Source organism: Paracoccaceae bacterium Fryx2 (genome assembly GCA_032334235.1).
In the GTDB taxonomy this organism is placed as follows: domain Bacteria; phylum Pseudomonadota; class Alphaproteobacteria; order Rhodobacterales; family Rhodobacteraceae; genus JAVSGI01.
Genome location: JAVSGI010000005.1, coordinates 2,085,089 through 2,140,008 on the forward strand (window position 1 = coordinate 2,085,089; position 54,920 = coordinate 2,140,008).

Here is a 54,920-nt window from a genome sequence, read left to right on the forward strand (position 1 = left end):
AGGACAGCATGTCGGTCAGCGCCACGCCTTCCGGCTCGCCGGGGCGGCAGGCGCGCACCAGATCAAGGATCGCCTCGACCACCGAATCCCCGACCGGCATCCGCCGGATGATGCCCTGCGCGGCAATCAGTTCGTCGGCGGCAAACACCTGATGCACCTGCGCATCCTCGGCCCCGGTGGTGGCGATCAGGATGTCGCGTTCAGTGGCGCGGGTCGGATATTCGACATCGACCTGCACGAGGAAGCGGTCAAGCTGTGCCTCGGGCAGCGGATAGGTGCCTTCCTGCTCGATCGGGTTCTGGGTCGCCAGAACGTGGAACGGGCGGCCCAGCGGGCGGTGCTGGCCCGCGATGGTGACCTCGCGTTCCTGCATCGCCTGCAGCAGCGCCGACTGGGTGCGCGGGCTGGCGCGGTTGATCTCGTCGGCCATCAGAAGCTGGCAGAAGATCGGCCCCTCGATGAAGCGGAAGGCGCGGCCCCCGTCGGGCGTGGAGTCGAGCACTTCAGACCCCAGAATGTCGGCGGGCATCAGGTCGGGGGTGAACTGGATGCGGCTGCCCTTCAGCCCCATCACGGTGGACAGCGTATCGACCAGCCGGGTCTTGCCCAGCCCCGGCAAGCCCACCAGCAGCGCATGGCCGCCGCACAAGAGCGACGCCAGCACCAGATCGACCACCTTTTCCTGCCCGATGAAGCGGCGGTTGATGCTGGCCTTGGCTTCGGTCAGCCGGTCGCCAAGGGTTTCGATCTGCGCGATCAGGGCGTCGGCCATGGCAGGATGCTCCGCTTGGGTTTATCATATCATTAGACCGAACTATGCCGCCCGGCACAAATGGCAAAAAGCATGTGGGGACAAATGATCGTGAAACCTTCGGCAGAGGGGGTGATGGCCTCGGTGCAGGCCGCGACGGGGGCGAAGAAGGGTCCGCCGCCGGTGCACCTGTGGAACCCGCCGTTCTGCGGCGACCTTGACATGCGGATCGCGCGGGATGGAACGTGGTTCTACCTTGGCACCCCGATCGGGCGCGAACCGCTGGTGCGGCTGTTCTCGTCGATCCTGAAGCTGGAAGGGGGCCGCTATTACCTTGTGACGCCGGTGGAAAAGGTCGGCATCACGGTGGATGACGCGCCGTTTCTGGCGGTCGATTTCACCGCGACCGGCGCCGGGGCTGCGCAGGATCTGACCTTTGTCACGAAGACCGGCGACGAGGTCTCGGCAGGGCCGGATCATCCGATCCGCGTCGTGCGCGACGCCGAAACCGGCGAGCCCTCGCCCTATGTCATGGTCCGCGCCGGGATGGAGGCGCTGATCGACCGCAAGTCGTTCTACCGGCTGGTGGAGCTTGGCACGCACGACGACGGCTGGTTCGGGCTGTGGTCGGGGGGCGTGTTCTTCCCGGTGATCCCCTCGGCCGATCTGCCCTGACCCTCGGCCCCTTGCCGCGCCCGCCCGCATCGCTATCATGCGCCGGGATCAATTGCCCGCCCGACAGGAGTCTGCCATGACCATGAAAGCCCCCGAGACCGAAGTGGTCACGAAGTGGAAGGTTGCCTGCGATGGCGGCGGCAGCGCCTTCGGGCATCCCCGCGTCTGGCTGACGATTCCCGAAGATCCCGGCTGGGTGGAATGCGGCTATTGCGACAAGCGGTTCGTGATCGACAAATCGGCGGCGCACGACCACTAGTCGCGCACCGCCACACCGAACCGCCCGCAAGGGCACCGCAACGGAAGGCTGAGCCATGAGCGGCACATTCGGCAAGGGCCACCATCTGCATCTGATCGACGGCTCGGCCTATATCTTCCGGGCCTATCACGCGCTGCCGCCCTTGACGCGCAAATCCGACGGGCTGCCGGTCGGCGCGGTCGCAGGGTTCTGCAACATGCTGTGGGGCGAGCTGACCACGACCCGCGCGCAGGAAGCCCCGACCCATATCGCGGTGATCTTCGACCATTCGTCCAGGACCTTCCGCAACGACATTTACCCGGCCTACAAGGCCAACCGCCCCGAACTGCCCGAAGACCTGCGCCCGCAGTTCCCGCTGACCCGCGCCGCGACGCGGGCCTTCAACGTCGCCTGCATCGAGACCGAGGGGTTCGAGGCCGACGACATCATCGCCACCCTGTCGTGCCGGGCGCGGGCGGCGGGTGGGACGGTGACCATCATTTCCTCGGACAAGGATCTGATGCAGCTGGTGGGAGACGGGGTCGACATGCTCGACCCGATGAAGATGAAGCGCATCGGCCCCGACGAGGTTTTCGAGAAGTTCGGCGTCCCCCCGAACCGCGTCGTTGACGTGCAGGCGCTTTCGGGCGACTCGACCGACAACGTGCCGGGCGCTCCGGGCATCGGCATCAAGACCGCCGCGCTGCTGATCCAGGAATACGGCGATCTGGAAACCCTGCTGCAACGGGCGGGCGAGATCAGGCAGCCGAAACGCCGCGACGCGCTGGTGGACAATGCCGACCAGATCCGCATCTCGCGCCGTCTGGTGGCGCTGGAATGCGACATGCCGCTGGATGTGGCGCTGGAAAGCCTGGAGGTGCGGCTGCCCGACGCCGTGCCGCTGATGGGCTTTCTGAACGAGATGGAGTTCCGCACCCTGACGCGGCGGGTGGCCGACCGGCTGAAGGTCGCCCCACCCGAGGCCCCGGTTGCGCCTGTCACCGACGCCCCGGCCACGGTTCAGGCAGAAGCGCCGCCCTTCGGCAATTACGAACACGTCAGCGACGCTGAAGCCCTCGCCCGCTGGATCGCGGTGATCCGGGATCGCGGCCATGTCGCGGTCGATACCGAAACCACCAGCCTTGACGAGATGCGCGCCGAACTGGTTGGAATATCGCTGTGTGTCGAGGCGGGGCGGGCCTGCTACATTCCGCTGGGCCACCGGCAGGGCGGCGGCGACCTGTTCGGCTCGTCCGCCCTGACCGAAGGGCAGATGTCGGCGGACCTTGCGCTGGCGATGCTGAAGCCGGTGCTGGAGGATGATGCCATCCTCAAGATCGGCCACAACATGAAGTATGACGCAAAGATCTTCGCGCGCCATGGCGTGACGGTGGCCCCGTTCGATGACACCATGCTGATGTCCTATGCGATGCACGCGGGGATGCACGGCCACGGCATGGATTACCTGTGCGACAGGTATCTCGGGCACACGGCGATCCCGATCAAGCCGCTGCTGGGCGTCGGCAAGGCGATGGTGACGTTCGACCGGGTGCCGATCGACAAGGCGGTGGATTACGCCGCCGAAGATGCCGACGTGACGCTGCGGCTGTGGCAGCTTTTCCGCCCGCAACTGCACCGCGCCCGGGTGACGACCGTGTATGAAACGCTGGAACGGCCGCTGGTGCCGGTGCTGGCGGCGATGGAAATGGCGGGCATCCAGGTGGACCGCGATACGCTCTCGCGGATGTCGAACGCCTTTGCACAGAAGATGGCGGGGCTGGAGCATGAAATCCATACGCTGGCCGGCCGGCCCTTCAACGTGGGCAGCCCCAAGCAGCTGGGCGAGATCCTGTTTGACGAAATGTCCTTGCCCGGTGGCGAGAAGGGCAAGACCGGCGCCTATGCCACCGGCGCCGACGTGCTGGAGGATCTGGCCGCCGAGGGCCACGACCTGCCCGCCCGCGTGCTCGACTGGCGGCAGCTGGCCAAGCTGAAATCGACCTATACCGACGCGCTGCAAGACCACATCAACCCCGAAACCGGGCGAGTCCACACGTCGTATTCGCTGACCGGGGCGGTGACGGGGCGGCTGTCTTCGACCGACCCCAACCTGCAGAACATCCCGGTGCGCAGCGAGGAAGGCCGCCGCATCCGCGAGGCTTTCGTGGCCCCGCCGGGCAAGGCTCTGGTATCGCTGGACTATTCGCAGATCGAGCTGCGGATTCTGGCGCATGTTGCCGATCTTCCGGCGCTGAAACAGGCATTCCGCGACGGGCTCGACATCCACGCCATGACCGCGTCGGAAATGTTCGGCGTGCCGCTGGAAGGCATGGACCCGGCGATCCGCCGTCAGGCCAAGGCGATCAACTTCGGGGTGATCTACGGCATTTCGGGCTATGGTCTGGCGCGCAACCTGCGCATTCCGCGCTCCGATGCGCAGGGCTTCATCGACCGCTATTTCGAGCGTTTCCCCGGCATCCGCGACTACATGAACGACACGGTGGCCTTCGCCAGGGACAAGGGCTTCGTGCAGACCCTGTTCGGCCGCAAGATCCACACACCGGAAATCAACGCCAAGGGCCCCGGTGCAGGCTTTGCCAAGCGCGCCGCAATCAACGCGCCGATCCAGGGCACGGCGGCCGACGTGATCCGCCGCGCCATGATCCGGATGCCTGCCGCCATCGCGGACCTGCCCGCCACCATGCTGCTGCAGGTGCATGACGAATTGCTGTTCGAGGTGGACGAGGCCGCCGCCGACACCCTGATCACCCGCGCCCGCGACGTGATGGAGGGCGCGGCCGACCCTGCGGTGAAACTGTCGGTCAAGCTGACGGTCGAGGCCGGGCGGGGGGCAAACTGGGCACTGGCGCACTGACCCCGGTTTCTTCTTGGCCCAAATACCCCCTTTCAACCCGCAGTCACGCGGGCAGACGGTCGATGCGCAGCTGATAGCAGTTGTTCCGCGCCGAGCGGACGTGGACATAGGCCACCCCCGGATCATCCAGCAGCACCCCGGCCCGCGCCGTCACGTCATGGGTCGGCACCACCGCGCCAGTGCCGTAAACGATGCGGTCATCCGCGCCATAGCCGCGCACGATATAGTCGGGCGCGGCCAGGATTTCCGGCAGATCGGGTCCGCCCCCGGCCGTGCAAGGCGTGGCACACAGAAAGACCGGCCCGACCTCGGCATAGGGCTGCGGCACCGGAAACGGGCGAACCGCCAGGATCAGCATCGGGGCGCCTTCGGGAATCATCTTCAGACAATGACGGCAGGGGTTGCCGCTGCCCGTCGCCAGCACCCTCTCGGGCGTCTGGCCATTGGCATCGGCACCGCCCGCCTGCAGGGCGCGCACGGTTGCGGTGGGCAGGGGCGTGAAGATCATGGTCATGGGCGCTCTCCGTTTTGCCCGACCAGCCTGCCCGATGCCCGCGCCCCGGGCGACCCGAACCCTGCGCCTAACGCTCAGGCCTTCGCCAGCATCCGCCCCAGATTCCGCCCGCCAAGGATGTGCATGTGGTAATGCGGCACCTCCTGGATCGCCGCCGTGCCCGCATTGCCGATGGTGCGATAGCCGTCGCCGCCCTCGCCCGGCTGGATGCCCAGAATGGCGCAGACCTGACCGGCGGTGCGGTGGAAATCGACTATCTCCTCCGGCGTCGCCTCCAGCGCGAAATGGTCGAAGCAGACGTAGGCCCCCTTCGGAATCACCAGCACATGCACCGGGGCCTGCGGAAAGATGTCGTGAAACGCCAGCGTATGCTCGCTTTCCAGCAGGGTCTTGCTGGGAATGTCGCCGCGAAGGATGCGGGCGAAGATGTTCTGGGGGTCGTATGCGTAGGCCATCGGTCAATCCACGAATAGGTAATGGGTCTCGGCAATCTCGCGCGCCCTGTCCGGCGCTATCCCGAGAAATGCCGCAAGGGGGGCGGTGTTGTCTTCGATGCTGGCAGACTGGCGGATGCGATACAACCCCGCGAAATCGGCATCGCGGATCCGGTCGCTTTCGAACTTCACGTCATAGCGGATGGTGGGCAGCAGCCGGTCGATGGTCTCCTGCGGCGTGCGGTCCCCCGCCAGCCCGACCCGCCGGGCATGGCCCATCAGGTAGTCGTCGGTGAAATCGCATTCCACCTCAAGGATCCGGGTGTTGGAGCGGTCCGAATGGAAATCCTGCATCAGATCGACATTCGCCGGATCGATGCAGATCACAAGCTGGTCGGTCTGCCAGTAGTCATACAGCATCCGCATCAGCGCCCGGCGGTGGCGCGTGCGCTTTTCCAGCGTGGTCTGGATGCCGCCCAGATCGGGCAGCGGGGTTGTCTCCTCGTTGAACAGGTAGTCCACGGCCCGCAGGCCCGAGACCTGCCGCACCCGCTCGACCAGCCGCTTGGCGACATGCCATTTCTTGCAGGTCACGATCATCAGCGTGCGCTCGCGACCAAGGCTCGATTCGGTTTCCCAGAAGCGGGGCGCAAAACGCCGACCGATCCGCCCCCGCCCGGTCAGGAACTTGAACAGCCCCCGCCCTTCGTTCGAGATCGGAAACCGCACGTTGGTCGCGGAATACAGCGCCCCCAGCCGCTCCTTCAACTCCCTCGCATCCGGCGAAATCTTGCGCGCGAACAGGTAATCCTGGCTGATCAGCAGATCATACTGGTCGTTGTGGAAGTTCACCGGCATGCCGTAGTCGGTGAACATCAGAAAGGTCAGGGTGCGGCCGCGAATCTCGTGCCCCGGCACAAGATGCCGCACCAGGGTCTGGAAAAAGGTTTCGTCGGGAATCCAGGTGGTGCGGAAGAACCGCATCACGTCCTGCCGCCGGTCGGCAAAATCGAGCACCGCCTCGATGGTGCGGCGGCGCAGGCACCACCACTGGCTGCCGATCTGGATCGCCAGATCGGCCGGAATGCGCCGACCGATCCGCAGGCGGCGCTGCACGTCCATCGAGGCATAGAACAGCCGCTTGTGCGTGCGTTCGTTGAAGTAGTGCCGGTAGATCAGCCGTTCCGCCTTGATGCCGGTCTTGATCCAGTCGGAGCTGAAGAAATCGAAGCTTTCGATGTAGTCGGCCTCGGTCTGGTCAAGAAAGGCATGGGCATATTCGGCCGACTTGATCGGCATGCAGTCGCCCGACAGCATGTAGAAATGCGTGGCGCGCGGAAAGGCATCGACCGCGGCCCGCACGCCCAGCAGCGACGCCTCCACCAGGCTCCACTCGCCCCAGCCGCACTTTATCCGCCGGGCAGCAAAGGTGACCGAGGCATTGCGGGCCAGGGCCGTGCTGATCCGGTCGAAATCCTCGCGCCGGGCGCGGGCGTCGAAGTGGATCGCGATGTAATCCCCGGCCGCCGTCAGCCGTTCGGCCTGGGCAATGATCCCCTCCGGGTCCTTGTGACAGAGCAGGATGTAGGCAATCTTTGCCATTCTGGAAACTCTTCAACGCTTCAGGTCGTGATTGTTGCCATGAATAGCTTTAACGGTCATTGAAAAGACAGTGTTTGTTTGCTTTTTTGTGGCAAAGGATGCCGAGGCGCGGCGAAAAGTGCCACATGGCAGGCAGGAGATTGAATTTCATGGGTTTTCCCGGAACGTGGATGACGGAAAGCGAAAGCGTGGTGTACCGCGTCGTCCCCAAATGCGCCTGTTCGACCATCGGACAGATCATGTTCTACTCCGACCATGGCCGGTTCTTCGACGGCGACATCCATGACGCGACCGACGGGCTGCACAAATGGGCATTGGAGGACAGCCAGGCCCTGATCGAACGCAACGTGAAGGAGCACCGGTCCTACGCCTTCACCTGCGTGCGCAACCCCTATACCCGCATCCTGTCGTCGTTCTTCGACAAGATCTGCGGCATCCAGCGCAACGGCAAACGCTACCGCGGCAATCTGGTGCCGCTGCTGACGCAGAAATACGGGATCGAGGTCGGCGGTGACGACGGCAAGGCCGAGTTCGACCAGATCAGAAGCTTCCGCCGGTTCCTGCTCTTCAGCCGCGACACCATCCGCTGGAAAAAACCGATGGAACCCGACATCCACTGGTCGGCGATGGCGGGCCATGTCTCGACCTACATCGTGAACGGTGGCCGCTATGACCAGATCTTTTTCACCGAACGGTTCAACGAAGGCATGCAGATCGTACTCGACGCAATCGACACCCGGCACCGCGTCGACCTGAAAGCGATCCCGAAGTTCAACGAAAGTGAAGGCCACGGCCCCAAACGCGCCCACCCGGTCGAGGCGTATTTCGACGACCTGTCGATGCACCTGGTCTGGGAAATCTACAAGCGCGACTTCCAGCTGTTCCGGTATGACTTCGAGAACCCGGCCAACAAGATGCCGCTCGGCGAGGTCGATCTTGACGAGGTGCATGCCAAACTGGGCGAATGAGGGTCTGCGGCAAGATCGGGACGCAGGCGATACCGCCCCGTCGCGCGCCTGTCATCGGGGGGTTTCACACCCCCCGCCCCCCGTGGGATATTTGTGCCAATGTGAAAGCTGAAAGTTTCCGCGGCAAGGTTATCCCCTGCAAAGGGACCAGCGGGCGCTGCGCCCCGAGGCTTCTTCTTGGCTCAAATACCCCTCTGTCCGACCTCGGGCCACGACGCAGCGCCAGAAACCGCGACACGTCAGTGGCGCCCGCCGAAGGCCCCGGCGGGGCCCGAGGCGGGCGCCTCCTGCGGTCAGAGCGCGCCGTGCGTGCGGAACAGCGCCTTCAGGTCGGCCTCGGGGCGCGCGCCGATGTGGCTGATCACTTCGGACGCGGCGATGCAGCCCATCCGGCCTGCGGTGGGCAGGTCATGCCCGTTGGTGATGGCCCAGAGGAAGGCCCCGGCGAACAGGTCGCCCGCGCCGGTGGCGTCGACAATCTGTGTTGGAATCGCGGGCACCTGCCAGTGCTGGCCGCCCGACAGGATATGCGCGCCATGCTCGCTTTCGGTGCAGGCCACGATGGCGACCTCGGCCGCCGCCGCCGCGAGCGCCGCCGGGAAATCGGTGGTCTGATACATCGACAGCAATTCGGCGCGGTTGGCGAACAGCAGGTCGACATCCTCGACGATCATCCGGCGGAAGGCGTCGCGGTGGCGCTCGACGCAGAACGGGTCGGACAGGGTGATCGACACCCGCCCCCCTGCCCCCTTGCAGGCCCGGATCGCCTTGGCAAAGGCCTCGTGACTGGCCGGGCCGTCGAAGCGGTAGCCTTCAAGGTAGATCCACTCGGCCTCCGCCATCTGGGCCTCGTCGATGTCGCCGGGGGTCAGGAATTCGGACCATCCGAGATAGGTGTTCATCGACCGCTCGCCATCGCCGGAGACGAGTACGATGCAGCGCCCGGTTTCCTGCTCCGACTGCGCGGCGGCGAACGGCGTCTCGTACACCGCCCCCTGCGCGCGCAGGTCATGGGCAAAAATCCGGCCAAGCTGATCGTCCTTGACCTTGCCGACATAGGCGGTGCGCCCGCCCAGATGCGCCACCCCGGCAATGGTGTTGGCGGCAGAGCCGCCCGAGATTTCCTTGGCAGGCCCGATGCGGGCGTAAAGGTCGACCGCGCGCGGCATGTCGATCAGCTGCATGATCCCCTTGCCGATCCCGTTCGCCTCCAGGAACGCCTCGGACACCGGGGCCAGCACGTCGACCATCGCATTGCCGATGCCGACAACCTGAAACTTCTTCATTCGGTCTTATCCTCAAAGGAGCAAAGATCGCGGATCGGGCAGATACCGCACTTCGGTTTGCGCGCGACACAGATATACCGGCCGTGCAGGATCAGCCAGTGGTGCGCGTGCTGCTGGAATTCCACCGGAACGTTGTCCTCGATGGCGCGTTCGACCTCAACCACATCGCGTCCGGGGCAGATGCCGCTGCGGTTGCCCAGCCGGAAGATATGGGTATCGACCGCCTGCGCCGGATAGTGGAACCACATGTTCAGCACCACATTCGCGGTCTTGCGCCCCACGCCCGGCAGCGATTGCAGGGCGGCGCGGCTTGAAGGCACCTGCCCGCCGTAAGCGTCGACCAGAATACGGCTGGTCCGCATCACGTTCTTCGCCTTCTGGCGGAACAGGCCGATGGTCTTGATCGCCTCCAGCAGCCCCTCCTCACCGAGGTCGAGCATCGCCTGCGGGGTGGTGACGTGCGCGAACAGCGGGCGGGTGGCCTTGTTCACCCCGGCATCGGTTGCCTGCGCCGAAAGCGCCACCGCGACCAGCAGGGTATAGGCGTTGACGTGATGCAATTCGCCCTTCGGCTCGGGTTCCAGAGCCTGAAAGCGGGAAAAGATCGCCTGCATCGCGGGATAGTCAAGCTGACGTGCCATGCGTCCCCTATGCCAAAGCCGGGTGGGCGCGGCAAGGCGGCACGCGGCCGAAGCCGCAGTTTCCGGGTCGCGCGGCACTGTGTCACCGCGCTATGGTGCAGCCAAAGGAGACCGGCATGGAAAACGCCCCGCCCGCCTATCACTACGCCGTCATCGCCCGCGCGCTGGCGCTGATCGACAGCGGCGGCCCCGGCCTGACGCTTGAATCCCTCGCCGCGCAGATGGGCATGAGCCCCGCGCATTTCCAGCGGGTGTTTTCGCAATGGGTGGGCGTCTCGCCCAAACGCTACCAGCAATACCTGACGCTGGATCATGCCCGCCGCCTGCTGGACGAGCGGTTCACCGTGCTGGAAACCTCGCTTGCAACCGGGCTATCCGGCGGCGGGCGGCTGCATGACCTGTTCCTGCGCTGGGAGGCGATGAGCCCCGGCGAATACGCGCGGGGCGGCGCGCGTCTGGTGATCCGCTGGGGCCTGTTCCCCACGCCCTTCGGAGAGGCGCTGGCGATGGCGACCGACCGGGGGCTGTGCGGGCTGGCCTTCACCGAGGAAAGCGGTCGCGAGGCGGCGATGGCCGACATGCGCAGCCGCTGGCCGGGGTCAACCTATGTCGAGGATGCGGCGGCGGTGGCGCCGCTGGTCGCCGGTGCTTTCGGGGCGGGGGGCGAGACCCGGCTGCACCTGATCGGCGCGCCGTTCCAGATCAAGGTTTGGGAGGCGCTGCTGCGCATCCCCTCGGGCCATGTCACCACCTATTCGCAGATCGCGGGCGCCGTCGGCCACCCGCAGGCGGTCCGCGCGGTGGGCACGGCCGTGGGGCGCAATCCGGTCAGCTGGCTGATCCCCTGCCACCGCGCCCTGCGCAAGTCGGGGGGCCTCGGCGGCTATCACTGGGGCCTGCCGGTCAAGCGCGCCATGCTCGCGTGGGAAGCGGCCCGCGCCGACGCAGACGAGCCGCTGGCGCGCACAGGAACGTGATGGGCGGATTTCTGCGCACATGAACGCGGGCCTATCAGGGCACGCTCCGGCTTGGTATAGGATTTGCCAAGCCCGGCGAACGGGCCGCAAACCCCATGAGGCAGCAGACATGTTCCTGAAGACCCCCCTGATCCTGAGCGCGATTGCCGCTGTCACCGTAGCGGGCTGCACGCCCCCCCCGCCACCGCCCCCGGCCAGCCGACCTATACCCAGGGCGGGGCCGTCACCGGCGCGCTGCTCGGCGGCATCCTTGGTGCCAAAAGCGGCGGCGACGACCGTCTTGCGAAGGCCGTGGTCGGCGCAGGCATCGGTGCGGCGATCGGCGGCCTGGCCGGCAACGCGCTGGACCGTCAGGCCAATGACCTGCGCCAGAACATCGGCAACGACAATGTCACCGTGACCAACACCGGCTCGCAACTGGTCGTCACCATGCCGCAGGACATTCTGTTTGCCACCGACAGCGCCACCCTGCGCAGCGATCTGACCAGCGACCTGCGCGCAGTTGCCGCAAACCTGCTGCGCTATCCCGACACCACCGTGCAGGTGATCGGCCACACCGACAATACCGGCGCCGCCGCCTACAACCAGGATCTGTCGGAACGCCGGGCGGGATCGGTCGCGGGCGTGCTGCGGTCGGGCGGCGTGCCGAGCGGGCGCATCGTCTCCTTCGGGCGCGGCGAGGATCAGCCGGTTGCGTCGAACCTGACCCCCGAAGGCCGGGCGCAGAACCGCCGGGTCGAGATCATCATTCGCCCGTTGACCTGAACCCAAGGGTCCATCCCTTCCAACAATGTCGGGGATGGACCATGAAGCGGCCCTTTGCGCTTGAGAATCCCGGGATGCGGTCATAGTTTCTGACCAATCCCGGGGGACTGTGATGCCGTTCCAGAAGATCCACACCGAAAAGCTTTCGCAAAGCGTGGTGCGTCAGATCGAACTGCTGATCCTGCGCGGCATCCTGCAACCCGGGGAACGCCTGCCGTCCGAACGCGAATTGTCGGAACGGCTGGGCGTGTCGCGCCCCAGCCTCCGCGATGCGGTGGCCATCCTGCACGATCGCGGGCTGCTCGACAGCCGTCCCGGCGCCGGGATCTATGTCGCCGACGTGTTGGGGTCGGCCTTTTCGCCCGCGCTGATCCAGCTTTTTGCCACCCATGACGAGGCGGTGTTCGACTACATCGCCTTTCGCCGCGACATGGAAGGGCTGGCCGCCGAACGCGCGGCGCAGCTGGCGTCGAACACCGATCTCAAGGTGGTGGACGCGATCTTCCGTGCGTGTTTCGCTTGATGGTGGGCATCGATTTCACGGGATCATGGGCAGTCATTTCGCGTGAAGCTGGGCACTGATTTCGCGGGATCGCGGGCAGGTCTGGTCGGCAAATTGAGGATAGTTGCGCCTTCAGGAATGAAGGGGTGGCTTGATGCCGACAGGACGATTGAACATGCGCCGGATACGAGATGTTTTGCGATTGAAGCTTGGGCAAGGCCTGAGCGAGCGGTCCATTGCCGCTTCCCTCGGTCTGAGCAAGGGGAGCGTCGGAAGCTACACCCAACGGGCGCGTCATGCCGGGCTCACGTGGCCCTTGCCGGAGGGGATCGATGACGACAGCCTTGAACTTCTTTTGTTTCCAGCCCCGCCCACGGTGCCGGACGCGGAGCGGCTTGTGCCCGACTGGGCGGAGATTGACCGCGAGTTGCGCCGCCCTGGGGTGACGCGGATGCTGCTCTGGGAAGAATACCGTGCCGCGCACCCCGGGGGTTTTGCCTATACTTGGTTTTGCACGCATTACGAGGCTTGGAAGGGTCGGGTGCGCCCGACGATGCGCCAGACACATGTGGGCGGCGAGAAGGTGTTCGTTGACTTTGCCGGCGACACCATCGACGTGATCGACCCCACGACCGGCGAAGCGCGGGCCATGAAGCTGTTCGTGGCGGCAATGGGGGCATCGAATCACACCTATGCCGAGGCGGTGGCATCGGAGGGGTTGGAAGATTGGATCCTCGCGCATATCCGGATGTTCGCCTTTCTGGGCGGCGTGCCAAAGGCGGTGGTTCCGGACAATCTGAAGTCCGCCGTGATCAAGGCAGACCGGTTTGATCCGGGGCTGAACCGGACCTATGCCGAGATGGCGGCGCATTATGGCACCGCCGTTCTGCCCGCCCGGCCGCGCAAACCCCGGGACAAGGCGAAGGTGGAAGTGGCTGTCCAAGTGGCACAACGCTGGATTCTGGCGCGGCTGCGGAACCACCGGTTCTTCTCATTGGCCGAGTTGAACGTGGCGATCCGGCGGCTGCTGGACGAGTTGAACATGCGCGTGATGCGCGGCTATGGCGCCAGCCGCGCCGATCTGTTTGCCACTTTGGATCGGCCCAATCTTCAGCCCCTACCGCCCGAACCTTATGTCTTCGCCCGCTGGAAGCGCGCCCGCGTGGCACCCGACTATCACGTTGAGGTCGACAGCTCATGGTATTCCGTGCCCTTCGCGCTGATCAAACAAGAGGTCGATGTTCGCACAAGCGGCCAGACGGTCGAGATATTCCATCGTGGTCAGAGGGTTGCGAGCCACGTGCGCACCCCGGGGCGGCGCAGCCATGTCACCGTGGCCGACCATATGCCATCGGCCCATCGTCGCTTTGCCGAATGGACCCCGGCCAGAATGCTGGCGCAGGCAACCAAGACCGGCCCCGCCGTCGCCGCCTTTTGCGAGATGGTGATGGCTGACCGCCCCCATCCTGAACAGGGGTTCCGCACCTGCCTGGGTGTGCTGGCCTTGGTCAAAACCTATGGGCCGGAGCGCGTTGATGCGGCCTGCCAGCGGGGTGTGACCATCCGGGCCCGCACCGTCACCTCCATTCGTTCGATCCTCAAGACCGGCCTCGATCGCGCCTTCCTGGAAGGCTCCGAAGAGGTCGCCCCCCTCCAGCACGCCAACATTCGTGGCGGCAGCTATTACCATTGAGAAAGGACTAAAATGCTGACCCATCCCACCCACGACCGACTGTTGGCGCTCGGCCTGACCGGCATTGCATCGGCGCTCGAAGAACAACGCAGGTCAACCGCCTTCGACGCCCTCTCGTTCGAAGAGCGTCTCGGCCTGCTGGTCGACCGCGAGGCTGCAGAGCGCGACACCAAGAAACTGGCCTCCCGGCTCAAGTTTGCGGCTCTGCGCCAAGATGCCAGCGTCGAGGATCTGGACCTGCGCAGCCCACGTGGTCTTGACCGCAGTGTCATGGCGCATCTTGCCGATGGCGGCTGGATCGCCCGGCACGAGAACCTGCTGATAACCGGGCCGACCGGTTTGGGCAAAAGCTGGATCGCCTGCGCCCTTGGCCACAAGGCGTGCCGGGATGGGCGGCCCGTCCTCTATCAACGTGCGCCGCGCATGTTCGAGGCCCTTGCTCTGGCCCGTGGCGATGGCCGCCATGAACGCATCCTCAAAACCATCGCCCGCATGGATGTGCTGATCATTGACGATTGGGGCCTCGCCGTCCTCACCGCCCCGGAGCGCCGTGACCTGCTGGAAATCCTCGAAGACCGCCACGGCCGCGCTTCCACCATCGTCACAAGCCAACTCCCCGTTGACCAGTGGCACGAAGCCATCGGCGACCCAACGCTCGCAGATGCCATCCTCGACCGCCTCGTTCACAACGCACACCGCCTCACCCTCTCAGGTGAAAGCCTGCGCAGGCGCTCCGCCGTCACAAAAAAGCTTGACCAAATCGTTCAAGCCTGACTCCATGAAAGCGTCGGCCAGCCTGCCCACGATCCCGTGAAATGACTGCCCAGAATGGCGCGAAACGCGTGCCCACGATCGCGCGAAATCAGCGCCCATTCTCCGCGAAATCCGCAATCTTCCGCAAGATGGAAGCCGCGCACGCCAAGCGCGACCCGTCGGACGAGGCGATGCTGGATGTCGCCTTCCACATGGCGATCATCGAGGCCAGCCACAACGTCGTCATGCTGCACATGATGCGGTCGATGTATGAATTGCTGCGCGAAGGCGTGTTCTACAACCGGCAGATGATGTTCAAGCAGCGCGCCACCCGCGACCTGCTGCTGGCCCAGCACAGGGCGATCAACGCGGCCCTGCTGGCCCGCGACCCCAAGGCGGCTCGCGCCGCGGTCGAGGCGCATCTGACCTATGTCGAACAGGCGCTCAGCGAACAGCTGAAAGCCGACCACCACGAGGAAATCGCCCTACAGCGTTTCGAGCACGAAAAGTCGCGCTGAACGGCATGAAAAAACCCGGCTCGAGGGCCGGGTTTCGCGTTCGTGTCGGGCCGCCCCGGTCTAGTGCATCTTGGCCGCGACCTGGTCGATCGCGCTGTCGATGGTGGCCGACGCCGCGGCGGGCGTCATCTGGCGGGCAAGCAGTTCGGTCGCCGCCGCAATCGCCACGGTCACCGCCTGTTCGCGCACCGCCCGAACGGCCGAGGCTTCGGCCGAGGCCAGCTGATCTTCCGCCGTCGCCATGCGGCGGGCAATCGACAGTTTCAGCTCTTCCTTGGCCAGCCGGGCCGCAGCCATCGCCTCGTCCTTGGCGTTGGCCACGATGCGGTCAGACTGTTCCTGCACCTCTTTCTGCTTGCGCTCGTAAGAGGTCAGGATCGCCCGGGCTTCCTCGCGCAGCGCGCGCGCCTCTTCCAGGTCGGCCTTGATCTGCGCCGCGCGCCTGTCCAGCAGACGCGTGATGATCTCGGGCACCTTGAAGTAGACCAGAGCCCCGAGGAACAGGATGAAACCCACCAGCACGACGAAGTCGGTGTTCTTCAGCGAAGCGAACGGTCCGTCGGTGGCGGCGGCGGCCGGGCCAGCGGCCAGCATGGCCAGAAGGATAAGATGTTTCATCGCCGTCACCCCTTCAGCCGGGCGGAAACCGCCGCAGTCACGCTGCCCGTGTCGGTCTTGCCACCGAAGGCCGCCACGATTTCGCGCGCAGTCTCGGTCGCCACCTCGGTCACGCTTTGCAGCGCACCCGCACGGATTTCGGCAATCCTGGTCTCCGACTCGGCCGCTTTCGCGGAAATCTGCAGATCGGCCTCTGCCATTGCAGCGTCGAGGTCTTTCTTGATGTCGGCCTTGGCTTCCGCCACGATCCGCCCGGCCTCGGCCCTCGCCTTCGCCAGCGCGTCGTTGTAGGCCTTTTCCGCCAGCACGGCCTGTTTCTTCAGGTCGTCGGCGGCGGCAAGATCGTTGGTGATGGTGCCGGTCCGCTCGGCCAGAACGGCCGCGATCCGGGGCAGAGCCACCCGCTCCAGCACGAAATAGATTGCGACCAGCGTGACCAGAAGCCAGAATATCTGGTTCGGGAAGGTCGAGAAATCCAGTTGCGGCATGCCCGCGGCATCGCCACCACCGTGGCCCGCCGCACCTGCCGCCGCGTCAACAGCTTCGGTCGCCATCTTGTTCTCCTGCGTCCCTCGGGAAACCCGGCCAGAGAGGTCTGCACCCCTCTGGCCGAAAGCGTCGGTTTGCCGGGATCAGACGGCGAACATCAGCAGAAGCGCGACGAGGAACGAGAAGATCCCGAAGGCTTCGGCAAACGCGATGCCGATGAACAGCATGGCGGTCTGCCCGGGGGCAGCAGAGGGGTTGCGCAGGGCGCCGGACAGGAAGTTCCCCGCCACGTTGCCCACACCGATGGCCGCGCCGCCCATGCCCATGCAGGCCAGGCCAGCGCCGATGTAGGCACCCATTTGAACGATATCGCCTTCCATGTTCGTCACTCCTTGAGGTTGGAATTGGCTGATTGGATTGTCGCGGAGAACCGCGTCTCAGTGGTGCGGATGCAGCGCATCGCGCAGGTAGACGCAGGTCAGGATCGTGAACACGTAGGCCTGGATGGCCGACACGAGCACCTCCAGGCCGTACATCGCCGTGATGGCAAGGATTGACAGGGGCGAGATCAGCGTGACGGCCGCAAAGGCCGCGAACACCTTGATCACCGCATGGCCTGCCATGACGTTGCCGACAAGACGAATGGAATGGCTGAGCGGGCGCACGAAATACGAGATCACCTCGATCACCGCCAGAACCGGACGCAGCGGCGCAGGCGCCGATGAAACCCAGAACAGCTTCAGGAATTTCGTCCCGTGCAGCATGAACCCCAGCACCGTCACGGTGCAGAACACCAGCAGCGCCAGCACCGCCGTCACCGCGAAATGCGAAGTCGTGGCGAAGGACATCGGGATCAGCCCGAGGAAGTTCGAGAACAGGATGAACATGAACAGCGTCATGATGTAGGGGAAATACTTAACCCCGTCATGCCCGGTCACGTCCTCGATCATCTTGTAGACGAAGCCGTAGGCCAGTTCGGCGATCGACTGGGTGCGCGTCGGGATCAGGGCCCGCCCGCGTGTGCCCAGCACCAGAAGCGCAATGATCCCGACCACGGCCAGCGCCATCCACAGGGTGGAGTTGGTGACGGTATACCACTGGATCTGCTCGCTGCCGAACAGCGGCTTGATCAGGAACTGGTCCATCGGGTGGATCTGAAGACTGCTTTCTGCCTCGGTCGCCACGTTCATTTCCCTTCGGTTCCGCCGGGTTTCCCCGCATCGATCTGCGCTTGCTGCGCCGCCGCCATCTGACGGGCCGTGCCCATCATCGTCCTGACACCGGCAGCAAAGCCGAACAGGGCGAAGATCACCAGGAAGATGGGCATCGTGCCGAACAGCGCGTCCAGCCCGTATCCGATCGCGAGGCCAAGCAGAACGCCCGTCACCAGCTCGATCACCATCCGCCAGGCCAGCTCGCCCTGCGAGAATGCCTTGCCCGCCTCCGTGCGCCGCGCCGGACCGGCCCCGATCTTCTGCGCCAGCCGGGCCTCAAGGGCCCGCAGCCGTTCGGGATCGGGTTCGTCCGCCATCTGCAGCACCCTTCAACAGTCGCGGCGAACCTACGCAGGGCCACCCCCCGAGTCAAGCAAGGATATCCCCCGCCCCTCTCTTTTCAAGCCATTGAGATAAAAGGTTTTTCTGCAATCCGTCCGATCCCCGGTCCCGCCTTAGGGGCCGCCCGACCCCTGCCCCATGTTCAACCGCGCGGTTGACGATCCTGCGGCGCCACGCCACAACTGCGCCATGCCCCATGACCTCGACGCCGTGTTCTCCGCCCTCGCCGACCCGACCCGCCGGGCCATCCTCGCCATGCTGCTGGAAGATGACATGGCGGTGACCGATGTGGCGGAACCCTTCGCGATGTCGCTTGCCGCCATCTCGAAACACCTTCAGGTGCTGGCCGAGGCGGGGCTGATCACCCAGGAACGCCACGGCCGGGTCAAATGGTGCAAGCTCGATCCCGACAGCCTGCGCGCGGCCTCGGTCTGGATGCAGGGCTTCGGCCAGTTCGAGCCGGTCAACCTCGACGCTTTCGAGCGGTTCCTCGAACAGGAACTTGCCACCGAAGCGCCCCTTTCCGGCTTCTCATTGGCCGAAATACCCTCGGGGGGTCCGGGGGCAGACAGCCCCCCCGGTGACGGCGTTCAAAAGGTTTGACAGGGTCGCAAAAAAATCGCAAGCAAAATCAGTGCCTTGAAAAGTGGTCGGTTCGATTGGTTTGACGGGATTTGGGGTTTTCGGGTCGGATTGAGGCGCAGCGGCGGAAAGCGGCTCTGAGGAAATTGAATGAAATCAATGGTGGGCGGTCTGGGGGATATGCCAACCGGGAACTGGTTAGTTCCCGGTTCCCCGTTTCGTGTTGGCCAGATTCGTCGGTAGTTTCACGTCTGGAAGCAACTCCGAAACCATGTCAACGAACAGCTCATGTACACGTTCAAGCTTCTTGTTGCGCCAGTTCAGAAGTTCTTCGTAGGTAATGCCTTCGGCAATCATTTTCGCTGCTTCTTCCTTGGCATAGTCACCAACCGCGCCCGCCCAGTCCTCCGGGGTCAAGTTGAGTATCCGCTCACCAGAAACTATAGCTCCGTTCTTCGCGTAAAATTCTCGGAGGATCGTCTCAAAGACGGCACGGCCCGCCGCATGGCTTGCTCTCTCGACGATCAACTCGACGCTGGGGCTCGCACCTTCGGAGCCAAATACCAGCCAATCCAGCGAAACCCCTAGGCCCTTCGACAGCAGGCAAAGAGCGTCGAACCCTGGAAGGCTCGCGCCACTGCGCAGCATATATTTGTCGAGAGTCCGTTTCGGGATGCCGGTCCGCTCGGCCATGTCTGCGACCGTCCAACCGTTCCGATCCCGAAGGCTCCGCAGACGAAAAGATACTGCCTCTATCATCACGCCGCCTTGACGTTACCCAAAATGGGGAATACCGTTACTCCAATTTGGGTCGCGGTAGTTCCAACATGAGCGTATCAGACAGACACCAAGATTGCCACACCCTGCTGCGGGTGCGCGCGGCATTTGTCGGAAATGGGTCAAATTTCCATGCGTGGTGTCAGGCTGAAGGTGTGGATTATCACAACGCACGGAAGGCCTTGTTGGGCCATTGGAAGGGACCGAAAGCCCTATTGCTTGTTGAAAAAGTGAAGACTGCCGCTGGGGTGACATCATGAATGTTCTGACCGTCGGTTCGATTGTGGGCTTGCCGGACGTTCCAGCAACCAACCGTGGCGTTCGGGACTGGCTGAAGAGGCTTTGCATTCCGACGAAGCAAAGCGGCCAACGCTTCACCTTCGCCTTCACGGACTTGCCCGCCCCGGTGCGCCTTGCCTATATCCAACGCGAGTGTGCGCGGGCGGGGATCTCGGCGGGCACCTATGATGATGTGGCGCATGAACGGTTCGCGGACGCCCCGCCGAAGATGCGGGCGGCGGCAGAACAGAAGGCGGCCGTGGCGCGGCTGTTGATCGCAGCGGGAAAGATGCTGAGTTGGCCTGAGAAGGTCTCCCTCGTCGCATCGGAGCTTGGCGAAAAGGGGGCTTCAGAGGCGTCCTTGAGGCGGGTTTTAAGCGATATTGAAGGGGTCGATCCGATCAACTTCGCCCCCGCGCTTTTGGCGGATTACCGAGGCGGGCGAAAGCCGACAGAAATCCCGGCCGAGGCGTGGTCTTACTTCCTCACCGCCTTGCGGGATGGCGGCGAAGAGTATCCTCTGCGCAAGGCTTGGTGCGATGCCCGCGACCTGAAACTTGCGGAAGGCTGGGACTGGCCGTCCTGGTCGACCGTCTTCCGCCGCTGGGATGCTCTGTCCGAAGTCGAAAAGCTGACGATCCGTGTGGGGCGGGAAGAGGCCGCGCGGCGTCTGGCGCAGCCTGCAGTGCGCGACAAGACTTCGATCCTACCACTGGAATGGGTGTCTCTCGACGGGCGGACGCAGGACTTCTGGGCCGTGGGCGAAGACGGCAAGGTGCGCCGCCATACCTTTCTGGCGCTGGTGGATTGCGCCTCGAATGCCGTTCTCGATTGGGAGGTGGCAGATGCTGAAAACGCGCGCTCGACGGTGCGGCTAATCCGGTGTTGCGCGACAACCATCTTGGCCGGTGCCGACAACCACCTTGGCCGGTGGGGCTGAACGGAAGACGGGCATGCCCGTCTGGAGGGCAGCCCCACCGGCTTGATTGATTTCGGGGAAGGTGCTGGTCGCTGCGGGTTGGTAAGCCGGGTTCCTCTGCCGTCAAACGGAGGATCCGGGTTGGCCTACAAACCCATCAACGACCAGCAATTGAGATTATACATGTCCGACCTCCGATATCACAGTCAGCGCACGTCGGCCGCCCGCGCCGGGTTCAGTGAGCGCACGGCCCGACGGTTCGATGCCGATCCGACGCTGCCCTCGAACCGCAAGATCGTTCACGGGCGCACGGTGGCCGATCCCCTCGAAGGCTTTTGGGAGGGCGACATCCTTCCCTTGCTGGAGAGGGACAGCGCCTTGCAGGCCGTCACCCTGCTGCGCCACCTTCAGGGCCTGCACCCGCTGGCCTTCCCCGATGACCGCATCCGGCGCACCCTGGAACGGCGGGTGCGGCAGTGGCGGGCGTTGAACGGGCCCGAGCGCGACATCATCTTCCGCCAGACGCCGGAGCCGGGCCGCATGGCCCAGTCCGACTTCACTCATGCCGAGGAGCTGGAGGTGACGATCGCGGGCCAGCTATTCCCGCATCTGCTCTACCACTTCGTCATGGTCTACAGCCGGTGGGAGCATGTCGGGGTGGTCCTGGGCGGGGAGAGCTTCACGGCCCTGGCCGAGAACCTGCAGCAGGCGCTCTGGTCGCTCGGCGGGGCACCACAGGAGCATCGCACCGACAGCCTCTCGGCCGCTTTCCGCAACCTGACGGCTGACCAGCGCCAGGATATCACCACGCGCTACAATGCCTTCGTCGGCCATTACGGCATGGAGGCCAGTCGCAACAACCGCGGGGAAGCTCATGAGAACGGCGCGGTGGAGTCCCAGAACCGGCACCTGAAGAAGGCCATCGAACAGGCGCTGATCCTGCGCGGCAGCCGCGACTTCGCCAGCATCGAGGACTACCGCCGCTTCATCGACATTCTGGTGGCACGGCGCAACCGGCAGCGGGCGGCGGCCACGCAGGTGGAACGGGCGCATCTGAAGCCCCTGCCGCGCCGGCGCACCACCGACTTTACAGAGACCGTGGTTCCGGTCACCCGCACCAGCGGCTTTCTGGTCAAGAGCATCTTCTACAGCGCCCCGTCGCAGCTGATCGGGCAGCGCTTGCGGGTCCACCTTTACGACGATCGCCTTGAGGCCTTTCTCGGCAGCACCCTGGTCGTCAGCCATACAAGGGCGCGAGGTCGCGGCGATGGCCATCGCGTGCATGTCATCAACTACCATCACGTCATCCATGCGCTGCGGCGCAAACCGCAAGCCCTGTGGAGTTCGATCTACCGCGACAGCCTGTTCCCGCGAACCGAATACGCTGAGGCCTGGAAGGTGCTGCAGCGCGATCTGCCCCGCCGCGACGCCTGCCGCCGCATGGTCGACCTGCTGTTCATCGCCCACGACCGGGCCTGCGAGGCGGAACTGGCACATCTGCTGGCAGCAGAATTGGACGCGGGCCGGGTGCCCGATCCCGGACCTCTGGCATCCTGCCTGAACCCGCGGCAAACGGCGCTGCCGAGAGATGTTGCCGTCGCCCATCCCTCGCTCGACAGCTTCGATGCCCTTCTGGGAGCCTGCGCATGACCTCCCGCGAGATCGACATCCACACGCTGCCCGGCATGCTGACCGCGCTGCGCCTGCCCAGCTTCCACAAACTCTGGACCGAGATTGCCACCCGCGCCGATGCCGAAGGCTGGCCCGCTGCCCGCTTTCTGGCTGTCCTCGCGGAATACGAGCTGGCCGAACGCGACATGCGCCGCATTCAGCGCCACATGAACGAGGCACAGCTACCGGCTGGCAAGACGCTGGCGACCTTCGACTTCAAGGCGCTGCCAACCCTGCCGCGCGCCCGGATCGAGGCCTTGGCGGCCGGCGACTGGCTGGAGGGTGGCGGCAATCTGATCGCCATCGGCAATTCCGGCACGGGCAAGACGCACATTCTCTGCGCGATAGGCCATGCCCTGATCGAGCGGGGACACCGCGTGTTCTATACCCGCACCAGCGATCTGGTGCAGCGACTTCAGGCCGCCCGCCGCGATCTGGTGCTCGAAGCCGCGCTCGCCAAGCTCGACAAGTTCGACCTGATCATCCTCGACGACATCACCTACGCCCACAAGGATCAGGCCGAAACCGGCGTGCTCTTCGAACTGATCGCCCGGCGCTACGAATACCGCAGCATCGCCATCGCCGCCAACCAGCCCTTCAGCGGCTGGGACCAGATCTTCCCGGACAAGGCGATGACCGTCGCCGCCATCGACCGGCTGGTTCATCACGCAGCGATCCTGGAGATGAATGCCGAAAGCTTCCGCCAGCGCGCGGCCGCCTCCAACAAAGAGGCGCTGAGCAGACCGCCAACGACAACCATCGCCGACAACAAGGACAAAGGAGAAGGCTGAGCGAAAAACAATTCCAGATACGCCAACCCAGCGGCCTAAAACCGGCCAACGTGGTTGACGGTCACGGACATGCTGGTTGACGCGCTACATCCGGCGCGCCTGCGAAACCTATGGGATTTTCGACCGGCTCTATCCGGACAACAGCCGATCCTTCACCGGGAATCTGGTGGCGGGCGGGGCGGTGCACAAGTTCCGCAACGCACCCAAGGCTATGGACGGGGTGAAGCCCTTGGGCATCTGCCACCACCTGGGCATCGCAATCCACTTCGCGACCCCGGAACACGGGCAGTCAAAGATTGCAGAGCGTTGTTTTGCAAGCCTTTCGCGCGTGATTGAAGATCGGCCCGAGTTCAAGGGTGCCCATGCCGGGCATAAGCCCGGCGCAAGCCCGGATGCAGGCGTAACACCCATTGCCCTGGAAGAGGCGCGCCGCGTCCTTGCGCGCGAGGTCAACCGGTACAATGCGGAAACGGGGCGTCGCGGACAGGGGATGCGCGGTCGGTCCTATCGCGACGTGTTCGAAGCGGGATTGAAACTTCGGGTGCGACGGGTCGCGACTTCGCGGCAACTCTATCTGGCAGGGCTGATCTACACGCCGGTGGCGGTGGACCGCTGGGGGCGCGTCACTGTGGACGACTGCACCTATGGTGACCCGGACACGCAGGATGCCCTGCTCAAGTATCACGACCCGAAGAGCAAGACGCGCATCCTGCTTGGGCGCAACCCGGATGACTTCGATCAACCCGCGCTGGCCTACAACGAAGCGGGCGAGTTGATTTGTGAAGGTATTCTGCCGGTGAAGATCGGCGCTTACGGCAGTGTTGATGGCATCCGCACGGCCACCCGGAACCGCAAGGCGGTCACCATCGCGACACGCAGACTGGACGAGGCCCAAGCTTTCATGGACGCCGCCCGGTTCAAGGAACTGACAGACAGCATTCCAGACCCCGGCCCGCTGGTTCCTGCACCCGCAGGCGTTGTTGAGGGGCATTTCGGAAGCACCCTCAAGCCCGCGCGAGTCATGGCCGTTGATCTCGTACATGAGAGCCGCAAGCCGCGTCCGGCGGTGCCGGAAGAGTATCTTAGAAATCTGGACGCGGCGATTGCCCAAGGGCAGGCGTACCGCAGGTAAGGAGACCGATGGGACGTTGGAGCGCCCCATCGGTCAATCACAGCGGGTTTAGGCCCGCATGACAGAACGGAGACAAGCATGGCAGAACACTTGAAGCTGATCAATCCCTACTCTCCGCCCGAGACCGGGCGGTTCGTGATGACCGAAACGGCAACGGATATCCTGAGGACCTTGGGGCACGTCCGTAATCTGGGTGGCGAGGCGATAGGAATGATCGCTGCCGCTCCCGGGATGGGCAAAACCGAAACCTTGTTGCACTACCTTCATGGTGCCAAACGGACCTTTCTGTTCACATGCGTGGCGGGTGAGGCGTCCCCTTTTTCCTTGGCGTTCGGCTTGATGCGGAGTCTCGAACTTGGGGAACCGAACAACTGCCGGATGCCCGCCGAGCGGCTGCGCATTGCCGAAGCCATCGGCACCGACGGAATGCTGCTCGTGGACGAAGCCCAGAACCTCGTACAGCGATATCCAAAGGGAGGCGCGGACTACGTCGCGTTCGAATGGCTTCGCGAAACGGCCCGAGATGGATGTTTCCCACTCGTTTTGTGCGGAGACCTGAAGCTTCTCGATGCCCGGGAATACCTGCCCCAGCTCCGCAGCCGGATACGCCGCCCGGTTGTTGTGCGGAGGGTGCCGGAGGCCGATGTTCAGGCACTTGCCGCCCGCCGCAGTTTGACCGATGCGAGGATCATCGAAGCCCTGTACGCCGTCGCGCGGCACCATGGCGCCCTGCGCGATGTGGCGAACGTCATTGACCATGCGAGCTTGTTCTCGGGCGGTGAGCGGACAGAGTTGGCGCATGTATTGGCCGCAATCGAAGACCTGAAACTTCAGCCCAAGGGTGGCAAGTGATGGCCGATTGCAGCGAAGACTACCGGGTCAAGGCGGCGCGGGAGGGGAAAGCGCTCTATATTCCCGGCAGGCCAGCGGAGCCGGTGACTTCCGATGCGGCGCAATCGGGCATGTCCGACGACATGGTAACGATCCGCCTGACCCACGAAGAGGCATCACGCCTGGAACTGGCGACGGCGGAAGTGCCCTACCTTCTGGGCCATGCCGAACAGGTCTTTACGTTCCTGTGGTCCATGGCGGCGGGTGGGCACATCGGTCACGACGATCCCGGTGTCACCAGCATCCATGAGCTGTGCGCCCGCGCCTACAAGCACGCGGCAGCGCAGGAGGGCGCGGCAATCGACATGTTCGACGCCAAGCTTCGCATCGCCATGGCGGCGGTCGCGCAGGCAAAGCTTGCGCGCAAGGCGGGCGGGCAACGGGACACGACGTTTGGCAGAGGAGAACCGGAATGACGATAAGCAAGCAACAGAAGGCCATCCTGTATGTGGCGAAGGCCAAGCTCGGCCTGGATGACGAGACCTATCGGCGCGTCCTGGCGAAGTGCGCGGGCGTCACCAGCTCGACCGAACTGGATCAGGCGGGTTTCGATGCCGTCATGGGGTTTCTCGATCATGTCGGCTTTCGCCCGCTGGTGGCGGACGGGCCGTCCTATGGCAAGCGGGCGGGCTTTGCCTCGCCGGGTCAGGTGGAGCTGATCCGCACCCTGTGGATGGAGCTGCATCAGGCGTGCGAGCTGGACGAGGCCGCGCTGTGCGGCTGGTTGCTGAAGTGGTTCAAGGTGTCCTCGCTGCGCTTCCTGACCGTGGCACAGGCCCCCAAGGTGATCACCGCCCTGAAGGCGTGGAAGTCGCGGGCGCGGGCGGCGTGACCGGCGCGCGACCTGGACGGGGTGCAGGCAAGGGCGGCGCGGGAAACCGTGCCGCCCTTTGCCCTTGCCGCAGACTCCATAGGAAGGCCGTGGAAAGCCCTTTCGTGTTCCGGGCCACCTGACTACCCGAAACCCCCTCACCCCGTTTAATTTCGTCGGAAACCTGTTTAATTTCACGATCCTGATTGGCAGGCTCCGTTGGCCGCGCATCCGGGCGGGAATATCGGCGCGGTGTCCCCCGATTGGGAAGGGGGCTTTTCGAGAAATCGAAGACCTGATGCTGGTTCGATTCCAGCTCCGCGCCGGTCGCGCGGCCTCGCCCGGGGCTTCCCGGAATCGGGGCGGTCTGATAGTCTCGGGCGGCTTGCCGGGGCATGAGGCCGTCGCGCTCATAACGCGAAACCGCTTCGGGCGTTCAGGTACGGGACCGGCAAGCCCTCCCTTCAACCCGCCCAGCCGCATTCCCCCGCAAGGGTGTGCGGGTGTTTTGCACGCGCGCGCGCGAGTATGGTCCTTCCATCCACAACGGCTTGCACAAAGCCGCAATGACAGGAAGGGCCTATCGCCGTGATCATCAACAGCCAAACGCTGGACCTTGCCTTCCGGGGCTTCAAGACCGTCTATTCCGATGCCTTTGCCGCCGCCCCGGCCCATGCCGACAAGATCGCCATGACGGTGCCGAGTGCCAGCCGCGATGAGACCTATGGCTGGTTGGGCATGTTCCCCCGCCTGCGCGAATGGGTCGGGGGGCGCTACGTCAACGGGCTGAAGGCGCACGGCTTCACCATCGCGAACCGCAAGTTCGAGGCGACGGTTTCGGTCGGTCGCACCGACATTGCCGACGACAAGCTCGGGCTCTTCAAGCCGATGTTCGCGGAAATGGGGCAGGACAGCCGCCGTCACCCCGAAGAGCTGGTCTTCGGCCTGCTGAAGGCGGGCTTCACCACCAACTGTTTCGACGGCCAGAACTTCTTCGACACCGATCACCCGGTTGAACTGGACGCCGGGGCCGCGCCGGTTTCGGTCAGCAACATGCAGGCCGGATCGGGCGCGCCCTGGTTCCTGCTGGACACGTCGCGCGCCATGCGCCCGATCATCTGGCAGGAACGCGAGAAGTACGAGTTCCAGTCGATCACCGGCACCAACGACCAACATGTGTTCATGAACGACGAATACGTCTACGGCGTCCGGGCGCGGGTCAATGCGGGCTTCGGCCTCTGGCAGCTTGCCTACGGCTCCAAGGCCGACCTGACCGAAGAGAACTACGCCGCCGCGCGGGCGGCGATGATGGACTTCAAGAGCGACGGCGGGCGCATCCTGGGCGTGACCCCGACTGTCCTGGTCGTACCGCCTTCCCTGGAAAGCGCGGCGCTGCACCTGCTGAACACCGAAACCAAGGACGGCGGCGGGTCGAACCCCTGGAAGGGCACGGCGGAACTGATCGTCACACCCTACGTCGCCTGACGCCATGCCCGGGCTTTCCCTTGGCATCTGCGACCGCGCCCTTGCGCCGGGCGGTGATGCGCCGGAATGGGTGCAGCTCTTCCCGGAAGGGCGGATGACCGGGCGCGACGGTCGCGAATTCGATCTGGCGGACCCGGCCGCCCTGGTGCTGGCGTTCCAGTCTTCCGGCGTTGATCTGCCGATCGACTATGAGCACCAGAACGACAGGCCCGAAGCCAAGCTGAACGGCCCGGTTCCGGCGGCGGGCTGGATCAAGGAACTGAAGATCGCGGCGGGCGGGCTCTGGGGGCGGGTAGACTGGACGGCCACGGCGCGCGAGCTGATCGGCAACCGGGAGTACCGCTACCTGTCCCCCAGCTTCCTCTTCCACCCGAAGACCAAGGCGATTGTCCGGCTGAAAGGCGCGGGCCTCGTGCACAACCCGAACCTCCACCTTGCCGCCCTTGCCAGTCAGGAAGACGCCATGCCCCCCGAAACTACCCCCGCCGCAGCGCGCTACGCCCGCCTTGCCGAAGCTCTGAAGCTCGGGCCGGACGCAACCGAAGAAGAGATGCTGGCCGCCTTGGCGGAGCTGCTGAAGGCCAAGGGCGCGGATGCCCCGGACCCGGCCAGGTTCGTGCCGGTCGAGACGGTGCAGGCCATGCTGGCCGAACGCAACCTGACCCTTGCCACCGCCTCCGAAGGCCGCGCGACCGAGAAGGTCGCGGATGCCCTGCGGCGCGGCTACATCTCGCCCGCGATGAAGGGATGGGCAACCGCGCTCTGCATGAACGACGAGGCGAGCTTTGACAGCTTCGTTGCCAGCACGGTTCCGGCCTTCGCGCATCTTCTGAAGCCGTCGCACATGGGCGCGCTGCCGCCCAGCAGCCCCGCGACGCGCACCGGTTCGGAAATGGCGGAAGCCGTCTGCGCGCAGCTCGGGCTGCCGCCGGGCACGCTGAAAGACTGAAGATCGGGCCGGGGAAACCCGGCTTGATGCCAGCGGAGAAGAGAGAGCTCCGCGAGTGGCACCCCGTCGGCCGGTTTTTTCCTGGGCCGGTTGGCGGGGGGTCGGGCGAAACACCGCAAAGCAGGAACCTTCCCGAATGACAGAACTCGCGCGCCCTTTCCCCCGGCCAACTGCGCAGGTGCAACCCTATTTCGACGTTCTCGGGCTTGACCTGACGGTTGACTTCCTGCTGACCTTCGGCGGCGCGGAGCTTGCGGTTTCCGGCAATCCGCAGGGCCGGTCCCGGCTTGAGTCGCTGGTGGGTGCCGACAAGGCCCGCGCCCTGGGAAAAACCCGGCATCTCCTGCAACGCCGCGTCCCGCTTGCCAAGGCATGGCTTGCCGCCGTCCTGGACTGGAAGGGCCATTCCACCGCCGAGATCGCCCGGACGCTCCGCGCCAGCGACACCAGCGTGCGGAACTGGCTGAAGGCGGCGGAAGAAAGGCGGGCGGGATGACGGAAGGCCGGGCGTCCCCTCATTCGCGTCACCTTGCGGTGACGACCCCGAATTTCCGCCGTCATCATCCCAACCGGAGAGATAACCCATGACCGCCGATTCCCGCAACACCGATCAAAGCGCCAATCGCGCGCTGATCAGCGATGCCCTGACCGAGGCGCGCCGGAACCGCGACCTTCTTGCCCTTGCCACCGCATCGGCAGCGAACGCTTTAACCGCCCTTGAAGCCATCCTTCACGGCAGCTTTATCCCGCCGGCCGAACCAGTCTCGCCAACCGCAGAACATCGCCGCCTTCACAAACCCGGCACCCCTTCCCGGATCACTGCCGACCCAGAGATTGAAGCCTTCGTCCGGGCGCGGCTGGACCGGATGACCTTCGACCAGATCGTCTCCGCCGTGTCGGAGCACTTCACGCCCGACCGCCACATCAGCCGCAGCGGCCTGCACCGCTGGTGGCACCGCGACGGCAAACCGTCCGACCGCGCCAATCGCGAGTAACCAGCTGTTCCCAGCTATTCCCCGAAATCGTCATCCAGGGTCTTCCGCCGTCAGGTTCCCTCTTCCGATATCAAACCATTTGCACCACACATTCAGACCAAGTGAACACCGACACCCGGCGCCGGTCACCCCGCGAAGCGCCCGGAATAGCGCGCCCGCAACGCGGCCTTCTGCACCTTGCCCATGGCGTTGCGCGGCAACTCGGCCAACACCACGGCATCTTTCGGTTGCTTGAACCGCGCCAGCCGGTCGCCGGTCGCCGCCAGAACCGCCCCGATGTTCAACGCAAAACCTGGCCTTGGCACCAGCACGGCGAAGACCGCCTCGCCGAAATCCGGGTGCGGCAGGCCGATCACCGCACTTTCCAGCACGCCGGGCACCTCGTCCAGCACCAGTTCGACCTCCTTGGGGTAGACGTTGAACCCGCCCGAGATGATCAGATCCTTCGAACGGCCGACGATCTGCACATAGCCGTCGTCATCGAGCCGCCCCAGATCGCCGGTCAGGAAGAACCCGTCGGGGCGCAATTCCTCGGCGGTCTTTTCCGGCATCTGCCAGTAGCCCTTGAACACGTTCGGCCCGCGCACCTCGATCATGCCGACCTCGCCGGGCGCGACTTCAGCACCATCGGCCATGATGCGCAACTCTACACCCGGCAGGGGAAAGCCCACCGTCCCGGCCCGCCGGTCGCCGTCATAGGGGTTGGAAGTGTTCATGTTGGTTTCGGTCATGCCGTAGCGTTCCAGAATGCGGTGCCCGGTGCGGGCGGCAAAACCGGCATGGGTTTCGGCCAGCAATGGGGCAGAACCCGACACGAAAATCCGCATCCCCGCCGCCAGATCGCGCGTCAGGCGCGGGTCGTCCAGCAGCCGGGTATAGAAGGTCGGCACCCCCATCATCGCGGTGGCCTGCGGCAGCAGGCGCAGCACCGTGTCCAGATCGAAGCCGGGCAGGAAGATCATCGCCCCCCCGGTCAGCAGCGTGATGTTCGAGGCGACGAACAGCCCGTGCGTGTGGAACACCGGCAGCGCGTGCAGCAGCACGTCACGGTCGGTGAAGCGCCAGAGGTCGGCCAGCACCTGCGCATTCGAAAGCAGGTTTTCATGCGTCAGCATCGCGCCCTTCGAGCGCCCCGTGGTGCCCGAGGTGTAAAGCAGCGCCGCCAGATCCTGCGGCCCACGGTCCACCGGGTCTATCGTCCCCGGCATCCCGGCGGCCCGGTCGGTCAGACTGCCCGAACCGTCGGCGTTCAGCGTCAGCACCAGCGCCCCGCTCAACGGCGCCAGCGCCGCCTCTCGCGCGGCATCACACAGAAAGACGCGCGGTGTGGCGTCGCCCAGAAAATACCCCACCTCATCGGCGGTGTAGGCCGGGTTCAACGGCAGGAACACCGCCCCCAGTGCCACGCAGGCACCATAAACCGCCAGCGCCTCGGGCGATTTGGCGACCTGCGCCGCAATCCGGTCGCCGGGCTGCACCCCCGCCACGCGCAGCGCCTGCGCCTGCCGCGCCACCAGCGCCAGAAACGCATCGCCCGACAGCGTTTCCCCGGATGGCAGGATCAGCAGCGCGCTTTCGCGCCCTCGCAGCGGGGCAAACAGCGCGTCGAACAGGGTGTTGGGCATGATGCCTCCTCGGGTGGCCTGCGCCCTGCTTGCCACGGGGCGCGGGGGCGGCTCAAGGGCCTGTCAGAAGTTCGGCGTCACGCCCGGCAGGCGCAGCGCAGTCAAGAGGTCGCGCACCTCCTGCCGGGCCGCGATGTTCGAGAGGTTCAACTGATCGACGCCGGTTTCCTTGAGGTCGAGCAGCGTCAGCCCGCGCGGGAACAGTTCGCGAAAGATCACCCGTTCGGAAAAACCGGGCGACACGCGGAACCCGATGCGTTTCGACAGATCCTCCAGTGCCGCGCCGACCTTCTTCTTGTTGTGCATCTGCTGCGCGCCAAGCCGGTTGCGCAGCACGATCCAGTCGATCGGCTTCAACCCGGCCTGCGCGCGCAACTGCCGCGCGTTCCACACCATTTCGGCATAGATCGACGGACCCTTGACCTTGCCCGTCTCGGGGTCCATCCGCGCCAGCAGGTCGAAATCGACGAAACTGTCGTTCAGCGGCGTGATCAGCGTGTCGGCCAGCGAATGCGCCATCTGGCTGAGCCGGGTGTGCGAACCCGGACAGTCGATCACGATGAAATCCGACACCTGTTCCAGCGCCGAGACCGCCGCCGACAGGCGGTGATCGAAGGCATTCTCGCCGGGCGCCAGATGCGCGGGGTCGGCCTCTGGCAGGTCGCGGTAGGCGGGGGTGGGCAGGGTCAGGCCGCTGCGGGCCAGAAAGGCAAGGCGGTTCTCGATATAGCGCCCGAAGGTCTTCTGCCGCAGATCAAGGTCCATCGCGCCGACACGAAAGCCGAGCCGGGCCAGTGCCGTGCCGACATGCATGCAGGTGGTGGACTTGCCAGAGCCGCCCTTTTCGTTCCCGACCACGATGATATGCGCCATGGCACCCTTTCGACCCTCGCCCGGATCGCCCCGCGGCGGCCGTTGCGAGCGTGTTCATGTCAAGGCTTGCGTCCTTTGGAAAGGCCCGACGCGCAGTTTTCCGCCTGTGGCGCAAGGCAGCACCCTTCGGGCAATGCAAAACGCCGCCCCGAAGGGCGGCGTGTCGTCCGGCACGGGTCGGGGATCAGAAGCCCAGACCGGCGTATTTGTTCTTGAACTTCGACACGCGGCCGCCGGTGTCCATCAGCTTGGCCGAACCGCCGGTCCATGCTGGGTGCACGGAGGGGTCGATGTCGAGCGCCATCTGGTCGCCTTCCTTGCCCCAGGTGGTGAAGGTCTGGAACACGGTGCCATCCGTCATCTTGACGTTGATCATGTGATAGTCGGGGTGGATGCCTTTTTTCATGGTCCCGGTCCTTACGCGCTGGCGCCGTTTTTGGCTTTGTAGGTGGTGTCTTCGGAAATCCGGGCGGATTTGCCACGACGGGTGCGCAGATAATACAGCTTGGCGCGGCGGACGCGGCCACGGCGGACGACCTCGATCGAATCGATGTTGGTCGAATAGAGCGGGAACACCCGTTCCACGCCTTCGCCGAACGAGATCTTGCGCACGGTGAACGAGGCGGCGATGGTCGCCCCGCCCTTGCGGCCGATCACGACGCCTTCGTAGTTCTGCACGCGCGAACGGGTGCCTTCGGTCACCTTGTAACCGACACGCACGGTGTCGCCGGCCTTGAAATCCGGGATGGTCTTGCCGAGGGCAGCGATCTGCTCTGCCTCGATCTGCGCGATAAGGTTCATCGCAAGTCCTTTCAGTTGCTCACGGTTTTTCCCGCGAAGGTGGTGCCGCCTCAGAGCTCTCGGTCTTCATCCGGGTCCCTACCGTGCGCCGCACAGTAAGCCCGCCAGAGATCAGGCCTGCGTTCCTTTGTCAGCCTTTCGGCCATGGCCTTGCGCCAGGTGGCGATTTTCGCGTGATGGCCCGATTGAAGCACTTCGGGTATCGCGCGGCCCTGCCAGACGGTCGGCTTCGTGAATTGCGGAAACTCCAAGAGTCCCTCCGAAAAGCTTTCCTCTTCGGTGGACGCGTGATTCCCGAGCACGCGGGGTATAAGCCGCACGGTCGCGTCAATCAAGGCTTGTGCGGCGATCTCGCCGCCGGTCAGGACGAAATCGCCCAGCGAGACCTCCTCGACGCCGTGATGGTCGAGCACGCGCTGATCGACGCCTTCAAACCGGCCGCACAAGAGGGTGAGGCCCTGCCCCTGCGCCCACCCGCGCGCCATGGCTTGCGTGAAGGGCTTGCCCCGCGGGGAAAGGTAGATCACCGGCCATTCGGCGCGGTCCTTCGGCGTGCCAAGCGCCGCATGTTCCAGCGCCGCGGCCACGATGTCGGCGCGCAGCACCATGCCCGCACCGCCCCCCGCCGGCGTGTCATCGACGTTGCGGTGCTTGCCGTCGCCAAAGGTCCGCAGGTCGATCGCCTCCAGCGCCCACAGCCCGTATTCGCGTGCCTTGCCGGTCAGGCTGAGGTCGAGCGTGCCGGGGAACGCCTCGGGGAACAGGGTGATGATCTTGGCGGTCCATGCACCCTTCAGCCGCTGCGGCTCCATCAGGTCGCGCGGTTTCAGGCTGGCGGAGATGCTCAGTCTGCCATGCGATTTGGGCTTGTCGGGGTCTTCGGTCATGGCGCGGGTGTGGCGGCAGCGGCCGGGGATGACAAGGGGGCCACGTCGCTATCGTCACCGTGGTGCGGTGTCGTCGTCTGCACCGCCGGCGCCGCGAAACCCTCGGGGCTGCCGGCATCCGGCGGCAGCGGAGCGGTGTCTGCAAGCGGGTCGGGCGGGGCCGGGTTGGTTGGGTTCAATGCAACTTCCGGCAACCCGTCATTGGCCGCCGCCTTCCACGGATCCCAGAGCAGCCTTGCCAGCGGGATCGACAGGAACGAGATTGCAATGGGCAGCATCACCGGGAACGGCGGCAGCGCGCCCAGCACGCCGCCGGTGCCGCGCCCGACGCCAAAGCAGACCGCCACCAGCAAGACCTGCATCGCCCCCTGCCCCAGCAGCAGAAGCCACGCCTCGGGGCGCATCCAGCCTGCGGCATCCTGCGGCCATTGCTGCGGGCGCAGGATCAAGTGCCACAGCATGAAGATCGCGGTGAACACCGGCACCAGCGCCCAGCCGTAACCGCCCAGCCCCGCCAGCAGCGGCCCGGAATACAGCAGGGCCGTGGCCCCCATCAACAGCCGCTGACGGTTCATCATCCTGACCTCCGGTGGTTCTCAGTCCAGCCCTTCGGGAATGTCGGCCACGATGCGGCGCGCGGCAAGATCGACCGTCGGCACCTGCGCCCGTGTGAAGGGCAGCAGCAGCGCGGTCTTCATGCCCGGCCCCAGCACTTCCAGCAAATCGCCCGCGCCGTGGTTGTGCACCGCCTGCACCGCGCCGATCAGCACGCCGCCGGTATCATGCACCGCCAGCCCGATCAGGTCGGCATGGTAGTATTCGTCATCGCCCAGCGAGGGCAGCTTTTCGCGGCTGACATACAGGCTGGTGCCCTTCAGCGCGTCGGCCTGCTCCTTGGTCTCGATGCCCGACATGCGCGCGCCAAGGCCCCCGGCGACCGGGCGCGTCAGCTTGACGGTGAACTTGCGGCTGCCGTCCTCGGTGAACAGCGGGCCGTAGGAGGCGATGGCGTCGGGGTCGGCGCAGAAGCTTTTCAGCCGCACCTCGCCCTTGACCCCCCAGGAGCCGGCAATGGCCCCGACGCAGACTCGGTCCGTCATTTCAGCGAGCCTCCATCCACAGGGCGGGGGCACGGTGTTCCCAACCCACGGTTTCCAGTTCCGGCACGTCGCCGTTGGTTTCCGGCCAGCCGACGCACAGGTAGCCGATCAGCCGCCAGTCATCGGGCGTGTTCAGGTCGCGCGCCAGTCGCGCCGGATCGAGAATCGAGACCCAGCCCAGCCCCAGCCCTTCGGCCCGCGCCGCCAGCCAGAACAGCGTGATCGCCCCCACCACCGAATAAGCGCGGGTTTCGGGCATCGAGCCTGCGCCAAGCCCCGCCCCCTTCGGCGTCGCCTCGTCGCAGTAAAGCGCCAGTTGCACCGGTGCCTCGCGCATGCCCGACAGCTTCAGCCCGGCATAGATACGGGCCTTTTCATCGGCATAGCCGGTCAGGGCCTTTGCGTTCTCGGCCTCGAAGTTGGCCAGCGCCGCCGCCCGCGCGGCCGCACTTTCCACCCGTATCACCCGCCACGGTTCCGACAGCCCGACCGAGGGTGCCAGCCCGAAAACGGAAAGGCAGCGGTCCAGAACCGCTGCCTCGACCGGATCGGTGCGAAAGCGGCGCACATCGCGCCGCCACCGCATCAGATCGCGCAACTCGGCGCGAAAGGCGTCGGAATAGCTGCCGTGCATGGCAGCACCGGCCTTATTCGGCGTCGGCCGGGGCGGCGGCGCGCTCGGCCTTCTTCTTGGCCAGTTCGGCCATGCGCTTGCCGGGAACGGCGGCCTTGGGGTTGTTGCGCACGGTCTTGGCCATCACGCCGGCCGCTTCCAGAAACCGCGCGACGCGGTCGGTCGGCTGCGCGCCCTGCGACAGCCAGTATTTCACCCGATCCACATCCATCTTGATGCGGTCTTCGCTGTCTTTCGCCAGCAGCGGGTTGTAGGTGCCCAGTTTTTCCAGGAAGCGGCCGTCGCGCGGCATCCGGCTGTCAGAGGCGACGATCGCGTAGTGCGGGCGCTTGTTGGAACCACCGCGGGCAAGACGGATTTTCATGGCCATAGTGCAGTCTCCTTGGGTTTGGTCGCTGAAGGCGCCAGACGCGCCCCGCAAAGCGATGTTATTTCTGCAATTTCTCGTGATGCCTGATGACTTCGGAGATGATGAAGGTCAGGAATTTCTTGGCAAACTCGGGGTCGAGGTCGGCTTCCTGCGACAGCCATTCCAGCCGCTCGATCTGGCGCGCCTCGCGCGCGGGGTCCGAGGGCGGCAGGTCGTGTTCGGCCTTCAGCCGCCCCACGGCCTTGGTCTGCTTGAAGCGTTCGGCAAGGGTATAGACCAGAATCGCGTCCAGCCGGTCGATGCTGTCGCGGTGGTCCTTCAGCAGCGCGGCGGCCTGTGCTGCGGCGTCGGTCATGGCAATCTGGGCATGGGTCATGCGGCGGCCTCGGGGTGGCGGTAGATGTGGATCAGCGTGCCCTTCAGCGTGCCGCGCCGTTCCATCCGGGCACCCAGCCGTTCCGCCAGGCGGATCGAGCGTGCATTGTCGGGCGCGATGTGGCTGATCAGCGGGCCAAGGCCAAAGCCGGTCCTGGCAAAGGCGCGCGCGGCCAGCGCGGCCTCGTGTGCCAACCCCTTGCCTTCGGCACCGGCATAGACATGCCAGCCCAATTCCGGTTCGGACCAGCCGTCGTGGTAGGTGACGCCAACCCGGCCGATCATCCGGCCGCTGTCGCGCAGATCGACCGACCAGTAACCGTAGCCGCGCAACGCCCAGTGGCCGATACCCGCCAGCAACACGCGCCAGGTGTCCCAGCGGCTGAACGGGCCGCCGACAAAGCGCGCCCGGTCCGTCGCGCCGAACGCGGCCATCGGCTCCAGATCGCTCTCCCGCGGCGCGCGCAGGGTCAGGCGGTCGGTTTCCAGGGTGGGAATGGCGAAGGGCAAAGTCATTTCTTCTTGCCAAGCCCCGACAGGCCGGGGGGCAGCTTCATGCCGCCCATGCCGGGAAAGCCGCCCATGCCGGGGGGCATCCGGCCCTTCATCGCGGCGGCGGCGGCCTTCATGGTTTCGGGGTCGAGGCTGCCGGGGTCGGGCATCGCGCCGCCCTTGCCCATCTTCTGCTTGAGCGCCTGTTTCATCATGCCGCCCTTGCCCATCTTCTTCATCATGTCCGCCATCTGGCGGTGCTGCTTCAGAAGCCGGTTCAGTTCGGCCACCTCAAGCCCGGCACCGGCGGCGACGCGCTTCTTGCGGCTGGCGGCCAGCAGGTCGGGGTTGGCCCGTTCCTTCTTGGTCATCGAGTTGATCAGCGCGACCTGGCGGCGCAGCATCCGGTCGTCGAACCCGGCCTCCTCGGCCTGCTTCGCCATCTTGCCCATGCCCGGCATCATGCCCATCAGGCCCTGCATTCCGCCCATCTTCTGCATCTGTTCCAGCTGGCCCTTGAGGTCGTTCATGTTGAACAGCCCCTTCTGGAACCGCTTCATCATGCGTTCGGCCTGTTCGGCCTCGAAGGTTTCCTGCGCCTTCTCGACGAGGGCCACGATGTCGCCCATGCCAAGGATGCGGCCCGCGACCCGCTCCGGCTCGAACGTCTCGATCGCGTCCATCTTCTCGCCAAGGCCGACGAAACGGATTGGCTTGCCCGTCACGGCGCGCATCGACAGCGCAGCACCGCCCCGCCCGTCGCCGTCCATCCGGGTCAGCACCACGCCGGTGATGCCGACCTTGCCATCGAATTCGGTGGCGACGTTCACGGCGTCCTGCCCGGTCAGGCCATCGACCACCAGCAGCGTCTCGCGCGGCTGGGCGATGTCGCGCACCGCCTGCACCTCGTCCATCAGCACTTCGTCGATGTGCAGACGGCCGGCGGTGTCGAGGAACAGCACGTCATAGCCGCCCATGGTCGCCTGCGTCTTGGCGCGGCGGGCGATCTGGACGGCGGTCTCGCCCTTGACGATCGGCAGGCTGTCGACGCCGACCTGGGCTGCCAGAATCTGCAACTGCTCCATCGCGGCGGGGCGGTTGGTGTCGAGGCTGGCCAGCAGCACGCGCTTGCCCTGCTTGTCATGCAGCCGCTTGGCCAGCTTGGCGGTGGTGGTGGTCTTGCCCGAGCCCTGCAGGCCGACCATCAGCACGCAGGCGGGCGGATTGTCGATCTTCAGCGCATCGGCCGGACCATCGCCCGCCAGCACATGAATCAGCTCGTCATGCACGATCTTGACGACCTGCTGCCCCGGCGTCACCGATTTTGTTACCGCCTGGCCGGTCGCCTTGGCCTGCACCCGCGCCACGAATTCGCGCGCCACCGCCAGCGAAACGTCGGCCTCCAGCAGCGCCACGCGCACCTCGCGCAGCGCGGTGGCGACATCGGCCTCCGACAGCGCGCCCTGCTTGGTCAGCCGGTCAAAGACCGAACCCAGGCGTTCTGACAGGTTCTCGAACATCGCGGGCCCTCCTGGAGCGTTGCTGACGTGCCGGATATGCGTCCGGCGGGGTGACGGTGCAATGCGGCATGACACCCGTGGGCGCAACGCGCTGACGGATGGCGATCCCCGCATATGCGACGGGACCGGAAGCAGGGCCTCCGGGGAATTGGGGCGAAATACGCCGGGGTGCCGGGCGAGTCAAGCGGTCCTGCCGCACCCGCTTTCATCTTGGCTCAAATATCCCCCGCGGAGCGTCCTGCCCCGGCGACGGGTGCCTCCGGCGGGGATATTTGAACCAAGATGAAAGCCCTTGCAAGGCGCGCCCAAACCGGGCGTCATTGCGCCAGATTGCAACCGGGGGCCACGTGGAAAACTGGGATGAGATCCGCACCGCGTTTCAGGTGGCGCGACTGGGCACCGTGTCGGGCGCGGCAGAGGTGCTGGGGGTGCATCATGCCACGGTGATCCGCCACATCGACGCGCTGGAAAAGCGGCTGGGGGCACGGCTGTTCCAGCGCCACGCGCGCGGCTACACCCCGACCGAGGCCGGGCGCGACCTGCTGCTGGTGGCGCAGACCACCGAAGAACAGTTCAGCCAGCTTGCCAGCCGGATCAAGGGTCAGGGCGAAACGGTCGGGGGCGAGTTGGTGGTCACCTCGATTTCCGGCATCGCGGGGCTGCTGACGCCGGTGATGGTGGGGTTTCAGGCGGCGCACCCCGGGCTGACCGTGCGGTTCCTGACCGACATGCGGGTGTTCCGGCTGGACTACGGTGAAGCGCATGTGGCGATTCGCGCCGGGGCCGCGCCGGAAGAGCCCGACAACGTGGTGCAGCCGCTGGTGCGGGTGCGGACCGGCCTTTACGCGGCGAAATCCTACGTCGCGGCGCATGGCCTGCCCGCGGGACCGCAGGATTTCGCGCACCATCAGTTCATCGCGGCCGACAGCGCCGCCAGCCGCGCGCCGTTCCACCGCTGGCTGCGCGAGCATGTGGCGCCCGAGCGGCTGAGCTACCGCGCCTCCGAGCCGGCCGCGCTGGAAATGGCGGTCCGGGCTGGCGCGGGAATCGGCTTTCTGTCGGCCTATCTGGCCGAAGGCGACCCGGACCTGGTAACGGTGATGCCGCCGCACCCCGAATGGGAAGCCCCGCTGTGGATCGTGACGCATGTCGATCTGCACCGCACGGTCAAGGTGCAGGGATTCCTTACCCATCTGAAACGGGCCGCGGCCGGGTGGGCCTCGATTTGAGGCTGACCGAGGGCCAGCGCGGCCATCTGGCGATGCTGGCCTTTTCGGCGCTGGTGGCGGGGTCGTTCTCGCTGGGGGCGATGGCGGCCCCGCTGATCGCCCCGGCTGCGCTGACCACGGCGCGCTTTCTGCTGGCCGGTGTGCTGGTGGGGGCGGTGGCGCTGGCCACCACCGGGGTCTCGCGCCAGGCCCTGACCGCGCCGTGGCGCTACATCGTGCTTGGGGCGCTGCTGGCCGCCTATTTCGTGCTGATGTTCGAGGGCCTGAAGACCGCGGCCCCGGTGGCGGCCTCGGCCGTGTTCACCCTGACGCCGGTGATGGCGGCGGGGTTCGGCTGGCTGCTGCTGCGGCAGGTCACCACGCCGCGGATGGCGCTGGCGCTGGCGATCGGGGCGGCGGGGGCGGTCTGGGTGATCTTTCGCGCCGATCTGGGCGCGCTGGCCGGGCTGGAGGTCGGGCGCGGCGAGTTGGTGTATTTCTGGGGCTGCGTCGCACATGCGGTCTATGCGCCGATGGTGCGCAAACTGAACCGGGGCGAGCCTGCGGTGGTCTTCACCCTGGGGATGATGGTGGCGGGCTTCGTGATCCTGCTGATCTGGGGATGGCGCGATGTGGTGGCGACCGACTGGCTGGCGTTGCCCGGCATCGTCTGGCTGACGCTGCTCTATGTGGCGGTGTTTGCCAGTGCCGTCACCTTCGTGCTGCTGCAATACGCGACGCTGCGGCTGCCCTCGGCCAAGGTGATGGCCTACACCTACCTGACGCCAAGCTGGGTCATCCTTTGGGAAATCGCGCTTGGCCGCACGGCACCGCCGGTCATGGTGCTGGCGGGCGTGGCGTTCAGCATTCTGGCGTTGCTGCTGCTGGTGAAGGACGAGGCGTAGCTATTGCCGGTCAGCCGCCAGAACCCGGCTGATTGCCAGCGGCAGAATGACCACCAGCGCCGCCAGCAGGAACACCATTTCCAGAATGAACACGGTGACATAGGGCGTGGCCTCGCCGAATGTGCCGCCGATCTGCAGGCCGAGCACGACATCGCGAATCACCCCGGCCGAGGCAATAGCCACGCCGGCCGCGGTGGCCTGCACCGCGCCCCAGGCCCCCAGAGCCAGACCGACCTGCTCTTTCGGGGCCAGCCGCATCGTGGCCGTCAGGGTGCCATGGCTGAAAAGCCCGCCGCCGAAGCCGACCAGCATGGTGCCAAGCACGAACATGGTCGTCGTGCCGCCGGTCGCCGCCCCGATGATCGCCGCAAACCCCGGCAGCGCCGCCAGACCACCCAGCGCAGCCATCCGCAGCGGGTCCGCCCCGCGTGACAGCACCGCCGAGGCCAGCGCAAAGCCGATCAGCCCGCCGCCCGAAAACAGTGCAGTCAGCCGGGTGGTCTGGGCCACCGTCATGTCCAGCACCTGCCCGCCATAGGGCTCCAGCAGCACATCGGCCATGCCGAAACCCAGCGTGCCGAGGCCGATCACGATCAGCCCGCGCAGCGCATTGCGCGCCGTGATGAATTCGCGCCAGCTGTCGGAAAACTGCGGCTCGACCTCGGGCTTGACGGTGCGAGAGCGGTCGCGCGGTTCCTGTTTCCACATCGCAATCAGGTTCAGCACCATGGTCGCAACCGCAGCACCCTGGATGACCTGAATCAGCTTCGCCGGATGGTAGGGCGTCAGTAGCGCGCCGAAGATCAGCGCGCTGGCGATCATGCCGACCAGCAGCATGACATACATCAGGCCGACGACTTTCGGCTGATCCTCGCGCGGGGCCAGATCGGTGGCCAGCGCCAGACCGACCGTCTGCACCGTATGCACCCCGGCCCCCACCAGCAGGAACGCCAGCCCGGCGCTGGCCAGGCCGATCCATTCCGGCGTGCCCGCCGCGTAATCCTTGCCCGAAAGCACCAGCAGCGCGAACGGCATGATGGCAAAGCCGCCCCACTGGAGCAGGGTGCCCTTCCAGATCCAGGGCGTGCGCCGCCAGCCGAGCGCGGAAATGTGGGTATCCGACTTGAACCCGATCAGCGCGCGAAACGGCGCGAACAGCAGCGGCAGCGAGATCATGATGCCGACCAGCGAGGCGGGCACGTCAAGCTCGACGATCATCACCCGGTTCAGCGTGCCGACCAGCAGCACCAGCGCCATTCCCACCGAAACCTGAAACAGCGACAACCGCAGCAGCTTGCCAAGCGGCAGGGTTTCAGATGCCGCGTCGGCAAAGGGAAGGTAGCGCGGGCCGATCCGGATCAGGCTTTGGGTGGCCCATTTGCTGAATCGGCTCATGCAGAAAATCCTTTTTCAGGATGGCGCACCACCGCGTCGCGCCGCAGCCCTGCCACCCGGGTGGTTCTTTGTTCCGGGAACCGGTGTTCGGGGAACAGGTCAGCGACCGGGTATCATGCTGAAGGGTCGGACCGCTTTGTCATGACACGCAGGCCGGGATCGGAGGATCCCGGCCTGCGTAGGGTTTGTTGTCTGAACGACATGAGGTTCAGGTCAGACGAGACCCGGGCGCCCATTCCCGTTCAGCGGCCCTTTCAGGGCGTCATCGGCACACCATTGTAGAAGTTCTGGAGCCAAGGAGTGTTGGTCACCAGAGCCAGATGGACGAGGAACGAGCTGACTGCCACGGCGGTCAGGAACAGCGGGATGCCAGTCGTCGGTTTGACAACGAGCCAGATTTTACCATTGGTCATCTTGCTTCTCCCTTAGCCGAGCCACGGAGTGGCGACAGCCGCCAGAAAGTGCGCCAGAAGCGCGATACCGCCGAAAACGCGGGTCCCGAGGATGAGCTGCTTGTGCACCTCTTCAGCCTCGGGAGCGGTCAGACCGGTCGGCCAGACCTTGGTCGGATCATCAGTCACTTTTCGTCTCCCCAATCAAGATTACGACGAGTTGCGTGAAGGGCCCTCACGCTGGCTTGAACAACGAGCGGATCGAACCATCAGGCCACACGAAGTGGCTTTGCAGGCCATGGTCCAACGTCGCTGCCAGAAAAAAGTGTCACATCCGAATGACAAAAACAATGTCAACTTAGGCTTACAGACTGCGTTCCGGTGCGATGTATTGACCCGCCCCCCTGAGAAGGCAGACCTGCAATATACAACGCCATTCCGCATCATTTCCGGTGCTTCCCTTCTCCGGCCCCGCCGTTCCGCCCCAAAGAACCGTGCAAAACTGCCGTTTTCTCAGCGATTTCGGGCCTGAACGGCTGCCATGCGCCCGTTTTCCGGGCCATGGAGGCCCCCGCGCGCGCTGCCACCCGCTCCCGCCCACAGAGCCGCCAGCCGTGGCGCTCGCCTGGCCGGAACCGGGCGGCCGGCGACGGGGCGGTGCAGCACGGGGCACGCGACCGGGGCGAAGTTTGCTGCAAAAGACCTGACGGCAGCAAAGCCCGCCGGGGAATCACCAGGGCTTGCCGCCCCCGCGACTCGCGTCGGCCATCGGGGCCTCTCGCAGGCCGCGCCGCCGCGCAGGACGGCTTTGACTGCGACAGATTGACGTTGGCGGCCCCCCGCAACGCCGCCCCTGGCACCGGGATGCAGCCCTCTGGATCGGCCGCCGAAATCCGGTGCCGAGGCGGCAAACGGGCCTGACCCGGACCCGTCGCGGATGGCACGAGCGGGTTCGAAACCCGGGTTTCCCCCAGCCCGGCGCCGACACGGCATCCACGGCCGATCGCACCACAAACCGCAGGAAAGATTGAAGGAACCAGTCATTTTCCCGTCATCGGGCGCCGTATCTTTGGCGGGCGACGCCCCCGGCCCGCGGTTTGCGGCGCAGCAGCCGATCCCCGCCCGCGCAGGTTGCCGCAATCCCGAGGCACCGGTCTGCGAGACGACCGCCGGCTTGCCACGGCAACCATTCCGCCCCGACGCGGCGCGGCCCCGCGCCCCCCCTGTGGCAGGCAGGCGCGACGGATCGGACCCTTGTCGTTCGAACTCCGCGTGCTAACGTTCCCGGCGAAGAACCATGACCATCTATCGTTGGCTGTGATTTGCTTCTGAAACCGGTTGGGTTCCATGCGAACGACGAAGGAGAAGACAATGACGATCAGGAACTGGCTGAAGAATGAAGAGGGGAAATCCAACAGTTGGCCCATCGCGGGCGCTGTGGGCTTCGTAACGTTCGTAGGGATGGTGGCGGCCGGTGAACAATCGGATGTCAACGCCATTCCCGTTGCGGGCCTTGTGACCTTCTTCTTCGGGGGCTTCCTGGAATGGGCCTTCTGGGGCCGCGATCCGGAAACCCAGATGAAGGGGATGCTCGAATACATGACCCCGACCAAGATGATGGAATACCCGGATTTCTTCGGGGTTTCCACCTATGACCACCGGATGGAGAAGATGCGCAAACTGGTGGCGCGCGTCGAGCCGAAAGAACTGATGAAGGTCGAGGGCAGCCCGTTCGCTTCCTCGCTGAACACGGTTCCGCCGCAACTCCTTCGCATCGAGGCGGCACTCGCCCCGAAAGGTCTGATGACCTATGACGACATGGGCACCATCGGAGCCTTGCTCCAGTGGGAAGGCAAGCGCGCCGCCTGATCTACGCGCCTGCGCGTCGGAACCTGACCTTTCGCCCGCCTGCTTTTGCAGACGGGCGATTTCTGCGTTTATACGGCCGCTCGACACCACGCCCACCCCTGCCCCGCTACGGGTGCGAAGCTTTCGCTTGCAGGCAACCTTGACCTTCATCACGGCCGCCGACGCGGCGCAGGGCTCGCTCAGGGTTTCGGCCGGTCGTCCCAATCGGTTTTCAGGATGCGGTTGGCATCCCCCTGCGGGTCTTCGAACTGCCGCGATTTCAACGCCCAGAAGAACGCCGCCAGACCGATACCGCCGAGAAACAGCGATACCGGAATCAGATAGGCCAGAATGTCCATGGGTTACCTCAGCCGAAGGGCATTGAGCGATACGGTGATCGACGACAGCGACATGGCCAGCGCCGCCGCAAGCGGCGTAGCCAGGCCCACCAGCGCCAGCGGCACGGCCACCACGTTGTAGATGGCCGAGATCGCGAAATTCTCCTTGATCCGCCGGGTGGATTGCCGCGCGATTCGCAGCGCATCGGCTATCGGGGCCATGTCCTGCCCCAGCAACACGATATCCGACGCCACCCGCGCCGCATCCAGCGCCGACGCGGGCGAAATCGAGACATGCGCCGCCGCCAGTGCCGCCGTGTCGTTCAACCCGTCACCCACCATCAGCACCCGCCGCCCTTCGGCGGTCAGCGTCGCCACACGCGCCGATTTTTCCGCTGGCAGCGCGCCAGAGGTCCATTCGGCAATCCCCAGACGCCCGGCCAGTTCGGCCACCGCCCCTTCGGCATCACCCGAAATCAGCAGGATTCGCAGCTTTTGCGCCGCCAGCGCGGCGATTGCGGTTTCGGCGCCCGGCCGCAGCCGGTCCGCAAAGGTGAAGGGGCGCGGCGCACCATCGCCAAGGCAGAGGTAGGTCGCGGTGACCGGCAGCGGGTCGGCGTCGCACCAGCTTGCCCGGCCCAGCCGCACCGTCTGGCCGCGCCACTGCCCCTCGACGCCATACCCCGGCACCTCGCGCAGATCAGTGACGATCGCCGTGCGAATCCCTGCCGCCCGCGCCGCCTGCGCCAGCGCCACGGCCAGCGGATGCGACGAGGCCCCGGCCAGTGCCGCCGCAACCTCGATCTCGACGCGCGGCTGACTGCCGAGATTGGTCGGTTCGGGCACCCCGAGCGTGAGCGTGCCGGTCTTGTCAAACACCACGCAATCCACCTCGGCCAGCCGTTCCAGCGCCGTGCCGTGCTTGATCAGCAACCCCTTGCGGAACAGCTTGCCCGAGGCGGCGGTAACCACGGCCGGAACGGCAAGACCCAGCGCGCAGGGGCAGGTGATGATCAGCACCGCCGCCGAGATGTTGACGGCAAAGCGCACATCGCCCCCGGTGATCCACATCCAGACCCCGAACGCGCCGAAGGACAGGATATGCACCAAAGGCGAATAAAGCCGCGAGGCCCGTTCGGCCAGCGAGGTGTATCGGGTCTTGGCACTTTCAGCGATGGCAACCAGATCAGCCATGCGGTGCAGCGACGAATCCTTGCCCGCCGCGGTGACGCGCACCGTCAGCGGGCCGGTCAGGTTCACCTCACCAGCCGAAACCACCGTTTCGGGGCCCGCGAACACCGGCAGGCTTTCGCCGGTCAGCAGCGCGCGGTCGATCTCGGAGGTGCCCTCGACCACCACGCCATCAACCGGCATCCGCCCGCCGGGCCTCACCCGCACCCATTCACCGACCCGCAGATCCGAGATCGCCACCGCCACCTCGGCACCGTCGCGCAGCGCAAAGGCGCGCGGCACTTCCAGCGCCGCCAGTTCCTCGGCCGCCGATCGGGCCACGGCGCGGGTGCGGTGGTCGAGATAGCGCCCGGCCAGCAGGAAGAACGTCAGCATCACGGCGGCATCGAAATAGGCGTGGTGGCCGGACTGGAACGTCTCGAACAGCGAAATCGCGGACGCAAGGATGATCGCAAGGCTGATCGGCACATCCATGCCCAGCCGCCCGACCCGAAGCACCGCCCAGGCATTGCGGAAGAACGGCTGGCCGCAGAAGGCCACGGTCGGCAGGGCGATGGCGGCAGAAATCCAGTGGAACAGGTCGCGCGTCGCGTCCTCGGCCCCCGACCAGACCGCGACCGACAGCAGCATGACGTTCATCATGCTGAAGCCCGCCACCCCCAGCCGCATCAGCAGCTCGCGGCCCTGACGGTCGGTTTCGGTGGCCGACAGCAGGCCGGCGTCAAGTTCGTGCGCCTCGTAGCCCAGCCGGTCGAGAGCTGCGATCAGCGTGTCGGCGGTGATTTCGGGGGCAGCCTCGACGCTGACACGGCGCAAGGTCAGGTTGACCCGGGCCGAGATCACGCCGGGCAGCTTTTCCAGCCCGCCTTCGACGGTGGACATGCAGGCCGCGCAATGCGCGGTGGGCAGCGACAGCATCAGGCGCGCATGGTGCGGCCTTGACAGTTCGGCCAGCCGTTCGGCCGACGGTGCCACCGCACAGGCCGGGCAGGCCGAGGCGCGCCCGCCTTCATGCACATCCTCTTCTTCGCTGTCGAAGGGCGGAGTTGGCACAAGGCGCTGCGCGGTAGCCATTGCTTCAGCCCTTCACGAACAGGTCGATGCGCTGGCGAAACAGGGTGCCGTCGGCCGCCCTGGCCTCGATCTGCATCATCCACTTGCCGGGATCGAGATCGAGCGGCGCCGTGAACACGCCCGATTCGCGCAGGAACTCCGGCGTCTGGTCCTTGCGAGATTCGGTGGTGCGGCCGACCAGCACCGACAGCGAAGCGATCTGCGCCGGCAGCCCTGCGTCATCAGTAAACGCCAGCCTCAGCGTCTTGCCGACCGGATCGTAGGCGGGCACCAGGGTCCAGCCCAGCCCCTCCTGCGCCGCGCGGTCGGCGTCGAACGACTGGCTCGCGACATAGGAGTTCGCCACTTCCAGCCCGGGAAAGGTGGTGACGGCCTTGGTCGCCATCACCAGGTTCACGGCGATGATGACGCTGAAAGCGGAAACGGTGATGATCGCAACCTTGCGCCCCGTCAGTTCGGCCATGTCAGTCGTCCTTTCCATTGAAGATCGTATCGTGATGGATCCGGGCCGATCCTGCAACATCCGCGACCCAGAGGCGCAGTTGCGTGCGCTCATCCGTGGACGCGGAACTGCCGGGGGCGGCCTCGATATAAATGCGCTGGGTCTTGGTTTCGTTGGCAGGCACCTTGACGATCGGATCGGCCAGCCCTTCCAGCGACAGCGTCAGCCTTTCATCCGAGGTCAGCGAGATGCTGAAGTTGCGGTCGTCGCCCAGCTTGTTGCGCAGCCGGATGTCATAGGCGTTGCGGATCGTGCCGTCCGACAGCACGACGAAGGTGGGGTTGCGGACCGGGCTCAGCGAGATGTCGATGTCGGAGCGCAGGAACAGCGCGACCGTCAGGCCGACCCCGATTCCAGCCCAGAGCACGGTGTAGATCATCGTCCGCAGCCGGAACACGTGTTTCCAGATGGAAACCGGCTGCGCCCCCGCCCGTTCGGCAATCTCGTCGGTCAGCGCCATGTAGTCGATCAGGCCGCGCGGCTTGCCGATGCGGTCCATCACGTCGTCGCAGGCGTCGATGCACAGCGCGCAGGTGATGCAGGCAAGTTGCTGGCCGTCGCGGATGTCGATGCCCATCGGGCAGACGTTGACGCAGGCCATGCAGTCGATGCAGTCGCCCTGGGCCTTGACGGGTTCGCCCTTCTGCAGCTTGCCGCGCGGCTCTCCGCGCCAGTCGCGGTAGGCGACGGTGATCGAATCCTCGTCAAGCATCGCGGCCTGGATGCGGGGCCAGGGGCAGGCATAGATGCAGACCTGCTCGCGGAAGAAGCCGCCGAACAGGAAGGTGGTCAGCGTCAGGATCACGATGGTGATCCAGGCGATCGGATGGGCTTCGAGCGTCACGAGGTCGCGCAGCAGCGTTGGCGCATCGGTGAAATAGAACACCCAGGCGCCGCCGGTCGCGACGCCGATCAGCAGCCAGATCGTCCACTTGAGCCCGTATTTGCGAATCTTCTCGAAGCCCCAGCCCTGCCGGTGCAGGCGCAGGCGGGCGTTGCGGTCGCCCTCGACCCAGCGTTCGACCTGGATGTAAAGGTCGGTCCAGACCGTCTGCGGGCAGGCATAGCCGCACCACACCCGCCCCAGCGCCGAGGTGAACAGGAAAAGCCCCAGCCCCGCCATGATCAGCAGGCCCGCCACGAAGTAGAATTCATGCGGCCAGATCTCGATCATGAAGAAGAAGAACCGCCGCCCCCCCAGATCCATCAGCACCGCCTGATCGGGAAGGTTCGGCCCGCGATCCCAGCGAATCCAAGGGGTTATGTAGTATAGCCCAAGCATGATGGCCAGAAGCCACCATTTCAGGCTGCGAAACTTGCCTTTGACCCGGCGCGGAAAGATCGGTTCTCGCGCTGTATACAGGGATTGAGGCTGGGTATCTGGGCTGGTCAAGGAATGTCTCCGACTGGCAGGTTTTCGGCCGCTGGCTGTTTGGGTGCCTTGGGACGGTATGCGCCAGAGCCGATGCTATGCCTTGACCCAAGCCAAAAGCACATTCACGATATAGGTATTGACTGCGGCATTTTGTTCTGCGGTGCAGCGGCGGCGATCAGCCAGGCACACTTGCGCGGGGCAAGGTAGACACCGGCACCCCTGGAAACGCGCGAACAGGATGGGGTGCCGGTGCTGCGCCCGGAGGGTATGCCCCCTCCGGGAACCTCGGAAGAACCTACTCGCCACCCCCAAGACCGTGAACGTAAACCGCAACCGAACGGATGTCGGCTTCGGAAAGACGGTTGTTCCAGTTCGGCATCACGCCGCCACGGGCGTTGATGACGGTGGTCGTGAGCGAGTCGACATCGCCACCATAAAGCCAGATGGCATCCGTCAGGTTCGGTGCCCCAACATCGCGGTTTCCGGTCCCGCCTTCCATGTGACAAGCCGCGCAGTTCTCCTCGAATACCACGGCACCGGCTGCGGCCAGCGTTGCGTCGTGGTCCTGCCCGGAAATTGCCCGGACATGCTGCACCACCTCGGTGATCTGTGCCGGTTCCAGCAGCCCGTCCACACCGAAGCGCGGCATCTCGGATATCCGGGCATCGGGATCGGTATCGTTGCGGATGCCGTGGATGACCGTCAGGTGGATGTTCTCGATGTCGCCGCCCCAGATCCAGTCGTCATCCAGCAGGTTGGGATAGCCATTGGCCTGAACCCCGGCCGCGCCCGACCCGTGGCATTGCGAGCAGTTGGTGCGGAACACCGCCGCCCCCGCCGAAACCGCATACTGGTTCAGTTCGGGGTCCGCCGCGATGGCCGTCAGGTCGGCGGCCACGAGCTTTTCCCTGATCGGGCCGTTGGCATCGTTGAAGCGCTTGATCTCGTCAGCCACATCGGCACGGGTCGAAGACCCGAGCAGCCCAGGCGTCGCGCCGTTCACCAGCGGCCAGGCGGGATAGGCGGCCGAGTAGCCAAGGGCATACACGATGCAGATATAGAAGGTGTAGAGCCACCAGCGCGGCAGCGGATTGTTGAACTCTTCGATTCCGTCCCAACTGTGGCCAGTGGTTTCAACCTCACCGGGCCGCCGGTTGGTCTTGTGCGGAGCACTCATTTCCACGCCTCCTTGAACGATGTGCCGTTGTCGCATTTGCACGAAGCGCAGTCTCCGGCACAGGCGGGTTTGTCTTCATTGCGGAAGATCGAATTCGCGACCTCGGTGTGGACCTTGCGGCTGCCGGGCCGGAAGGCCCAGACCACGACCCCGACGAAGAACACCGTCAGGGCCAGCAGCATCCAGCTGTCGGCAAATTCACGCAGCAGGCTGTAGGTTTCCATGCCTGCCCCCTTACCGGCTTGCATCGGGCGTGAAGGTCGAGAAATCGACCATCGTGCCCAGCACTTGAAGATAGGCGATCAGCGCGTCCATCTCGGTGATGCCCGGCTGCCCGTCAAAGTTGCGCACCTGTGCCTTGGCATATCGTTCCTGAAGCCCGTCATAGTCGCTGTCGGGGTTGGCCTGCGCCCTGAAGTCGAGAACCGCGTTTTCCATCATCGCATCATCGTAGGGTGTGCCGATCATCCGGTGCACCTTCATCGTGTCGGCGATGTATTTGCCGTCGATCGGGCGGTTCATCAGGAAGCCGTACTTCGGCATCACCGATTCCGGCACCACCGCCTGCGGGTCGATCAGGTGATCGACATGCCAGGCATCCGAGTAGCGGTTACCGACCCGCGCCAGATCCGGCCCGGTGCGCTTCGAGCCCCACTGGAACGGATGGTCATACATCGATTCCGCCGCAAGGCTGTAGTGGCCGTAGCGTTCGACCTCGTCACGCATCGGACGGATCATCTGGCTGTGGCAGACGTAACACCCTTCGCGCACGTAGATGTCGCGTCCGGCCAGTTCCAGCGGGGTGTAGGGGCGAACTCCTTCCACCTTCTCGATGGTGTTTTCCAGGTAGAACAGCGGCACGATCTGCACCAGACCGCCGATGGTCACGACCAGAAAGCTCAGCACCAGCAACAGCGTCGCGTGCGTCTCGATAGCCTTGTGTTTGTCAAGAAAAGCCATTGTGCCCTCCGGTCATTCAGCGGGAACGGCCGAGTGCGACGAAGCCCGCGAAGGCTGCGCGCGGACGGTCATCCACAGGTTGTAGCACATGATCAGTGCCCCGGCGAGATACAGAACCCCACCCAGACCACGCACCACATACATCGGGTATTTGGCGGCAACCGTGTCGGCGAAGGCGTTCACCAGGAACCCGTTCGCATCGACTTCGCGCCACATCAGGCCTTCCATGATGCCCGTGACCCACATGGCCGAGGCGTAGAGAACGATTCCGATCGTCGCCAGCCAGAAGTGCCAGGACACCATCGCCAGGCTGTAAAGACGCTGCTTGTTCCACAGCCGCGGCGTCAGGAAGTAGAGCGCGCCGAAGGTGATCATGCCGTTCCAGCCCAGCGCGCCGGAATGGACGTGGCCGATGGTCCAGTCGGTGTAGTGCGACAGCGAGTTCACGGCCTTGATGCTCATCATCGGGCCTTCGAAGGTCGACATGCCGTAGAAGCCGATCGACACCACCATCATGCGGATGATCGGGTCGGTGCGCAGCTTGTCCCAGGCGCCCGACAGCGTCATCAGGCCGTTGATCATGCCGCCCCAGGAGGGCATCCACAGCATGATCGAGAACACCATGCCAAGGGTCGAGGCCCAGTCAGGCAGCGCGGTGTAGTGCAGGTGGTGCGGGCCCGCCCAGATGTAGAGGAAGATCAGCGCCCAGAAGTGGATGATCGAAAGCTTGTAGCTGAACACCGGGCGTTCGGCCTGCTTCGGCACGAAATAGTACATCATGCCCAGGAAACCGGCGGTCAGGAAGAAGCCGACGGCGTTGTGGCCATACCACCACTGCACCATCGCATCCTGCACGCCCGAGAACACCTGAACCGATTTGGACCCGAAGAACGACACCGGGATCGAGAGGTTGTTGAACACATGCAGCATTGCCACGGTGACGATGAACGACAGGTAGAACCAGTTCGCCACGTAGATGTGCGGTTCCTTGCGCTTGATCAGCGTGCCGAGGAAGACGGCAAGATAGGCCAGCCAGACGATCGTCAGCCACCAGTCGATGTACCACTCAGGCTCGGCATATTCCTTGGACTGCGTTGCCCCCAGCAGGTAGCTCGACGCTGCCAGCACGATGAACAGGTTGTAGCCCCAGAACACGAACCATGCGAGGTTGCCGCCCCAGAGCCGCGCCGCGCTGGTGCGCTGCACCACGTAGAACGAGGTCATCAGCAAGGCATTGCCGCCAAAGGCGAAAATTACCGCCGAGGTGTGCAGCGGGCGCAACCGCCCGAAGTTGGCATAGCCTTGTGCCCATTCGAAATTCAGGCTGGGGAAGGCCAGTTGGAAGGCGATGAACGTGCCTGCAAGAAAGCCGACTGCCCCCCACATGGCGGTGGCAAACACCCCTGCGCGGATCACGTCGTCCATGTATTCGTTCTGCGGTGCCGGCTTTCGTTCACCCATGTGCTTCAGGGTCCAGAGGAACACCCCTCCGGCAGCAAGCATGATCGTGAGCGCGTTCACCATATAGGCCAGATCGCGTGCATAATTGGCGGCAATCGCGGCACAGACCGCGATCAGGCCAAGCACGATCAGCTTGAAGTAATCCCACATTTTGCGTCCCTTCGTCCATTCCCGATCCGACTCAGACCTCGGCCGGGCATTTTTCGACTGTTCCGGTTCTCGTCCCGCATCAACCCCATCGCATTGATCCATGTCAATCGCGGCTGACAAGGGCGTTGATCAAGGTCAATGTGACGTCATGTCTCCGGCGCTACTGTCGCCGGGCACGAACCGGGCAGTTCGCCGTCCGGTCCGGTTGAAGTTAGTTCCTCGCAGACAGGAGTCACGCCCATGGCCTACAAATCCCTACTAACCGTTGCGACCTCGGCCGAAAGGGTCGCCATCGCGATCGCCGGTGCTGCCGGGCTTGCGCTGGCGGAAGACGCGCATCTCGACATCCTGGCGCTGGGGGTGGACCGCACGCAGGTCGGCTATTCCTACATCGGGGGCGGGGCCGTGCTTCTTCAGGCGGGCATGGACCGCGCCGAAAGCGAGGCTGAAGCGATCGAGGCGGCCGCCCGCGCAGCCTTGCACGCCCAACCCGATTCGCTGCGCTGGTCGGTGGAAGGCGTGGTGGCCCAGCTTGGCAGCCTGGCCGACCTGATCGCGCTGCGCTCGCGCTTCACCGATCTGGTGGTCGTTCCGCGCCCGTATGGCAAGGGGCAGGGTGCCGAGGGCGAGGCGATCGTGGAGGCCTCGCTGTTCGAAGGCCAGGCGCCGGTGCTGATTCTGCCCGAAACGCCGGTGACGGCGCCCCGGATCGGCAGCCGGGTGATCGTGGCCTGGAACCAGAGCCGCGAGGCGATGGCCGCGGTGCGCCGCGCCCTGCCGTTCCTGATCAATGCCGATCTGGTGACCATCGCGGTGATCGACCCGCCGACCCACGGGCCGGAACGGTCCGACCCCGGCGGGGCGCTGTGCCAGATGCTGGTGCGGCACGGCGTGAAAGCCGAGGTTTCGGTGCTGGCCCGCACCATGCCGCGAATCTCGGACGTGCTGGTGCGGCACGCGCTCGACACCAATGCCGACCTGATGGTGATGGGGGCCTATGGCCACTCGCGCTTCCGCGAGGCGATTCTGGGCGGGGCGACGCGGAACATGCTGGAGATGGCAGAGATCCCGCTGTTCATGGCGCACTGACCGGCAGACAGGAGCCGCCGCGACGGGCATCGAGCCCCTCGCGGCGGCGCTGACGCGTCTGCAATGATGGCGGGCGGTCCCGCACGGCGGCCGACCCGCACGCGGCGATTTCAGTCGAGATAGCCGCCGTCGCTGTCGTCACCGGCCTCTTCCTGAAGCCGGTCGAAGTCGGGCACCGTGATGTGGCGCTTGCCTTCCAGCGAAATGATCCCGTCGCGCTTGAGCGCAGAAATCTGGCGGCTTACCGTTTCCAGCGTCAGCCCCAGATAGTCGGCCATTTCCTCGCGTGTCAGCGGCAGGTCGAACACCAGCGACCCGGACAGCTTTCGCAGCTGCAGCGACGCGTCGCGCCGCGCGATGATCGCCAGCAGGCTCGCGATCTTCTCGCGCGCCGTCTTGCGGCCCAGCAGCAGCATCCATTCCCGCGCGGCATCAAGCTCGTCCAGCGTCATTTCCAGCAGGCGCTGGCCGATGTGCGGCGTGGCGAGCATCATTTCCTCGAACGGCTTGCGGCGGAAGCAGCACATCAGCAGGTCGGTGGTCGCTGTCACGTCATAGGCCGCGGTGGCCCGCCCCGGCCGACCGACGAAATCGGATGGCAGCAGCAGCCCGACCATCTGGCGCCGCCCGTCCTCCATCGTCTGGGTCAGCGTGGCGATGCCGGTCACGACCGATGCCACGAAGTCCATCCGGTCACCCGACCAGATCACCGTCTGACCCGCCTGATAGCTGCGGTAGTACTTGATCTGCTCCAGCCGGGCGAGTTCGTCGTTCTCGCAACGGGCACAGACGGCACGGTGCCGGATCGGGCAATCGCCGCAATCCTGGGTGTGGGTGTGAACCTCGTGCAGCGCCATTCAACGTTCCTGTCTGATCCGAATTCCTGTTTGATCTGAATCAAGGAACTCTTGAACTGTCCTGCGCAATCTAGGCGAATGAACAATGAATCGCAACTCATGCGGCTTGGGCTTTTTGACGCGCGCGTGCCTCGGTACACCAGCTACCCCACGGCACCCCACTTCGGCACGTCGGTCAGCAGCAAGCTCTTCTCCGACTGGATCGAAGCGATCCCGTCCGGAGCCTCGATATCGCTGTACCTCCATGTTCCCTTCTGCCGCCGCCTGTGCTGGTTCTGCGCGTGCCGGACGCAGGGAACATCCAGCGATGAACCTGTCCGCGCCTACACGGAAACGCTGAAGGCCGAGATCGCGCTGCTGAAGGCGCGGCTCGCGCCCGGGGTGCGTCTGTCGCGTCTGCATTGGGGGGGGGGCACGCCGACCCTGCTGAAGCCCGACATGATCCGCGCCCTGGCCGACGCGATTTTCGATGCGGCGCCATTGGGCGAGAATGGCGAATTCTCGGTCGAGATCGACCCGGACGAGGTCGATCCCGAACGGCTGGATGCGCTGATCGCCGCCGGGATGAACCGGGCCTCGATCGGGGTGCAGGATTTCGACCCCGAGATCCAGAAGGCCATCGGCCGGATGCAAAGCTACGAGCTGACCAAGCGCGTGGCCGACATGATCCGCGACCGCGGCGTGCGCAGCCTGAACGCCGACATCCTTTATGGCCTGCCGCACCAGACCCAGACCCGCATCGCGGATTCGGTGCAGAAGCTGCTCACACTGTCGCCCGACCGGGTGGCGCTTTACGGCTATGCCCATGTGCCGTGGATGTCGCGCCGCCAGCAGATGATCGACTCCGAGGCGATCCCCTCGGCCCAGGACCGGCTGCGCCTGTTCGAAACCGCGCGCAAGATGTTCACCTGGGACGGATATCAGGAAATCGGCATCGACCACTTCGCCCTGCCCGATGACGGCATGGCCGTGGCCGCCAGAAACGGCACGCTGCGCCGCAACTTCCAGGGCTACACCGATGACACGGCACCGACCCTGATCGGTCTTGGGGCCTCGTCGATCTCGCGCTTCCAGCAGGGCTATGCACAGAACGCGTCGGGCACGTCGGATCATACCAAGGCGATCCGCGCCGGTGAATTCTCGACCCACCGCGGGCATGTGTTCGAGGGCGAGGACTTGCTTCG

The 54,920-nt window shown here is 65.2% G+C and carries 59 protein-coding genes, 1 tRNA gene and 4 pseudogenes (2 of these 64 running past the window's edge); 28 read left to right on the plus strand and 36 right to left on the minus strand.

Translation table 11 applies throughout. From position 1 onward, the window contains the following. Positions 1-772, minus strand: partial view of a MoxR family ATPase gene (locus RNZ50_19295; GenBank protein MDT8857141.1) — the 5' portion only. It extends 227 nt beyond the left edge of the window; only the first 772 of its 999 coding nucleotides appear in the window; its start codon is at positions 770-772; its stop codon lies beyond the left edge, outside the window. Positions 773-856: 84 nt separating this feature from the next. Here RNZ50_19295 and RNZ50_19300 point away from each other — a divergent pair, with 84 nt between their 5' ends. The 3 genes from RNZ50_19300 to polA all read left to right on the plus strand — a co-directional run bounded on the left by RNZ50_19300 (position 857) and on the right by polA (position 4,539). After that, entirely contained in the window at positions 857-1,426 is a 570-nt protein-coding gene (locus RNZ50_19300) for a DUF1285 domain-containing protein (GenBank protein ID MDT8857142.1), read from the plus strand. A 76-nt stretch (positions 1,427-1,502) separates the two neighbouring features. Further along, positions 1,503-1,685 (plus strand): zinc-finger domain-containing protein, encoded by a 183-nt coding sequence (locus RNZ50_19305; GenBank protein MDT8857143.1) that lies wholly within the window; start codon positions 1,503-1,505, stop codon positions 1,683-1,685. A 55-nt stretch (positions 1,686-1,740) separates the two neighbouring features. Then, a complete protein-coding gene (gene polA, locus RNZ50_19310) occupies positions 1,741-4,539 on the plus strand; it encodes a DNA polymerase I (GenBank protein ID MDT8857144.1) in 2,799 nt (932 codons plus the stop codon). A 43-nt stretch (positions 4,540-4,582) separates the two neighbouring features. On the opposite strand, the gene RNZ50_19315 is transcribed toward polA, so the two are convergent. The 3 genes from RNZ50_19315 to RNZ50_19325 all read right to left on the minus strand — a co-directional run bounded on the left by RNZ50_19315 (position 4,583) and on the right by RNZ50_19325 (position 7,089). Continuing rightward, positions 4,583-5,053: a DUF1203 domain-containing protein gene (locus tag RNZ50_19315; protein ID MDT8857145.1), complete on the minus strand. Its 471-nt coding sequence runs from the start codon at positions 5,051-5,053 to the stop codon at positions 4,583-4,585. A 74-nt stretch (positions 5,054-5,127) separates the two neighbouring features. Beyond that, complete coding sequence (locus RNZ50_19320) at positions 5,128-5,508, minus strand: HIT domain-containing protein (GenBank protein ID MDT8857146.1); 381 nt, start codon at positions 5,506-5,508, stop codon at positions 5,128-5,130. A 3-nt stretch (positions 5,509-5,511) separates the two neighbouring features. Next, positions 5,512-7,089, minus strand: a complete 1,578-nt coding sequence (locus tag RNZ50_19325; protein MDT8857147.1) for a DUF5928 domain-containing protein — start codon at positions 7,087-7,089, stop codon at positions 5,512-5,514. Positions 7,090-7,238: 149 nt separating this feature from the next. Here RNZ50_19325 and RNZ50_19330 point away from each other — a divergent pair, with 149 nt between their 5' ends. Beyond that, complete coding sequence (locus tag RNZ50_19330; GenBank protein MDT8857148.1) at positions 7,239-8,057, plus strand: sulfotransferase family protein; 819 nt, start codon at positions 7,239-7,241, stop codon at positions 8,055-8,057. Positions 8,058-8,350: 293 nt separating this feature from the next. On the opposite strand, the gene RNZ50_19335 is transcribed toward RNZ50_19330, so the two are convergent. Further along, positions 8,351-9,343 carry an adenosine kinase gene (locus RNZ50_19335; GenBank protein ID MDT8857149.1) on the minus strand — a complete coding sequence of 331 codons (993 nt, stop codon included), beginning with the start codon at positions 9,341-9,343 and terminating at the stop codon, positions 8,351-8,353. After that, on the minus strand, positions 9,340-9,984 hold the full coding sequence (nth, locus tag RNZ50_19340; protein ID MDT8857150.1) for an endonuclease III: 645 nt from the start codon (positions 9,982-9,984) through the stop codon (positions 9,340-9,342). The genes RNZ50_19335 and nth overlap by 4 nt, the downstream gene beginning before the upstream one ends. Before the next feature lie 116 nt (positions 9,985-10,100). Here nth and RNZ50_19345 point away from each other — a divergent pair, with 116 nt between their 5' ends. From RNZ50_19345 to RNZ50_19370, 6 genes and pseudogenes are all read left to right on the plus strand, one after another. Continuing rightward, positions 10,101-10,961, plus strand: a complete 861-nt coding sequence (locus RNZ50_19345) for a methylated-DNA--[protein]-cysteine S-methyltransferase (protein ID MDT8857151.1) — start codon at positions 10,101-10,103, stop codon at positions 10,959-10,961. 109 nt (positions 10,962-11,070) lie between these two features. Then, positions 11,071-11,726, plus strand: a pseudogene (locus tag RNZ50_19350) (OmpA family protein). Positions 11,727-11,838: 112 nt separating this feature from the next. Beyond that, positions 11,839-12,231, plus strand: a pseudogene (locus RNZ50_19355) (GntR family transcriptional regulator). A gap of 151 nt (positions 12,232-12,382) precedes the next feature. After that, a complete protein-coding gene (gene istA / locus RNZ50_19360) occupies positions 12,383-13,921 on the plus strand; it encodes an IS21 family transposase (GenBank protein MDT8857152.1) in 1,539 nt (512 codons plus the stop codon). A gap of 12 nt (positions 13,922-13,933) precedes the next feature. Continuing rightward, on the plus strand, positions 13,934-14,695 hold the full coding sequence (gene istB / locus RNZ50_19365) for an IS21-like element helper ATPase IstB (GenBank protein MDT8857153.1): 762 nt from the start codon (positions 13,934-13,936) through the stop codon (positions 14,693-14,695). A 116-nt stretch (positions 14,696-14,811) separates the two neighbouring features. Beyond that, a pseudogene (locus tag RNZ50_19370) lies at positions 14,812-15,192 on the plus strand (FCD domain-containing protein). 60 nt (positions 15,193-15,252) lie between these two features. On the opposite strand, the gene RNZ50_19375 reads toward RNZ50_19370, so the two are convergent. The 5 genes from RNZ50_19375 to RNZ50_19395 form a co-directional block, all read right to left on the minus strand. Continuing rightward, the gene (locus RNZ50_19375; GenBank protein ID MDT8857154.1) at positions 15,253-15,810 is read right to left on the minus strand and encodes a F0F1 ATP synthase subunit B; all 558 of its coding nucleotides are present in this window, start codon (positions 15,808-15,810) and stop codon (positions 15,253-15,255) included. Between the two features lie 5 nt (positions 15,811-15,815). Next, the gene (locus tag RNZ50_19380; protein ID MDT8857155.1) at positions 15,816-16,364 is read right to left on the minus strand and encodes a F0F1 ATP synthase subunit B'; all 549 of its coding nucleotides are present in this window, start codon (positions 16,362-16,364) and stop codon (positions 15,816-15,818) included. A gap of 78 nt (positions 16,365-16,442) precedes the next feature. Next, the gene (locus RNZ50_19385) at positions 16,443-16,679 is read right to left on the minus strand and encodes a F0F1 ATP synthase subunit C (GenBank protein ID MDT8857156.1); all 237 of its coding nucleotides are present in this window, start codon (positions 16,677-16,679) and stop codon (positions 16,443-16,445) included. Between the two features lie 57 nt (positions 16,680-16,736). Then, positions 16,737-17,489: a F0F1 ATP synthase subunit A gene (locus tag RNZ50_19390; protein MDT8857157.1), complete on the minus strand. Its 753-nt coding sequence runs from the start codon at positions 17,487-17,489 to the stop codon at positions 16,737-16,739. Beyond that, positions 17,486-17,830, minus strand: coding sequence for an AtpZ/AtpI family protein (locus tag RNZ50_19395; GenBank protein ID MDT8857158.1), 345 nt, complete (start codon positions 17,828-17,830; stop codon positions 17,486-17,488). Before RNZ50_19395 ends, RNZ50_19390 begins: the two co-directional genes overlap by 4 nt. Positions 17,831-18,044: 214 nt before the next feature. Between RNZ50_19395 and RNZ50_19400 the strand changes: the two are divergent. Next, positions 18,045-18,359: pseudogene (locus RNZ50_19400) on the plus strand (metalloregulator ArsR/SmtB family transcription factor). 276 nt (positions 18,360-18,635) lie between these two features. Here the strand turns inward: RNZ50_19400 and RNZ50_19405 are convergent. Continuing rightward, complete coding sequence (locus tag RNZ50_19405; protein MDT8857159.1) at positions 18,636-19,196, minus strand: helix-turn-helix transcriptional regulator; 561 nt, start codon at positions 19,194-19,196, stop codon at positions 18,636-18,638. Between the two features lie 274 nt (positions 19,197-19,470). Here RNZ50_19405 and RNZ50_19410 point away from each other — a divergent pair, with 274 nt between their 5' ends. The 12 genes from RNZ50_19410 (at position 19,471) to RNZ50_19465 (ending at position 29,137) form a co-directional block, all read left to right on the plus strand. Beyond that, positions 19,471-20,433: a DNA-binding domain-containing protein gene (locus RNZ50_19410; GenBank protein MDT8857160.1), complete on the plus strand. Its 963-nt coding sequence runs from the start codon at positions 19,471-19,473 to the stop codon at positions 20,431-20,433. Between the two features lie 120 nt (positions 20,434-20,553). Continuing rightward, entirely contained in the window at positions 20,554-22,062 is a 1,509-nt protein-coding gene (gene istA, locus RNZ50_19415; protein MDT8857161.1) for an IS21 family transposase, read from the plus strand. Next, positions 22,059-22,874, plus strand: a complete 816-nt coding sequence (gene istB, locus RNZ50_19420) for an IS21-like element helper ATPase IstB (protein MDT8857162.1) — start codon at positions 22,059-22,061, stop codon at positions 22,872-22,874. Before istA (RNZ50_19415) ends, istB (RNZ50_19420) begins: the two co-directional genes overlap by 4 nt. A gap of 76 nt (positions 22,875-22,950) precedes the next feature. Continuing rightward, positions 22,951-24,006, plus strand: a complete 1,056-nt coding sequence (locus tag RNZ50_19425) for a transposase domain-containing protein (GenBank protein ID MDT8857163.1) — start codon at positions 22,951-22,953, stop codon at positions 24,004-24,006. 78 nt (positions 24,007-24,084) lie between these two features. Further along, positions 24,085-24,858 (plus strand): AAA family ATPase, encoded by a 774-nt coding sequence (locus RNZ50_19430; GenBank protein ID MDT8857164.1) that lies wholly within the window; start codon positions 24,085-24,087, stop codon positions 24,856-24,858. Next, complete coding sequence (locus tag RNZ50_19435; GenBank protein MDT8857165.1) at positions 24,858-25,313, plus strand: hypothetical protein; 456 nt, start codon at positions 24,858-24,860, stop codon at positions 25,311-25,313. The genes RNZ50_19430 and RNZ50_19435 overlap by 1 nt, the downstream gene beginning before the upstream one ends. Beyond that, positions 25,310-25,729 (plus strand): regulatory protein GemA, encoded by a 420-nt coding sequence (locus RNZ50_19440; GenBank protein MDT8857166.1) that lies wholly within the window; start codon positions 25,310-25,312, stop codon positions 25,727-25,729. The genes RNZ50_19435 and RNZ50_19440 overlap by 4 nt, the downstream gene beginning before the upstream one ends. 225 nt (positions 25,730-25,954) lie before the next feature. Continuing rightward, a tRNA-Ser gene (locus RNZ50_19445) sits at positions 25,955-26,034 on the plus strand. Positions 26,035-26,296: 262 nt separating this feature from the next. After that, entirely contained in the window at positions 26,297-27,193 is an 897-nt protein-coding gene (locus RNZ50_19450; protein ID MDT8857167.1) for a Mu-like prophage major head subunit gpT family protein, read from the plus strand. A gap of 4 nt (positions 27,194-27,197) precedes the next feature. Continuing rightward, positions 27,198-28,142 carry a phage protease gene (locus tag RNZ50_19455; protein MDT8857168.1) on the plus strand — a complete coding sequence of 315 codons (945 nt, stop codon included), beginning with the start codon at positions 27,198-27,200 and terminating at the stop codon, positions 28,140-28,142. A gap of 136 nt (positions 28,143-28,278) precedes the next feature. Continuing rightward, entirely contained in the window at positions 28,279-28,638 is a 360-nt protein-coding gene (locus RNZ50_19460; protein MDT8857169.1) for a helix-turn-helix domain-containing protein, read from the plus strand. An 88-nt stretch (positions 28,639-28,726) separates the two neighbouring features. Next, positions 28,727-29,137 (plus strand): hypothetical protein, encoded by a 411-nt coding sequence (locus RNZ50_19465; GenBank protein MDT8857170.1) that lies wholly within the window; start codon positions 28,727-28,729, stop codon positions 29,135-29,137. Between the two features lie 125 nt (positions 29,138-29,262). Here RNZ50_19465 and RNZ50_19470 read toward each other — a convergent pair whose 3' ends face one another. From RNZ50_19470 to ffh, 12 genes are all read right to left on the minus strand, one after another. Then, positions 29,263-30,762, minus strand: a complete 1,500-nt coding sequence (locus RNZ50_19470; protein MDT8857171.1) for a malonyl-CoA synthase — start codon at positions 30,760-30,762, stop codon at positions 29,263-29,265. 63 nt (positions 30,763-30,825) lie between these two features. After that, entirely contained in the window at positions 30,826-31,635 is an 810-nt protein-coding gene (locus tag RNZ50_19475; GenBank protein MDT8857172.1) for a division plane positioning ATPase MipZ, read from the minus strand. A 184-nt stretch (positions 31,636-31,819) separates the two neighbouring features. Continuing rightward, entirely contained in the window at positions 31,820-32,041 is a 222-nt protein-coding gene (rpmE, locus tag RNZ50_19480; GenBank protein MDT8857173.1) for a 50S ribosomal protein L31, read from the minus strand. Between the two features lie 11 nt (positions 32,042-32,052). Beyond that, positions 32,053-32,436, minus strand: coding sequence for a 50S ribosomal protein L19 (gene rplS, locus RNZ50_19485; GenBank protein ID MDT8857174.1), 384 nt, complete (start codon positions 32,434-32,436; stop codon positions 32,053-32,055). A gap of 50 nt (positions 32,437-32,486) precedes the next feature. Then, the gene (gene trmD, locus RNZ50_19490; protein ID MDT8857175.1) at positions 32,487-33,323 is read right to left on the minus strand and encodes a tRNA (guanosine(37)-N1)-methyltransferase TrmD; all 837 of its coding nucleotides are present in this window, start codon (positions 33,321-33,323) and stop codon (positions 32,487-32,489) included. Then, complete coding sequence (locus tag RNZ50_19495) at positions 33,320-33,901, minus strand: hypothetical protein (protein MDT8857176.1); 582 nt, start codon at positions 33,899-33,901, stop codon at positions 33,320-33,322. Before RNZ50_19495 ends, trmD begins: the two co-directional genes overlap by 4 nt. An 18-nt stretch (positions 33,902-33,919) precedes the next feature. Further along, positions 33,920-34,423, minus strand: coding sequence for a ribosome maturation factor RimM (gene rimM / locus RNZ50_19500; protein MDT8857177.1), 504 nt, complete (start codon positions 34,421-34,423; stop codon positions 33,920-33,922). Between the two features lies 1 nt (position 34,424). After that, positions 34,425-35,057 carry a 5,6-dimethylbenzimidazole synthase gene (bluB, locus tag RNZ50_19505; GenBank protein MDT8857178.1) on the minus strand — a complete coding sequence of 211 codons (633 nt, stop codon included), beginning with the start codon at positions 35,055-35,057 and terminating at the stop codon, positions 34,425-34,427. A 13-nt stretch (positions 35,058-35,070) separates the two neighbouring features. Beyond that, on the minus strand, positions 35,071-35,427 hold the full coding sequence (gene rpsP / locus RNZ50_19510; GenBank protein MDT8857179.1) for a 30S ribosomal protein S16: 357 nt from the start codon (positions 35,425-35,427) through the stop codon (positions 35,071-35,073). A 58-nt stretch (positions 35,428-35,485) separates the two neighbouring features. Further along, complete coding sequence (locus RNZ50_19515) at positions 35,486-35,782, minus strand: chorismate mutase (protein MDT8857180.1); 297 nt, start codon at positions 35,780-35,782, stop codon at positions 35,486-35,488. 17 nt (positions 35,783-35,799) lie between these two features. Continuing rightward, positions 35,800-36,318: a GNAT family N-acetyltransferase gene (locus RNZ50_19520; GenBank protein ID MDT8857181.1), complete on the minus strand. Its 519-nt coding sequence runs from the start codon at positions 36,316-36,318 to the stop codon at positions 35,800-35,802. Next, positions 36,315-37,814 (minus strand): signal recognition particle protein, encoded by a 1,500-nt coding sequence (gene ffh, locus RNZ50_19525; GenBank protein MDT8857182.1) that lies wholly within the window; start codon positions 37,812-37,814, stop codon positions 36,315-36,317. The genes RNZ50_19520 and ffh overlap by 4 nt, the downstream gene beginning before the upstream one ends. Positions 37,815-38,161: 347 nt before the next feature. Here ffh and RNZ50_19530 point away from each other — a divergent pair, with 347 nt between their 5' ends. Beyond that, complete coding sequence (locus tag RNZ50_19530; GenBank protein MDT8857183.1) at positions 38,162-39,043, plus strand: LysR family transcriptional regulator; 882 nt, start codon at positions 38,162-38,164, stop codon at positions 39,041-39,043. Between the two features lie 2 nt (positions 39,044-39,045). Beyond that, complete coding sequence (locus tag RNZ50_19535) at positions 39,046-39,927, plus strand: DMT family transporter (protein MDT8857184.1); 882 nt, start codon at positions 39,046-39,048, stop codon at positions 39,925-39,927. On the opposite strand, the gene RNZ50_19540 is transcribed toward RNZ50_19535, so the two are convergent. The 3 genes from RNZ50_19540 to pufB all read right to left on the minus strand — a co-directional run bounded on the left by RNZ50_19540 (position 39,928) and on the right by pufB (position 41,903). Beyond that, complete coding sequence (locus tag RNZ50_19540) at positions 39,928-41,322, minus strand: PucC family protein (GenBank protein ID MDT8857185.1); 1,395 nt, start codon at positions 41,320-41,322, stop codon at positions 39,928-39,930. Between the two features lie 254 nt (positions 41,323-41,576). After that, positions 41,577-41,735, minus strand: coding sequence for a light-harvesting protein (locus tag RNZ50_19545; GenBank protein MDT8857186.1), 159 nt, complete (start codon positions 41,733-41,735; stop codon positions 41,577-41,579). A 12-nt stretch (positions 41,736-41,747) separates the two neighbouring features. Next, positions 41,748-41,903 (minus strand): light-harvesting antenna LH1, beta subunit, encoded by a 156-nt coding sequence (gene pufB / locus RNZ50_19550; GenBank protein ID MDT8857187.1) that lies wholly within the window; start codon positions 41,901-41,903, stop codon positions 41,748-41,750. 1,182 nt (positions 41,904-43,085) lie between these two features. Here pufB and RNZ50_19555 point away from each other — a divergent pair. Further along, complete coding sequence (locus RNZ50_19555; protein MDT8857188.1) at positions 43,086-43,583, plus strand: hypothetical protein; 498 nt, start codon at positions 43,086-43,088, stop codon at positions 43,581-43,583. Between the two features lie 179 nt (positions 43,584-43,762). Here RNZ50_19555 and ccoS read toward each other — a convergent pair whose 3' ends face one another. From ccoS to ccoN, 8 genes are all read right to left on the minus strand, one after another. Beyond that, entirely contained in the window at positions 43,763-43,921 is a 159-nt protein-coding gene (gene ccoS / locus RNZ50_19560; protein ID MDT8857189.1) for a cbb3-type cytochrome oxidase assembly protein CcoS, read from the minus strand. A 3-nt stretch (positions 43,922-43,924) separates the two neighbouring features. Further along, entirely contained in the window at positions 43,925-46,165 is a 2,241-nt protein-coding gene (locus RNZ50_19565; protein MDT8857190.1) for a heavy metal translocating P-type ATPase, read from the minus strand. A gap of 4 nt (positions 46,166-46,169) precedes the next feature. Then, on the minus strand, positions 46,170-46,628 hold the full coding sequence (locus tag RNZ50_19570) for a FixH family protein (GenBank protein MDT8857191.1): 459 nt from the start codon (positions 46,626-46,628) through the stop codon (positions 46,170-46,172). Position 46,629: 1 nt separating this feature from the next. Then, positions 46,630-48,060, minus strand: a complete 1,431-nt coding sequence (gene ccoG / locus RNZ50_19575; GenBank protein ID MDT8857192.1) for a cytochrome c oxidase accessory protein CcoG — start codon at positions 48,058-48,060, stop codon at positions 46,630-46,632. 277 nt (positions 48,061-48,337) lie between these two features. Then, positions 48,338-49,219 carry a cytochrome-c oxidase, cbb3-type subunit III gene (gene ccoP / locus RNZ50_19580; GenBank protein MDT8857193.1) on the minus strand — a complete coding sequence of 294 codons (882 nt, stop codon included), beginning with the start codon at positions 49,217-49,219 and terminating at the stop codon, positions 48,338-48,340. Further along, positions 49,216-49,443 carry a cbb3-type cytochrome c oxidase subunit 3 gene (locus RNZ50_19585; GenBank protein ID MDT8857194.1) on the minus strand — a complete coding sequence of 76 codons (228 nt, stop codon included), beginning with the start codon at positions 49,441-49,443 and terminating at the stop codon, positions 49,216-49,218. The genes ccoP and RNZ50_19585 overlap by 4 nt, the downstream gene beginning before the upstream one ends. 10 nt (positions 49,444-49,453) lie before the next feature. After that, positions 49,454-50,179 carry a cytochrome-c oxidase, cbb3-type subunit II gene (ccoO, locus tag RNZ50_19590; GenBank protein MDT8857195.1) on the minus strand — a complete coding sequence of 242 codons (726 nt, stop codon included), beginning with the start codon at positions 50,177-50,179 and terminating at the stop codon, positions 49,454-49,456. A 12-nt stretch (positions 50,180-50,191) separates the two neighbouring features. Next, positions 50,192-51,790: a cytochrome-c oxidase, cbb3-type subunit I gene (ccoN, locus tag RNZ50_19595; protein MDT8857196.1), complete on the minus strand. Its 1,599-nt coding sequence runs from the start codon at positions 51,788-51,790 to the stop codon at positions 50,192-50,194. Positions 51,791-52,030: 240 nt separating this feature from the next. On the opposite strand from ccoN, the gene RNZ50_19600 reads away from it, so the two are divergent. Continuing rightward, the gene (locus RNZ50_19600) at positions 52,031-52,879 is read left to right on the plus strand and encodes a universal stress protein (GenBank protein ID MDT8857197.1); all 849 of its coding nucleotides are present in this window, start codon (positions 52,031-52,033) and stop codon (positions 52,877-52,879) included. Positions 52,880-52,989: 110 nt separating this feature from the next. Here the strand turns inward: RNZ50_19600 and RNZ50_19605 are convergent, their stop codons facing one another. Further along, the gene (locus RNZ50_19605) at positions 52,990-53,736 is read right to left on the minus strand and encodes a Crp/Fnr family transcriptional regulator (GenBank protein ID MDT8857198.1); all 747 of its coding nucleotides are present in this window, start codon (positions 53,734-53,736) and stop codon (positions 52,990-52,992) included. 78 nt (positions 53,737-53,814) lie between these two features. Here RNZ50_19605 and hemN point away from each other — a divergent pair, with 78 nt between their 5' ends. Beyond that, positions 53,815-54,920: the 5' portion of an oxygen-independent coproporphyrinogen III oxidase gene (hemN, locus tag RNZ50_19610; protein ID MDT8857199.1), read on the plus strand. 250 nt of this gene lie beyond the right edge of the window; the window shows 1,106 of its 1,356 coding nt (coding positions 1-1,106); it begins with the start codon at positions 53,815-53,817; its stop codon lies off the right edge, out of view.

Excerpts from the sequence above, each read along its gene's own strand:
- RNZ50_19300 (MDT8857142.1), top strand. The coding sequence starts at position 857 with ATGATCGTGAAACCTTCGGCAGAGGGGGTGATGGCCTCGGTGCAGGCC.
- RNZ50_19305 (MDT8857143.1), top strand. The coding sequence starts at position 1,503 with ATGACCATGAAAGCCCCCGAGACCGAAGTGGTCACGAAGTGGAAGGTT.
- polA (MDT8857144.1), top strand. The coding sequence starts at position 1,741 with ATGAGCGGCACATTCGGCAAGGGCCACCATCTGCATCTGATCGACGGC.
- RNZ50_19315 (MDT8857145.1), bottom strand. The coding sequence starts at position 5,053 with ATGACCATGATCTTCACGCCCCTGCCCACCGCAACCGTGCGCGCCCTG.
- RNZ50_19320 (MDT8857146.1), bottom strand. The coding sequence starts at position 5,508 with ATGGCCTACGCATACGACCCCCAGAACATCTTCGCCCGCATCCTTCGC.
- RNZ50_19325 (MDT8857147.1), bottom strand. The coding sequence starts at position 7,089 with ATGGCAAAGATTGCCTACATCCTGCTCTGTCACAAGGACCCGGAGGGG.
- RNZ50_19330 (MDT8857148.1), top strand. The coding sequence starts at position 7,239 with ATGGGTTTTCCCGGAACGTGGATGACGGAAAGCGAAAGCGTGGTGTAC.
- RNZ50_19335 (MDT8857149.1), bottom strand. The coding sequence starts at position 9,343 with ATGAAGAAGTTTCAGGTTGTCGGCATCGGCAATGCGATGGTCGACGTG.
- nth (MDT8857150.1), bottom strand. The coding sequence starts at position 9,984 with ATGGCACGTCAGCTTGACTATCCCGCGATGCAGGCGATCTTTTCCCGC.
- RNZ50_19345 (MDT8857151.1), top strand. The coding sequence starts at position 10,101 with ATGGAAAACGCCCCGCCCGCCTATCACTACGCCGTCATCGCCCGCGCG.
- istA (MDT8857152.1), top strand. The coding sequence starts at position 12,383 with ATGCCGACAGGACGATTGAACATGCGCCGGATACGAGATGTTTTGCGA.
- istB (MDT8857153.1), top strand. The coding sequence starts at position 13,934 with ATGCTGACCCATCCCACCCACGACCGACTGTTGGCGCTCGGCCTGACC.
- RNZ50_19375 (MDT8857154.1), bottom strand. The coding sequence starts at position 15,810 with ATGAAACATCTTATCCTTCTGGCCATGCTGGCCGCTGGCCCGGCCGCC.
- RNZ50_19380 (MDT8857155.1), bottom strand. The coding sequence starts at position 16,364 with ATGGCGACCGAAGCTGTTGACGCGGCGGCAGGTGCGGCGGGCCACGGT.
- RNZ50_19385 (MDT8857156.1), bottom strand. The coding sequence starts at position 16,679 with ATGGAAGGCGATATCGTTCAAATGGGTGCCTACATCGGCGCTGGCCTG.
- RNZ50_19390 (MDT8857157.1), bottom strand. The coding sequence starts at position 17,489 with ATGAACGTGGCGACCGAGGCAGAAAGCAGTCTTCAGATCCACCCGATG.
- RNZ50_19395 (MDT8857158.1), bottom strand. The coding sequence starts at position 17,830 with ATGGCGGACGAACCCGATCCCGAACGGCTGCGGGCCCTTGAGGCCCGG.
- RNZ50_19405 (MDT8857159.1), bottom strand. The coding sequence starts at position 19,196 with ATGATAGAGGCAGTATCTTTTCGTCTGCGGAGCCTTCGGGATCGGAAC.
- RNZ50_19410 (MDT8857160.1), top strand. The coding sequence starts at position 19,471 with ATGAATGTTCTGACCGTCGGTTCGATTGTGGGCTTGCCGGACGTTCCA.
- istB (MDT8857162.1), top strand. The coding sequence starts at position 22,059 with ATGACCTCCCGCGAGATCGACATCCACACGCTGCCCGGCATGCTGACC.
- RNZ50_19430 (MDT8857164.1), top strand. The coding sequence starts at position 24,085 with ATGGCAGAACACTTGAAGCTGATCAATCCCTACTCTCCGCCCGAGACC.
- RNZ50_19435 (MDT8857165.1), top strand. The coding sequence starts at position 24,858 with ATGGCCGATTGCAGCGAAGACTACCGGGTCAAGGCGGCGCGGGAGGGG.
- RNZ50_19440 (MDT8857166.1), top strand. The coding sequence starts at position 25,310 with ATGACGATAAGCAAGCAACAGAAGGCCATCCTGTATGTGGCGAAGGCC.
- RNZ50_19455 (MDT8857168.1), top strand. The coding sequence starts at position 27,198 with ATGCCCGGGCTTTCCCTTGGCATCTGCGACCGCGCCCTTGCGCCGGGC.
- RNZ50_19460 (MDT8857169.1), top strand. The coding sequence starts at position 28,279 with ATGACAGAACTCGCGCGCCCTTTCCCCCGGCCAACTGCGCAGGTGCAA.
- RNZ50_19465 (MDT8857170.1), top strand. The coding sequence starts at position 28,727 with ATGACCGCCGATTCCCGCAACACCGATCAAAGCGCCAATCGCGCGCTG.
- RNZ50_19470 (MDT8857171.1), bottom strand. The coding sequence starts at position 30,762 with ATGCCCAACACCCTGTTCGACGCGCTGTTTGCCCCGCTGCGAGGGCGC.
- RNZ50_19475 (MDT8857172.1), bottom strand. The coding sequence starts at position 31,635 with ATGGCGCATATCATCGTGGTCGGGAACGAAAAGGGCGGCTCTGGCAAG.
- rpmE (MDT8857173.1), bottom strand. The coding sequence starts at position 32,041 with ATGAAAAAAGGCATCCACCCCGACTATCACATGATCAACGTCAAGATG.
- rplS (MDT8857174.1), bottom strand. The coding sequence starts at position 32,436 with ATGAACCTTATCGCGCAGATCGAGGCAGAGCAGATCGCTGCCCTCGGC.
- trmD (MDT8857175.1), bottom strand. The coding sequence starts at position 33,323 with ATGACCGAAGACCCCGACAAGCCCAAATCGCATGGCAGACTGAGCATC.
- RNZ50_19495 (MDT8857176.1), bottom strand. The coding sequence starts at position 33,901 with ATGATGAACCGTCAGCGGCTGTTGATGGGGGCCACGGCCCTGCTGTAT.
- rimM (MDT8857177.1), bottom strand. The coding sequence starts at position 34,423 with ATGACGGACCGAGTCTGCGTCGGGGCCATTGCCGGCTCCTGGGGGGTC.
- bluB (MDT8857178.1), bottom strand. The coding sequence starts at position 35,057 with ATGCACGGCAGCTATTCCGACGCCTTTCGCGCCGAGTTGCGCGATCTG.
- rpsP (MDT8857179.1), bottom strand. The coding sequence starts at position 35,427 with ATGGCCATGAAAATCCGTCTTGCCCGCGGTGGTTCCAACAAGCGCCCG.
- RNZ50_19515 (MDT8857180.1), bottom strand. The coding sequence starts at position 35,782 with ATGACCGACGCCGCAGCACAGGCCGCCGCGCTGCTGAAGGACCACCGC.
- RNZ50_19520 (MDT8857181.1), bottom strand. The coding sequence starts at position 36,318 with ATGACTTTGCCCTTCGCCATTCCCACCCTGGAAACCGACCGCCTGACC.
- ffh (MDT8857182.1), bottom strand. The coding sequence starts at position 37,814 with ATGTTCGAGAACCTGTCAGAACGCCTGGGTTCGGTCTTTGACCGGCTG.
- RNZ50_19540 (MDT8857185.1), bottom strand. The coding sequence starts at position 41,322 with ATGAGCCGATTCAGCAAATGGGCCACCCAAAGCCTGATCCGGATCGGC.
- RNZ50_19545 (MDT8857186.1), bottom strand. The coding sequence starts at position 41,735 with ATGACCAATGGTAAAATCTGGCTCGTTGTCAAACCGACGACTGGCATC.
- RNZ50_19555 (MDT8857188.1), top strand. The coding sequence starts at position 43,086 with ATGACGATCAGGAACTGGCTGAAGAATGAAGAGGGGAAATCCAACAGT.
- ccoS (MDT8857189.1), bottom strand. The coding sequence starts at position 43,921 with ATGGACATTCTGGCCTATCTGATTCCGGTATCGCTGTTTCTCGGCGGT.
- RNZ50_19565 (MDT8857190.1), bottom strand. The coding sequence starts at position 46,165 with ATGGCTACCGCGCAGCGCCTTGTGCCAACTCCGCCCTTCGACAGCGAA.
- RNZ50_19570 (MDT8857191.1), bottom strand. The coding sequence starts at position 46,628 with ATGGCCGAACTGACGGGGCGCAAGGTTGCGATCATCACCGTTTCCGCT.
- ccoP (MDT8857193.1), bottom strand. The coding sequence starts at position 49,219 with ATGAGTGCTCCGCACAAGACCAACCGGCGGCCCGGTGAGGTTGAAACC.
- RNZ50_19585 (MDT8857194.1), bottom strand. The coding sequence starts at position 49,443 with ATGGAAACCTACAGCCTGCTGCGTGAATTTGCCGACAGCTGGATGCTG.
- ccoO (MDT8857195.1), bottom strand. The coding sequence starts at position 50,179 with ATGGCTTTTCTTGACAAACACAAGGCTATCGAGACGCACGCGACGCTG.
- ccoN (MDT8857196.1), bottom strand. The coding sequence starts at position 51,790 with ATGTGGGATTACTTCAAGCTGATCGTGCTTGGCCTGATCGCGGTCTGT.
- RNZ50_19600 (MDT8857197.1), top strand. The coding sequence starts at position 52,031 with ATGGCCTACAAATCCCTACTAACCGTTGCGACCTCGGCCGAAAGGGTC.
- RNZ50_19605 (MDT8857198.1), bottom strand. The coding sequence starts at position 53,736 with ATGGCGCTGCACGAGGTTCACACCCACACCCAGGATTGCGGCGATTGC.